Origin of the sequence: Thermomonas sp. (assembly GCF_029945965.1) — a bacterium.
Taxonomy (GTDB): Bacteria; Pseudomonadota; Gammaproteobacteria; order Xanthomonadales; family Xanthomonadaceae; genus Thermomonas.
The window spans coordinates 1-57671 of record NZ_JAQSDO010000015.1 but is presented as its reverse complement, the minus strand read 5'-3'; the positions used below and the strand labels follow the sequence as shown (position 1 = coordinate 57671).

The window sequence follows — 57671 nt, the reverse complement described above, 5'->3', positions numbered from 1 at the left end:
CCAAGCCGCATGCGGGCTGCTGCCATGCAGGCGGCTCACGCGCCGGGCCACGTGCCGGGCCTGGGCGGGATTTCGCAGCTTGGCGACCAGGTAGGTTGGCCAGTCCGGCTGCGCGACATCGACGTTGAGCCGGCGGGCGGTATCGAGCGAGGTCAGGATATTGACGCCGCCCAGCGTGCGCAGCCCGCGCCCGACGCCGACGACCCGGACCCGCTGGCCATTGATGTAAGCGCTGTCGCCGACGTGCACGCCGAGCTTGTCCAGTTCGGCACGATCGACCACGATGCTGTCCGGTTCGCGCAGCGCCGCACGCAACGAGGGATCCAGCACCCGCGAGAACATCAATCCGTCCGGACGTACATCGATCCCCGAGATGAACACCGACACGCCGCCGGTATCGACCGGCCCGCGCCAATCGCCGTCGAACCACAGGAACGGTTCCACGCGCACGACCTGCGGTTGCATGTACAGCAGTGTGGCAGCGTCCGGATTGATCGCGCGCCCTTGGTCCACGCTCTGGGTGCCGGGGTAGCCAAGCCACAGGTCGGCATCCGAACCGCTGATATAAACACTGGAACTGCCGAAGATCCCCAGCACCAGCGAGGCCTGCAGCAGCAGCAACAGGCTGGCGAATGCGATCGCCACCATGGCCGGCAGGAATCGCCGCCATTCGTAGATCAGGGTCTTGCGTGCCAGGGCCACCATGTCAGCGATCGTGCCCGGTGATTGCGCTGGTTGCTGCAGGTTCGGCTGCAATCATCGACGCGCCGCCGAGCGACTTGCCCAGTGCGATGTAGTCGAATGCGCGTGCACTGCGCGCATCGAGCAGCTGTAACCCTGCCTGATCACGATCGACATCGGCGGCAGCAATATCGAGCGCACTGGCCAAGCCCAGCTGTCGGCGCTGGCGGCTGTGCCGCGAGACTTCGTCCAGCGCCTGCCATGCCTGTGAATTCGCCTGCTCACGCAGTCGCTGCTGCTCCAGCGCGCCCAGCACGGTTTCGACTTCTGCCACCGCTGTCAGTACCGTCTTGCGGTAGGCCAGCGCGGCCGCCTGCAGCAAGTCGCCCTTGGCATCGGCCTGCGCCTTGCGCATGCCCCAGTCGAACAGGGGAATGTCGATCATCGGCCCCAGTGCGGCGATGGAATTGGTATTGGTTGGGCGAGCCTCGATCTCGCTGGTGGACCACACGATCGAGCCACCGATCGCGATGCTGGGATAGCGGTCTGCGCGTGCGATGCCGAGCTCACCGGCGGCATGCAGGACTGCCGCCTGGTCGTGCGCGATGTCCGGTCGCGTGCGCAGCAGGTCCGCGGGGGCAGCGGTCATCCGCCAATCGCCGAGTCGCGGCAACTCGCCGACGTGCAGCCAGTCCGGATCTGGTTCGCTTCGGCCCAGCAGCACCGCAAGAGCCTGTGCGGCGGATTGCGTCGCGATACGTGGCTCGGCGAGCGCCGCTTCTGATTGCGCGAGGGCAGCACCTGCCTGCGCCGCTACCTGCGGCGTGGCAAGTCCCAGCTGGCGCCGCTGTTGCAGTTTTTCGAATTGCGTGTGGCGGGCATCCCGGATCGCGACAAGTAGCTCTTCGCGTTGTTGCGCCGAGCGCAACTCGACCCACTCGCGCGCGACTTCGGCAGTGACCGACACCTGCACCACGCGCACGTCGGCGTGTGCGCTATCGAGGTCAGCGCGGGACAACCGATGGATCGCCTCGCTGCGCCCGAACAGGCCCAGTTCCCAGGTTGAATCGAAACCCGCGAGCAGGAACGATGCGCTCGCATCGGGATCGATCGGATCGGACGTTCGAAAATGCAGGTTCGGCCGCAGCGGGGCATCGGCATGCGCATGCAGCGCGCGTGCTGCGCGTAGTCGCGCCTGCACTTGGCCAATATCCAGGTTGGCCGCCAGCGCTTCGTCCACCAGCGCATCGAGTTTGGGGTCGCCGAACGCCTTCCACCACTCGCGCGACTCCGGTGCCGGGGCCGGTCGGGCGGTATCGGTCAAGGTGGTATTTATGCCCGCCTGCCGCCATTGCGCGGGCAAGTCCACGCGAAGATCCGGCAATGGCGTGGAGACGCAACCGGCCAGCAGGCACGCAGTTGCGGCGGCAAGCAGTGCCTGCTGCAACCCCCGCCGGCACCATGGATTTGCGCTAGCAAGTCTTGCGCTTTCGATGGTTGCCAGGATCACCAAGCCACTCCAGCTGTTACGACGGCAAGCGCCGGGAACCTGATCGTCACCCGCAACCCACCTAGTGTCGAGCGGTCGAAATTGAGGCTTGCATGGTGGACCTCGGCAATGCGTGCCACGATCGCCAACCCCAGGCCACTGCCGCCATCGGCTGCCGCAGGTGCCCGGAAGAAGCGTTCGCCAAGCCGCGGCAGGAAAGCTGTTGCAACGCCCGGGCCATCGTCGTCGACAGTCAGCACGACCTGGCCGGCCTCGATGACACGCAACCCGACAGTGATCGTCCCTTCGCGCGCAACGTGTGCGATCGCATTGTCGATCAGGTTGTCGATCAGTTCCTGCAGCGAGTGCGCCTCGGCCGCGACCATCGCCGAGTCGCACGCCGCCTCGTAACCCAGGTCCACGCCGGCTTGAAGAGCCTCTGGAATCCGCCGCGAGACGACTTCGGGAAGCCATAACGCCAAGTCCATCGGCAGTAGCTGCGTGGCGGCTTGCGAAGGCGCTTGCGCGCGCGCAAGCGCCAGCAACTGGTTCGCACTGCGGCTCATGCGCGTCACCAGCGCCTGGATATGCTGCAGCGCATTGCGCCGATCTTGATCGCTGGTGGCGGCCAAGGCCTGCTCAGCATGCAGGGACAATCCCGCAAGCGGGGTGCGCAACTGATGGGCGGCATCGGCGACGAACCGTTCCTGCAGTTCAACCAGGGTTGCGACGCGTTCGAACAGGCCATCGATGGTCCGGGTCAGGGGAAGGATCTCGATCGGGATGTCGGGCCCGCTGATTGGCGCCAGGTTGCGTTCGCGCATTGCCAGCCGGCAAACTGGTGCATCGAGGATCCGCAACCCGAACCGCACGCCCAGCCAGACCAGGACCATCAGCACCGTGATGAGCAGTGCCTCGACGGGGATGGTCAACAGCAGGATCTCGCGCGCCTGCTGCTGGCGGTCGCGCAAGGTCTCGGCGACGGTCACGGTCAGGCGGTCCGTCGAGCCCTGCACCACCGCAATCGTCATCGCCGCGGCGCGCACGGGCTTTCCATTGACGACAGCATCGAAAAGAACAGGTTGCGTGCCGCCCATCGTTGACGACACCGTCGCCAATGCCGCATTGCCGCTGATGAAACCACGGCGCTCGCTATACACGGCGTAGAAACTGCGGCCCTGCTGGCTGAACTCGATAAGCTGCCGTGCATCAGGCGGCAGTTGTCCGTTGGACCAGGTTTCCGAAAATGCATTGGACAGGCCGCGCGTCGACTCGCCCAGGTCGCGGTCATGCACGTGATTGGAGTACTTCAAAGCCACGAAATATACGAACCCCGAGTCCAGGATCATCAGCAACAGCGTGGGGATCAGCAGGAATGCGAGCAACCTCCGGCGCACGCTCGGTCGACGATGTACCGCTTCAGTCGGATTACTGCCGGAACCTGGGCCCATTGCTATGGCCGGGGCTTCGGAGGGTCGCCAGCGGCACACTCCTCGAGCAGGTAGCCCAAGCCACGAATCGTGCGGATGCCGACGCCGGATCCTGCCAATTTGCGACGCAGGCGATGGATCGAGATATCCAGCCCGTTGTCGGTCAAGTCCTGCTCCCAGTCGCAGATCGCCTCGATGAGCTGGCTCCGACTGACCACGCGCTGCTGGCGAGCGTACAAGGTCTCGAAGAGCGCGAATTCGCGGGCAGTCAAGTCAACCTCCTCGGTGCCCAGCCGAACCCTGCGCGCATCCAGATTGACGCTCAGTCGCCCAAATGCCGTTTCCGGGATGCCGCCACTGGTGCGTCGTCGCAACAACGCCTTGGTGCGCGCCACGAACTCGGCCAGGACAAACGGCTTGATCATGTAGTCGTCGGCACCGCCATCAAGCGCCCGGATGCGCTCGGGCACGCCATCGCGGGCCGTGACAACCATGACCGCAACGTCGGATCGCCGTTCCCGTGCATTGTGCAGAACCTGCATGCCATCGATCCTGGGCAACCCGAGGTCAAGCACCAGCAGGTCGTACGGATCGCTCCGCAGCGCAGTGTCTGCCTGCATGCCGTCGCTGACATGATCCACCGCATAGCCGCAATCGACCAGTGCGTGCTTCAAGGCGGCCGCAATTGCCGCGTCGTCTTCAGCGAGCAGGATACGCATGTGGTGTGCGCGACTCCCAGGCTTCAGTGTTGCGGAATGGGTGCATTGGAAAATCCTGATTGTGCGATGTGGAGTATTCGACCTTGCCGGCAACCGGGATACGGCAGTCGCAACGACTCAAGCAAGCCAATCATTCCAGACCCATCCTCAGGCATTCATTAATTTACCCGCAAGCGGGGTTTATGTTTCCGGACTCCAATATTCAGATGGGCATCCGGTAGCGACTTGAACCCGCCGATGTTCGCGGCTAACGTGGTCGCATCCAACGGAACATGCGGGCGGCGCGGCTGACACGTCGCCCGTATTTTTATAGATATGCACATCCGGAGCCAAGACGTCCCATGACCGCCGATCATCGTCCACCCCTGCTGTTATCCCGCCTTGACGTTGAACGCATCGAGGCCTTGCTGGAGAAACCCGGCAGCAACTCGCTCAATACCTCGGCACTGCAGGATGAGTTGGTGCGCGCCGAAATCCTGGCGCCAGCAGACATGCCTGCTGATGTCATCACCATGAACTCCACAGCCAAGGTACGCCTGGAAGATGCCGTGCTGGGCAATCACGATCACGAACTGACCCTGGTCTATCCCCGTGATGCCGATGGCAGCGCCGACAAGGTGTCGATCCTGGCGCCGGTCGGCAGCGCCCTGCTCGGCCTGCGCGTGGGTGATGCGATCGACTGGCCGATGCCGGGTGGCCGCAATGCGCGCCTGCACGTGCTGGCGATCCGCTACCAGCCCGAAGCCGCGGGCGAACTGCATCGGTAAGCCGTGATCTGGCGCGTCCACGCGACGCGCCAGCCCCTGAAATCACGCGCTGACGGCAGCGCGATTCCCAGCGACACCTTCAGCACTGCGCGCCGACTTGGTACCGCAGCGCGGTTGCGTGCGTGTTGCGCACCGCGACCAGCATTTTTTGGATCCAGGTGCTTCAGTTCGCATTGTCTGACGAACGGCCTTGCTATACTGTGTGACGCAATGTACTGTGCATGAAACTCCACAAGGCGAAACACTGTGAATAGTCGAGGGAATCATGAGAAATACCCATGAGTGAGACCGCAGTCTCCAAGCTGGAACTCGAACTGCGCCGTGGCGCACTGGTGCTGGCGGTGCTGTCCCGGCTGCGCGATGTGCAATACGGCTATTCCCTGCGCCATGCGCTGGCCGCGCGCGGCATGCCGATCGAGGAAGGCACGCTCTACCCCCTGCTGCGACGGCTGGAAGGCCAGGGACTACTGGATTCCGAATGGCGGATCGAAGACGGCCCGCCACGCCGCTATTACCGCTTGAACACCGCTGGCGAGACGTTGCTCGCTGACCTGACCGCCACCTGGAATGCCCTTGTCGGAACCATGGCTGGCCTGCTTGAAGGAGATGTACCGTGATGAGCCCGAATGACGTAATCGAATCCTATGTGGTCGATGTGATGCGCCGCGTGTCGGCCAGGGACCGCAATGAGGTCGGCCTGGAGTTGCGTGGCTTGCTGACCGAAATGCTCGACGACCGCGCGCAGGCCGCCGGTCGCCCCGCCGACGATGCTTTGGTACTTGCCGTCTTGCGCGAGTTCGGTACCCCGGCCGAGATTGCCGCGCGCTATCGCCCGCCGGGCATGCTGGTCATCCCTGCCGAACAGACACGCTCGTTCGCGATGCTGTCGATCATCGGCATCACGCTGCAGTGGGCACTGACCCTGCCACAGGTGTTCGATGGCAGCCTGGCCATCAGCGGCTGGTGGCTGACCTGGGGACTCGGCGCATTCTGGTGGCCTGGCTTCCAGGCGATGATGGCGCTACTGGTCGCATGGCTGCGTTCGCGTGGGTTGTTCCTGCCGAAGTGGACGCCACGCATCGCCGATCCGGATCGAGTCGATCGCGGCGGAATGATTGCAGGCTTGGTCGGCTTCGCCATCGCGATGAGCTTCATGATCGCGCTGCCGTGGCTGGTGGGCCTGATGCCCGAACCACTCTCGGGCGTGTTCGCGTTTGATCCCGAATTCCTGCGTGCCCGCGCATGGCCCGTCCTGGTGCTATGGATAGGGTCATTCGCGATCATGGTAACGGTGGTCAAGCATGGTCGCCAGAGCATGCTGACGCGCCGGCTGGAACTTGGCACCAGCCTCGGTTTCGTCACGCTGCTGGCCTGGTGGCTATCCGCCGGCAATATTTTCATCGAAAAATCGACCAACGACGGCGCTCGTGGTGGCCTTGCCCTGGTCATCGCGTTCATCGTCATCGACATCGCGATCAAGCTGTATCGCGGTCGGCCACGCATCACCGCACCACATGTAAGTGGTCGTTAGTCCGGAACTGTCAGTTCGTCATCCTGGCATGCGCCCGGGTGACGAAAACTGACAAACGAACAACACTGCTCCTCAAGGCAAATGCCCAAGGACGCCTGGATTCAGTTGCCAGACCTGGAAGTTCAGTGCAGCGGCGAAACCGACCCAAACCAGATACGGCAACAACAGCGCTCCAGCCAACGGCCGCACCCGCCAGAAATCCATCACAACCGCCAGGATCATCAGCCACAACAGGACGATGTTGGCGAATGCCCACGCGCCCTCGTGCCAGGCGAAGAACACCCAGCTCCACAAGGCATTGAGGCCGAGTTGCGTGATGAACAGGCTCAATGCATTTCCGTTGCGGATGAAACCACCGGCGCGCCATACCTGCCATGCGGCAATACCCATCAGGGCATACAGCACGATCCAGACAGGGCCGAACAAGGAAGCGTGCGGTGCCCAATCAGGCTGGACAAGGCTGCCGTAGAACTCCTTGGCATTAATGGAGGCAATGGCACCGATCACCGAGGCGGCGAAGCACAAGGCCAACCAACCGATCAGGCCCAGAAGCGAGTTCTGCTTCGGCGAGGACTTGGATTGCATGGGGGACTCCAAGGAAGAATTGGCATCGAATTCGGGAACAGGGGCGGGGTTACCACGCTCGATGCCAAGCCATGGTAGCGAGCATCCAGGTCATGGTCGACGAGACCGAAACGCGATTAACCTGAGGCCCTGCGCCGAACCGCGAAGCTTTACATGATGTTGCCGACACCCGGCGTGTACACCGAGGCAACGACACTTTCCGCAATGAGCGTATCGCAACGCAGAATTCGCGCCGTCACAAGCGGAGCTTCGAGCCGTATCTGTGCGGCATTGATCGTGATCGACCCGCCTTCGATGCGTATGCTGCCAGCCGGCGTCTTGATGTGTACATCAGACGCACCCATCAGGATTTTGGTACCGGTGGGGGTTTCCAGCGTGATGCTTGGACCGGAATCGGACAGCACGATCTGCACTTCGCCCGTGGTGCGGATGATCTCGGTGTTACTGGTGCCGACTGGGGGTGGCATGCGTGTCTCCTTGGCTTGGAATTGAGTGGAACCCATACGAAAAAAGCTGCTGATTGGCGCAGGCATGCACCCGGCTCAAGGCCGACGGAACGTCCTGACACTGCATACACCAATCCACGCAATCCGGCGCTGGTCAAGGCCACTGGCAGGCAGTCGCCCTCGATCGCCTCGCCCCATTGGTTATGCTGCCCGTCATTGGGAAACAACATGAACCGTGGAGTTTCAGGATGAAAGACGGCACAAGCAACGACCCGGCGAACCTGGACCTTTCGCCCGCCGACATGCAGGCCATGGGCAACCTGGTAGTGGCGCGTTCGGTGGCGCATCTAGCCGCGCTGGATGTACACCCGATCCTTGGCGACTACACCGATATCGAAGCACTGTGTCGCGCAATGCGCGAAGCTGCACCGGAGCAAGGCTCGACGCTGGATGCCCTGCTGGATCCTTTGTTCGACGAGTGGATCCCGCGCTCGTTCGGCACCTCGTATCCGGGCTACATGGCCTATATCCCGGGTGGCGGCGTGTACCCGGCGGCGCTGGCGGACTTCATCGCCGATGCGACCAACCGCTACACCGGCGTCTGGCAGGCGGCGCCGGCTCTCGTGCAGCTGGAAGCCAACGCACTGGACTGGCTACGCGACTGGATGCAGTTCCCGGCGACCACGTGCGGGCTGTTCACCACCGGCGGATCGATGGCGATGTTCAACGCGATTGCCTGCGCACGCGAAAAACTGCTGGGACACGACATCCGATCCGGCACCTTGTACGTCACCTCGCAGACGCACCATTGCATCGCCAAGGCCGCCAAACTCGCGGGCATCGCGCACGACCGCGTGCGCGTGATTAATGTGGATGCCGACTTCCGCATGCGCGTGGACGAACTCGAACGCGCGATCGCCGCCGACCGCGCCGCAGGCCTGAAACCTTTCATGGTGTTCTCCACCGCCGGCACTACCAATACCGGCGCAGTCGATCCGATCGAGGCAGTTGCCGACATCGCCGCCCGCGAGCAGCTGTGGCATCACGTGGACGGCGCCTACGGCGGCTTCTTCCACATGGTGCCCGAACTGCGCCCACTGCTCAGTGGGTTGTCGCGCGCGGATTCGCTCACGCTGGATCCGCACAAGGGCATGTTCATGCCCTATGGCACCGGCGCGCTGCTGGTCCGCGATGGCGAAGCCCTGCGCGCCCTGCATGCCTCCAGCGCCGGCTACCTGCCGGACAACCAGAACGAGTTCTACGACCCCGCGCAATACGGCCCCGAGCTGTCACGCGGTTTCCCCGGCCTGCGCATATGGCTGACCGTGAAATTCTTCGGCGCCGCGCGTTATCGCGCTGCGCTGGCCGAGAAGCGTGCACTTGCGGTGTGGGCCGCCGATGAAGTCGCAAAGATTCCCGGCATCGTGATGGATGCCCTACCGCAGCTATCGCTGTTCGCCTTCCATCTGGAAAGTCCTGCCCTCGACACGCTGGCCGCGCAGAACGCCGCGACCCGCGCGTTGATGGATCGCATCACCGCGCGTGGCCAGGTGATGCTGACCGGCGCCATGGTCGGCGAGCGCTTCCTTGGCCGCGTGTGCGTACTCAGCTTCCGCACCCGCCGCGAACAGATGGAAACCTGCGTCCGGCAACTGGCCGAAGAAAGCGCGGTGTTGCTGGTGGAGGCAGCCGGGCGCAAATAACCCTCAGTCTTGGGCCGGCTCCGGCCCCAGCTTGAACCGGCACGCATGGCCACCGCGGATGATGCATTCCATGTGGTGGACGCGCCGCCCGGTCACCGCCTCCATGTAGGCAAGGTCGAATTTGCATACCTGTGGATGCTGCCGCGCCACGCCATGGAAGACGCAATTGAAGGCCTCGACCTGCCAGTCATCGCCGTGCCGTGCCGGCACCGCTTCGTAGCCGAGCGTGTCCAGCCGCTTCGCGAGGGCACGCGCCAGCGCTTCGCCGCTATCGGCCTGGATCACCGCTTGGGTCGCGGCCACGGTAGTGCCGAGCTCCTGCAGCATCGCACCGACTTCCGCCTCGCCCATGCGCGCATGCAATTGCGAGATGAGCGCCGCAGCAATCGCGCCATAGTTGCGCGGAAACAATTCGCGCCCTTCGGCAGTGAGCGCATAGCGCACCTGCGGCCGGCCGCCGGTGGCGACTGGCTCGACCCGCTCCACCAATCCTCGCGTGGTCAATGCAGTGAGGTGCTGGCGGACCGCGTTATGACTAATTCGCAATAGTTCACACAATGTTTCGACACCGCTGCCATCGCGCGATAGCAGCAGTTGCCGGAGCAACCGCTGCTGGGTGTCGCCGAATTGCGCCAGCCCGTGTGCCATCGCGACGTCAGCTAGCCTTGTCCGGGAATTGCTTGGCGATCGCACCGGCAAGCGCGTCGGCAATCATGTCCATGTGGGCCTGCATCGCCGTCCACTCGGCGGCTTCGCCGGCGGTGTCGCCCTTGACGATGAAATTCACTTGCGCAGCATGATGCGCGCCATGCGCGACCATCAGGCCCAGCACGGTCTCCTCGGGCAGGTTCGGATTGGCGCCGGACAGGAATTTGGCGATCTCGGCCGCGTTCGCATTGAGATCGGTCATGGCCTTGTTCGCGCCCGTGTCATCGCCCTTGATGCGCGCGTCGGTCATCGCTTTCACCGCGCCCCAGTGGCCGGCAAGCAACGTCATCATCTGGTCGCCGCCAGCTTGACCGTAGAAGCTGCCGACCGCTGCGCTGATCTCCTTGGCGTTCGCGACCACCGCGTCGGCGGCGGCCTTGGCGTCGGCAGCCTTGCCGGCGTGCATGGCCATCGCATAGTCACGCGCGTGGACGATGTGACCGTGCCACAGATCGCGTAACGCGGCCTGCAGTTTCGGCGCGGGAACAGCCACCGCTTCAGCCACTGGTGGAGCCGCCTCGACAGGCGCGGGAGCCGCTTCGACTGCAGTTGGGGGCGCAACCGTTTCGGCTGGTGGGGTGGCCTGGCTGCAACCGGCCAAGGCCAGTGCAACGGCAAGGCCGAGGAGTTTGTGTGAAGTGGACATAGAAGGGCTCAAGGTGACGTCGCGGTTTGCGGCCCAGATATGTTGCGCCACCAAAAGATAAATTCCATGGATATATGTGTAAAGGCCTTTCTACATGTTTTAAGCCTTCTCGAAGCGGATATTGGCTGCGTCCGCCGCCGCAACCGATGACTGCATGGAAACTACCGAATGCGTAGCCTGCCGCTCAACCCTTGCGGAAGAATGCCGCCAGCACACCGACAGCCAGGCCCTGCAGCGGACCGAGCCACAAGTTCGAACGTTGCATCAGCTCCAGCGGCGACAACTGCGGCAAGAAGGGCTGCGCGAGCACGGCAATGGCCACCAGCGCCAGGTAGAACACCGACAATGCCATGACCAGCCAGAACAGGCCGCGGGCGGACTCGGGCAATGCAGTGGCACCCGGATCGGGGCCTGTGCTGCGGAAATCGTAGACCAGTGCGCCAATGATCAGCGACAGCGTCGGCATCACCGTCGGCAAGTACACGACCAGGCGTCATTGCTGTGGCTGCCGTAGCGGCCGGCCAGGCTCTGCAGCACCAGCACCAGGAACACCAGGCCGGCACCGGCCAGCCATACGCAGGCCAGCGTCCATTTGGATCGGGTCAGGGTCATGCCGGCCTCACTGTTTCAGTGCCGCGGTAATTCCGCTGCGTTGGAGTTGCTGGGCCGCGGGCGCGGCGTCCAGCGGATTGGCGGTAGGCGGGTCGTCCTGGCCAACCTTGCGGAACTGATAGACCAGCGCGCTGCCGGACATGCGCGGTGTGAATGGCAGTGCCGCCAATTCCGGTGGCAGGCGGTCCATGCCGCCGCCCAGCCAAGCCTCGGCCTCGCCGCGCGTGGCCGCCTGGCTGGTGGTGCCAAACGACTGGTCGGTGACGATTTACACGATGACCCGATAGTCGCCCTGCGGCGCAATGAACAATGCGCGCATGTAGTCAGCCAGGGAGAACACCGGCTGCGGTGGCAATGCCGACGACCAGCGCAGCGGATCGGGCTTGGGTGCGCCCTGCGGCGTGATCTGCTCCATCCGCGTCGCCAGCGCGAATCCGTTCGGCACGCTGTAGTAGCTGTATTCGGCGTAGCCCACACTGGCCAACGACGCCTCCAGGTGACGGGCCACATCCCCCAGGTTCGCAGGCTCCGTGGCCAGCAGGTTGCGTGCAAGAGGCGCACGTGATGTCGGCTTGGGTGGTGGCCACGGGAATGCCGGAATGCCTTCCATGTGCCCGGCCATGAGCGGTGGCGGTGGCGGCGGTGGTGGTGGCATCTCGCCGACAGCCGGTGGCGTACCGTGCCCACGCATCGGCACGCTGGTGCATGCGGTGGCCATCAAGGCGATCAACAGGATGCACAGATACCGAAGTAAGTCGGCCCGTGCGCGGGATGAAGTATCAGTACTCGACATGAGTTGTTCCCGTATAGCCGCGATGCCTGCAAGCGCCGTGTCCACCAAGAGTACGTGACCCGGACCCTAGACAGGCCATGCCATGCGCGATTCGCTTTGAGTTAGTGCGCGTCACGGCCCATTCGCATACAAATATTTCTGGAACCCGACGAAGACGCTGCGGATCTGATCCGGCGTTCCCAAGTCAGCGGCCGCATCCGAAATGGCGTGATATTTGAGTTTCAACAACGGCGTCAACTTTTCCAGCCCCAATTCGTCCACACCTTCATCGATGTAGTGGCCCAGCACGAATTCGACGAAGGCTAGCTGCCGATGGCTCTTGTAGGTGTCGTATAGCTTGGCTTTCGCTTGCATGGCGCGCTCGCTGCGCGGGATTGGCGGACGTGCGTAGGCGACATAGGCCAGCACATCGAACAGGTCGCTGTTGTCGGCCTCGATTGCCGCTTGCATTCCGGCCAATGCCTCACGCCCGAAGCCTTTGTCGGCCAGACCCATCAGCAACGTTTTTCGGGTTTCCGGATCGCTCCAGATTTCTCGCAACTGCTCTTCGTCTTTGAAGAACTCCGGCAGTACGCCAAAGAGGCTTTCAAGGAATTGCGCCGCCGACATCGGCCGTCCATCCGCACTCCAGAAAGTCGTTGCCACCATGCTCTGGATCTGGCGCGCCTTCCCATCGGCAAGCTTGACCTGGATATTCACCGGACGTGGCTCCAACAACCCCAGTTGTTCCGATGGCGGCTTATCGATGTCTTCGCCCGCGAGATTCGCCGCACGCGGTTCTGGCTCCAACGGCTCGCCATCCCATTCGGGATCGCTGAAATGGTGGTGCGCCTTCACGAAGTCATACACCGTGAAGTAGTCCTTGCCGTCGTACAGGCGGGTGCCTCGGCCGATGATCTGCTTGAACTCGATCATCGAATTGATCGGCCGCAACAGCACGATGTTGCGCACGTTGCGCGCATCCACGCCGGTCGAAAGTTTCTGTGACGTAGTCAGGATCGTCGGGATGGTTTTCTCGTTGTCCTGGAACTCGCGCAGGGACTGTTCGCCACGTGCGCCATCGTTCGCGGTGACGCGCACGCAATAAAACGGATCCATGCTGCTGGCGATCTGGTTGATCAGATCGCGCACCAACAACGCGTGATCCTGACTGGCGCAGAACACCAAGGTCTTCTCGCGCTGGTCGATCAACTCCATGAACTTGCGTACGCGGAACTCCTCGCGCTCGCGGATGAAGATGATCTTGTTGAAATCGCTTTCCAGATAGCGCTTGCCTTCCACCACCTCGCCTTCGATCACCGCGTCGTCAGGCGTATACAGATAGTCGTCCAGCGTGGTCACGACCTGCTTGACCCGGAACGGGGTCAGGAAACCGTCATTGATGCCTTCCTTCAGTGAATAGCTGTACACCGGCTCGCCGAAGTACGCATAGGTGTCGGCATTGCTCTGGCGCTTGGGCGTGGCGGTCAGGCCCAGCTGCACGGCTGGCTGGAAGTACTCCAGGATCTCGCGCCAACTGCTCTCGTCCTTGGCACCACCGCGATGGCATTCGTCGATGATGATGAAGTCGAAAAAATCGGGCGGATAGTCCCCGAAGTACGGCGACGGCTCCCCATCTTTTGGCGGCCCGCTCATGAAAGTCTGGAAGATTGTGAAGAAGATGCTGCCATTGGTCGGCACGCGTCCCTTCTTGCGGATTTCATCCGGCGCGATGCGCACCAGCGCGTCTTCATCGAAGGCGGAAAAAGCGTTGTAGGCTTGGTCGGCCAGGATGTTGCGGTCCGCCAGGAACAACACGCGGGGGCGGCGCGTTGGCCCTCCTTCCTGCTTCCAGTCGCCCAGGTTCCAGCGACTCTGGAACAGCTTCCACGCCAGCTGGAAGGCGATGAAGGTCTTGCCGGTGCCGGTGGCAAGCGTCAGCAAGATGCGGTCGCGGCCCTCGACGATCGCATCCAGTACACGCTGGATCGCAATGTCCTGGTAATAGCGGCCCTGCCAGGTGCCGCCTTTGTCCTCGAACGGAATTGCGGCGAAACGGTCACGCCAGGTATTGGCGGTCGCGAATGTGCGCGTCCACAGGTCTTCGGGTGTCGGGAACGCAGCGACATCGCCCTCGCTGCCGGCCTGCATGTCGATGCCGTAGATCTGCTGGCCGTTTGTGGCATAGGCGAAGCGAACCGCCAGCTTCTTCGCATAGCCTTTGGCCTGCCCCACACCTTCCGTATAGGGCTTGCCCCAGGCCTTGGCCTCGATCACCGCCAGCTTGATATTGCGATAGACCAGCACGTAGTCGGCGATCTCGGGCTTGGCGCGCTCGGCACGGCCCTGCAGTCGGCCTAGAGTAATGACAAACTCGCGGCGGATCTGGCTGCCTTCCACCATGCTCCAACCGGCCGCTTTCAAGGCAGGGTCGATATGTTCGGCGCGGGTCTCGGATTCGTTCATGATTCGGATTCTCGCGAATACCCGCACTCGCGCTGGTGGCGAATCGCGAGCAGCAGAACGACGTCTTCTGCAACGTGTTCGATGCTGTACAGGACCACATAGCCCGAACGCCCACGCGACACCATCAGCTCGCGCATCCCGTCCTCGACTTCGCGACCAATCAGGGAATGGTTGTGCAGCACGTTCACGGCTTCCTCGATCAAACCGATGGTCTCGCCGGCTGCCGCGGGTTCGCTGGCCAACAGGAAATCCGCCAACCGCACCAGGTCGGCCAGCGCGGCTTCCGTGTAGATCAAGTGCGCCAAGCGTTGGCCTTGGGTGCTTGTGCGGGGCGACCGGCTACCTTGTCGCGAAGGTATTGATGCACATCGTCTGCCGCGTAACCCATGCCGGATGTCAGCGCCTGCTGGCGTGCGGCCTGCGCATCGGCAACAAAGCGGGCACGTTGTTCGGTCGCCGTGGTCAGCTCGCGAATGGCATCCAGCATGAACGCGTGCGCGGACACGCCACGCGCCTTTGCCGCCAATGCGGCACGCGCCTTGAGGTCATCCGGAAGTTTCAGTGAGGTGGTGGACATACCGTCATCTCCGCGTGGGTGTCACCACAGTAACACCCCACACGAGCCTCGGCCAACATTCCATCGGCAAGCAGGACGTGCAGGCGCGATCTGATCGGCGCGGGTCTCGGCTTCGTTCATGAATTCCCCTGAATGGCGAGCATAGCAATCCGATCAGCGGCGCTTGCCGTTATCATGGCTGCAAGTGGGTTGGGGGTTCCCGGCCGGCGTCAGGGCCTCGGTGCGTTCACCGGGGCCTTTCGCTGTCTGACGCCACTGAACGTGGCCGAGAAGCCGCTTTAGGGCCACATTTGGCTTGAAAGGTGTCACTGGCGCGACCAATGGCACACCACATACCGCTCCACAGGCCTACAATTCTGAATCTCACGTGTTGTATTGACACCAATTCTTAGGAATTCATTGAGTTCCGTGCAAAGTGTCAATACACTCGTCCGACTCAGACCTGAGGCCCACCATGGCGATCATCATTCCGCCAGGCATCGCCAGAAAGATCGAACAGCCCGATCACGGCGAGATCACCGAAAAAGAAGTGCATGAGTGCTTTGAGAACCACGATGGCCGCTTGTGTTGGGACAGCCGTCCTCAGCACCTTGATCGGCAGGGCCAGCCATCACCCTGGTTTGTTTCGGAGACTAACAAGCGACGGCTGCTCAAGATCATGTTCGTTCGTGAAAATGAAGACGTTCACCTGAAGTCAGCCTATCCGGCATCACAACAGGTGCACGAAATTTTCGAACGGTTTGGCAAGTAACAACTGACAGGGAGACAACACCATGGCTACTTCTCCACGCACTTACGAGCGCGGCCCTTGGGAGGAGCAAGACGCCGATCTGGAAGCTGCCCACGTGCAAGCTCCGGCTGGCGAAGCCGAAGCGGTACAGCGCGCGCTTGGTTTGCAGATGGTGTCGATGCGTCTGCAGCCGGAGCTTGTGAACAATCTCAAGCAGATTGCTGTTCACTACGGCATTGGTTATCAACCGATGATCCGCGATCTGTTGAACAGGTTTGCACATTCCGAAATCCAGCAGATTCTTCAGGATCAGATGGATGAACTGGCCAAGGCCGGTCGTGCGCAGCAGGAATCAACGGAACCGGTGAGCCAGTTCCTTGAGCGGGAACGGAAGCGAGCGTAGGTAGCGAACGATAAAGCCCCGCATCGCGGGGCTTTGTTTTTATGGGCGCAGGTTCTGCTTACAACTGCCCCGAAAATGCCTGATGCAGCAGGGACTGCTTGAGTTCGTCGAGGGCGGTGAGTTTGCGGGTGTAAAGGAATTCGATGCGCTCAGTCTCCGCACCCAATGATTCCAATTCATCGGCGATTTGTTTCTGTTCCGCCATTGGCGGAATGAAGAACTCGAAGTCCTTGATCTGCTGCCCGCTGATATGCGGCACGCCGATCCCGCTTTGCACACCAAGAATGTGCTGTACGAAGCCATCGCTACTGATCAGATGCATTAAAAAGCGGCTATCAATATTTTCTTGGCTGCGAAGGCAAGCCGTTCGCTGCACAAGCAGACTCGGCACATCAGCAGCCGAAATTACAGCGCGCTTTAGTCCTGCCTTGATCCAAGGGCGATCCATTGCCAACACAACATCGCCTTCCTTCAACCGGTAACGGTCATAGTTTCCTGCGTCGCTAGCGGGCCATTTCTTGACGTCTTCCCATCGGAGACAACCCGGAATAATGTTATCGCCCCGTAGCAAGCGAATGTCGTCTTCCGATGACGTGTACTGAGCGCTCTTGAAAGCAAAGCCGACTAATAGCTCCATCTCAGCTCCGAGTGTCGTCGTTCTCCAAGCATTGTCTCGTCTGGAAAATACGGATTGAGCGTGACTCTCGAAAATCTGCCGCGCATTCCGCAAATTCGTTTCGGCATTGGCCTTGGCGGTGGCGATGCCCGCAAAGGCTTCGTCGAGGATGGCGACGATGCGTTGTTGCTCTTTAACTGATGGAGTCGGAATCGGGATCTCACGCAAGCTCCCTTGATTCAACTTCGGAACCGTCAGCCCCGCTACGAATTCACTGAGATCAGTGAAGTTCAAATAGTGAATCAGCCATTGATCGATGAGATGCGTGCGTTTTGGTCTGAGAACATGTGCGTGGTTGTTGACCCAAATTTTTCCTGCGGCCGCGAAAGCAGTGCGCTCACCACTCGCCCACTTGGCCCCATCTTCGCCAACCAATACCAAAGGCTCATCAAAAATGTAGTCGGCTACATGATCCAAAATTCCGGTTGCGCCGTAGTACGGAAACGGCCCCGGTACGCGGTCGATTTTTGTGATTGGCCTGCGTTTCGAGTCCAACACATCACACAGTTCGCCCAGCGGAAAAACAGCGTAACTGTTACTCATACCAACGCCCTAATCCCCGCCAACACCTGCGCACTCTCCGCATCCAACATCGCAATCTCATCCAGAATCTCGCGCGGACTGCGATGCACCACCACCTCACCGCCATCGGGATTCTTCACCGACAGATCAAAACTGACCGGATCAATCCCCGCCGCATCCACCCGCCAGCTTTTCGGTGACACCGCAAAGCTCGCTTGCAACGCCACAAACTCCGCCATATCCGCATCATTCAACGGATTGGTCTTGCCCATGTTGCGGCCCGGGTCCAGCTGGTAATACCAAATGCTGCGCGTCGGTGCGCCCTTGTCGAAGAACAGCACCACCGTTTTCACGCCCGCGCCCTGGAACGTGCCCGACGGGCAGTCCAGCACGGTATGCAGGTTGCAGCTTTCCAGCAGCAATTTGCGGAGTGACACGCTGGCGTTATCAGTGTTGGACAGGAACGTGTTCTTGATCACGATGGCCGCGCGGCCACCGGGCTTGAGCTTCCTGATGAAGTGCTGCAAAAACAGGAACGCGGTTTCGCCGGTCTTGATCGGGAAGTTCTGCTGGACTTCCTTGCGCTCCTTGCCACCGAACGGCGGGTTGGCCAGCACCACGTCCATCTGGTCCTTGGGCTGGATGTCCAACACGTTGTCGCCCAGCGTATTGGCGTGGACGATGTTGGGCGCTTCGATGCCATGCAGGATCATGTTCATGATGCCGATGACATAGGCCAGACTTTTCTTTTCCTGGCCGTAGAAAGTGCGCGTCTGCAGGGTCTTGGCGTCGCTGGTCGAGAGCTTGCCTGTCTTGCTGAGGTATTCGAAGGCTTCGCACAAAAACCCGGCGCTGCCACAGGCGCCGTCATAGATGCGCTCGCCGATCTTCGGATCAACCACCTGAATCATCGCGCGGATCAACGGGCGCGGCGTGTAGTACTCGCCGCCGTTGCGCCCGGCGTTGCCCATGTTCTTGATCTTGGCTTCGTACAGGTGGCTGAGTTCGTGCTTTTCGACATGGCTGCCGAAGCGCAATTCATCGACCCGGTTGATCACATCGCGCAGGTTGTAGCCGGACTGGATGCGGTTCTTGATCTCGCCGAAGATCTCACCAATCTTGTAGTCCAGCGTCTGCGGGCCGCTGGCGCGGGCCTTGAAGCCGTGCAGGTACGGAAACAGTTTGCCGTTGACGAACTCGATCAGATCCGGGCCGGTCATCGCCTTGTTGTGGTCCAGCACGCCGTCTTTGGTTTTCGGCGCAGCCCACTGTTCCCAGCGGTAGGCATCTTCCAGCAGGAAGGCGTAAGGCCTGCCTTCCAGTTCGGCTTCCATCGCCCGGTCGCGCTCCAGCGCATCCAGGTATTTGAGAAACAGCAGCCAGGACGATTGCTCGGTGTAGTCCAGCTCACTGGTGCAGCCGGCATCCTTGTGCAGGATGTCGTCGATATTCTTGAAGGTCTGTTCGAACATGGGCGGTGTCTTGGTGAGCAGGCGGACACTGTATCGGGTGGCGGTGGGTTGCGGTCCGAAGGCAAGATCTGGACCCCGGCGTGCGCGTGGATGACGGCCAGGAAATGGGGTCAGAGTGAAGTTTCCTGATCACGATTCCGGCAAGACCGGGTGCCGTCGGCAGGAAATCCTCTCTAACCCCATTTCCGCCTTTCCCTTCACTGTGACGGCGCGCAAGGGCGCGCAGGATGGCTACGCCCACCCTCAAGACACTTGACTCTGGACTCTAGTCAAGGGTTCATACTTCAAGACCTGACCCTCAGGGACTTCACTACCATGAAAATCGGAGCACTGGCCCAGCGGGCCGATGTCGGCATCGACACCATCCGTTATTACGAGCGCGAGGGCATGATCCCGGCGCCGCTGCGCACAACATCGGGCTATCGTGATTACCGCGATGGCGACGTGGCGCGCCTGCGCTTCGTGCGCCGTGCCAAGCAGTTGGGCTTCACCCTGCAGGAAATCCGTGAGCTGCTGGACCTGACCGCCAGTGCGGCGGACGACATGGCCGGCCTGAACCAGCGGGCGCAAGCGAAACTCGATGACGTCAATGGCCGCATCGATGAACTCACCCGCGTGCGCGATGCGCTGCAACAGTTGGTGGAAGTTTGCCCCGGCCACGGCGCACTCGAGCACTGCCCAATCATGGCGGCACTTTCGGAGGAGCCGACATGAGCGCTCACGAGCACACTGAGAAAGACCATGCCCAGCACGACAACGGCAAGGCTGACCACAGCAATGACGCCAAGCCGGCGCCGACGGCATCGCAGGTAATCGACCCGGTCTGCGGCATGAACGTGGATCCGGCAACGGCGAAGGGTGGCTCGGCCGAACACGAGGGCACCACGTATCACTTCTGCAGCGCGGGTTGCCACAGCAAGTTCATCGCCCATCCGCAGCAATATCTGGGCGACAAGCCCGCGCCGCCGGTCGAGGCACCGGCAGGCGCGATGTACACCTGCCCGATGCATCCGCAGATCCGCCAGGATCATCCGGGTATTTGTCCGATCTGCGGGATGGCGCTGGAACCGGAGATGCCGAGCATGGAAGAGGAAGACAACCCGGAGCTGCGTGACTTCAGCCGGCGCTTCTGGTGGACCTTGCCGCTGTCGGTGATCGTGCTGGTGCTGGCGATGTTCGGCCATTACGTGCCTGCATTGCCGACGACTACACGCACCTGGATTGAGTTGGTGCTGTCCGCGCCGGTGGTGCTGTGGGCGGGCTGGCCATTCCTGGTCCGCTGCGTGCAGTCGATTCGCAGCGGCAATCCCAACATGTGGACGCTGATCGGCATCGGCGTGAGCGCGGCGTTCTGGTACAGCGTGGTCGCAACCGTCGCGCCGGGCCTGTTCCCGGCGTCGTTCCAGGAGCACGGTCGGGTCGGCGTGTACTTCGAAGCAGCTGCGGTGATCATTTCGCTGACCTTGCTGGGCCAGTTGCTGGAACTGCGCGCGCGCTCCAAGACCGGCGCTGCAATCAAGGCACTACTGGGACTGGCACCGAAGACCGCACGGCGGGTCATGGACGACGGCAGCGAGCAGGACATCCCACTCGATCATGTGCACGTGGGATACGCGCTGCGCGTGCGTCCCGGCGAAAAGGTGCCAGTGGATGGCAGCGTGGTCGAGGGACGTTCCAGCGTGGATGAGTCGATGCTCACCGGCGAGGCGATGCCTGTGACCAAGTCGCCCGGCGACAGCGTGATTGGTGCTACCCAGAACGGCACCGGCGCACTGCTGATCCGCGCCGAGCAGGTCGGCTCGTCGACGGTGCTGGCGCGGATCGTGCAATTGGTCGCGCAGGCGCAGCGCTCGCGCGCACCCATGCAGCGCGTGGCTGACAAGGCCGCGTTCTGGTTCGTGCTGGTGGTGCTGGCCGCGGCCGTGGCGACGTTCTTCGTCTGGGGCCTGTGGGGGCCGGAGCCGTCGTGGACGTGGGCCATCTTGAACGCGGTGTCGGTGCTGATCATCGCCTGCCCCTGCGCGCTGGGCCTGGCGACACCGATGTCGATCATGGTTGCCACCGGCCGCGCGGCGCAGATGGGCGTGCTGTTCCGCGATGCCGAGGCGATCGAACAATTCCGCACGCTGGACACGTTGGTGGTCGACAAGACCGGCACGTTGACCGAAGGCAAGCCGGCGTTCCGCAGCGTCTCGGCGATGCCCGGCACCGAACCCGACGAACTCCTGCGGCTGGCGGCAAGCCTGGACCAGGGCAGCGAGCATCCACTGGCCGAAGCGCTGGTCGCCGAAGCGCGCAAGCGCTCGCTGGCGCTGGTAGCGGCGGCGGACTTCGATTCGGTGACCGGCGCGGGCGTGCGCGGCACGGTTGACGGGTGTGCGTTGCTGCTCGGCAACCTGTCACTGATGAAAGACAACGACATCGCGGTCGCGGATCTTGAGAGTGAGGCCGAAACCCTGCGCAAGGACGGCGCCAGCGTGATGTTCCTCGCCGCTGACGGTGCATTGCTGGGTTTGCTGGCGGTGGCCGATCCAATCAAGCCGTCCGCTGGCCCGACCGTGGCTGCGCTGCAGGCCAGTGGCCTGCGCGTGGTGATGGCGACCGGCGACGGTACCGGCACCGCGAATGCGGTGGGTCGCGCGCTTGGCATCGACGAAATCCACGGCGACGTGACCCCGGAAGACAAGGCAAAGCTTGTCCGCAGCCTGCAGGCACAAGGCCACAAGGTCGCGATGGCCGGCGACGGCATCAACGATGCCCCTGCGCTGGCCAGCGCCGATGTCGGCATCGCGATGGGCACCGGCACCGACGTGGCGATGTCCAGCGCGCAGGTGACCTTGGTCAAGGGCGACCTGGCCGGCATCCTGCGGGCGCGCGAACTGTCCACGGCGACGGTGCGCAACATGCGCCAGAACCTGGCGTTCGCCTTCCTCTACAACAGTATTGGTGTTCCGATCGCGGCGGGTGTGCTGTACCCGGTATTCGGGTTGCTGCTCAGCCCGATGATCGCAGCGCTGGCGATGAGCCTGAGTTCGGTGTCGGTGGTGACCAATGCATTGCGGTTGGCTCGGGTCAAAGTGGGCGATGCGTCCCCGTAGGAGCAACTGTCTTCGCTAGGCAAGTGAGTATTCTCCATTCGGAGCCATCGCAGCTTGGCTAGCGCCGTAGAATCCCCGGATGACTGATTGCCACCACACCGCCCCATGACTGACGACCTCGTCCGCCCCGCTTTCCACGGTTTCGAGCAGATCCCGCTCAGCGAATTCGCCGAGCGGGCGTACCTGGACTACTCCATGTACGTGGTGCTGGACCGCGCCCTGCCCTTTCTCGGCGACGGGCTGAAACCCGTGCAGCGCCGGATCATCTTTGCGATGAGCGAGCTGGGCCTGGCCGCAGGGTCGAAGCCGAAAAAATCCGCGCGCACAGTGGGTGACGTGATCGGCAAGTACCACCCGCATGGTGACAGCGCTTGTTACGAGGCGATGGTGCTGATGGCGCAGCCGTTCTCATACCGATATCCGCTGGTCGAGGGCCAGGGCAACTTCGGCTCAACCGATGACCCGAAATCATTCGCGGCGATGCGCTACACCGAATCCAAGTTGTCGCCGATTGCCGAAGTGCTGCTGGGCGAACTGGGCCACGGCACGGTCGACTGGACGCCAAACTTTGACGGCACCCTGCAGGAACCAACGTGGATGCCTGCGCGGCTGCCGCACCTGCTGCTCAACGGCACGACGGGAATTGCGGTCGGCATGGCGACCGACGTGCCGCCACATAACCTCAACGAAATCGTCAGCGCCTGCATCCGCCTGTTGGATGATCCCGATGCAACCGTACGCGATCTGTGCGAGCACGTGCGCGGGCCCGACTATCCGACTGCGGCGGAAATCATCACGCCTGCTGCCGACCTGCTAGCGATGTACGAAACCGGTCACGGCAACGTGCGTGCGCGCGGCGTGTTCGAACGCGAAAACAACAACATCGTGATCACCCAGCTGCCGCACCAGGTCTCGCCGTCGAAGATCATCGAACAGATCGCGATGCAGATGCGGGCCAAGAAGCTGCCGTGGCTGGAAGACATCCGCGACGAATCCGACCACGCCAACCCGACCCGCATCGTGCTGGTGCCGCGCAGCAATCGCGTGGATGCCGAGCAGCTGATGGGCCATCTGTTCGCCACCACCGACCTGGAGAAAAGTTTCCGGGTCAACATGAACGTCATTGGCCTGGACGGGCGTCCGCAGGTCAAGAACCTGAAGATGCTGCTGAGCGAATGGCTGGTGTTCCGTACCAGCACGGTCACCCGTCGCCTCACGCATCGGCTGGAAAAGGTCGAGCGCCGCCTGCACCTGCTGGACGGCCTGCTGATCGCCTTCCTCAACCTGGATGAAGTGATCCGCATCATCCGCAGCGATGACGAGCCGAAGCCGGCCTTGATCGCGCGTTTTGAACTCAGCGACGACCAGGCCGACTACATCCTCGACACCAAGTTGCGCCAGTTGGCGCGGTTGGAAGAAATGAAGATCCGCGGCGAGCAAGACGAGTTGGACAGCGAACGCGATCACCTGATGGCGATGCTCGCCAGCAAGGCGAAACTGCGCAAGTTGATCAAGGATGAACTGCTGGCCGACGCGAAGAAATTCGGCGACGCGCGGCGCAGTCCGCTGGTCGCGCGCGGCGCCGCGCAGGCGCTGGACGAAACCGAACTGGTTGCAAGCGAACCGATGACCGTGGTGCTCAGTGAAAAGGGCTGGGTGCGCGCGGCCAAGGGCCACGACATCGACGGTTCGACCTTGAGTTATCGCGAAGGCGACAGCCTGCTGGCCGCGGTGCGCGGGCGCAGCAACCTGCAGGCGGCATTCCTGGACAGCACCGGGCGTAGTTATTCAACGGCCGTGCATACCCTGCCCAGCGCACGCGGCAACGGCGAACCACTATCGGGTCGTTTCAGCCTGCCCGTGGGCGCGACGTTCCAGGCGATGGCGAGCGCCGACAACGACAGCCGCTACGTGATTGCTTCCAGTCACGGTTATGGTTTTGTCACCCGCTTCGAGAACCTCACTGGCCGCAACAAGGCCGGCAAGGCGCTGCTGTCGGTTGGCAATGGTGGCTGCGTGCTGCAACCGGCAGCGGTCAGCGATGTCGATGCAGATCGCATCGTCGCGGTGACCAGCGCCGGCCATGTACTTGCCTTCGCGCTGGCCGAACTACCGGAACTCGACAAGGGCAAGGGCAACAAGATCATTGAAATTCCGAAGGCCAAGCGCGGCACCGAGCGCGTGGTCGCCGTCGCTGTGGTGCCGGTCGGCGGCAAACTTCTGGTTGCCAGCGGCGCGCGCACGATGACCCTGTCGTTCAACGACCTCGACACCTACATCGGTGCCCGTGGTTCGCGCGGCGGCCTGCTACCGCGCGGCTGGCAGAAGGTGGATGGACTCATCGTCGAATGAACAGGCGTCGAGAGCGTCGGGTGTTTCGCGTAGCCGCATTTAGAGTGGCATAGCGAAATAACCGGCAGTAGGCGACGCCGCACCAGGGAGACACGCATGCAACCTGATTTTTGGCACCAGCGTTGGAACGAAGGCCGCATCGGCTTCCACCAAGGCGCGCCGACGCTGCTGCTGGTCAAGCATTGGTTGGCACTCGGGATCGCGCCGGACGCGAAGGTGTTCGTACCGCTGTGCGGCAAATCGCTGGACATGGCGTGGCTGGCATCGCAAGGGCATCGGGTACTCGGGGTCGAGTTGTCACAACTGGCGGTGGAGCAATTCTTCGCCGAACACGGGCTGACGCCGAACATCCACGAATCGCGGTACGGCACGCATTACCGCGCCGGTGCGATCGAGATCATCCATGGCGATGCGTTCGCACTGGACGCCAAGGTACTGGCCGAATGCGCGGCGGTGTTCGATCGCGCCGCGCTGATCGCGTTGCCGCCGGAATTGCGCCAGCGCTATGCGAGCGAGTTGTACGCGCGGTTGCCGACCGGCTGCGCCGGGTTGCTGGTCACCCTGGAATATCCACAGCACGAAAAGGACGGTCCACCATTCGCGGTACAGGCCGACGAGGTCCAGGCATTGTTCGGGACCGACTGGGCCATCACTCAGCTCGAGCACGTTCCGATCCCGCCGGACCACCCGGGCCGCATCGACGGGGTCAGCCAGGCCGCAACTGCGGCGTACGCGCTACAGCGGCGCTGACACAGCCACCGCCCGGAAACCCACGATGCTCAGGCGAAAGACCGCCCCGGCAGTGCAGGCAGGTTCGATGCCCACGACTTCACCGTGCCGCCTCCCGGAACTGCCGTCTTGGTGGGCCCCTCGTAACGGAACGTCGTCGAACCTCCGCCAAGCTGGATGTTCAGCGCGGCGGTTGCGGGTACCCCGGTACCATTAGCAATGGCTTGCAGCATTGCCGTGCCATTCGGCCCCCGGCCAGTGGAGCAGTGCATGAACTGGATACATCCATAGCGGCTGAAAAGCGGCCTCAGCCTGCGGAACAACGCCTGGGATTTACTCGTGATGATGTTGCCCTGATCTCCGAACCCCCAAGTGCCTGCACCCGCACCGGCCCCGCCCGCGCTTCCATGTCCATGGAACCGCAACAGGCATACGCTGCCGGCAGGCGCGGCATTGGCGATGAGCGTGACCGCCTGTTCGACGCCATTGCACATGCCGCCGATCACCAACGGATTTCCGCCGAATCTTTGGGCGTGGACTACCTCGCCCACGAATCCGTCGTCGATGTCGATGCAGTCCAGGACGGTGAGGCCCGAATCTCCCGCGACAAGGCGTGGCCACGTACTGACACTGACCGAGCCATCCACGACAAGCGGTTTGTGGTCGCGTTGGAACTGCTTCACGGCGTCTTTCGTACGCGCGCCGAAGTTGCCATCGACCGTGGCGGTATTGCCTGCCCTTGTCAGCAACATCTGCACCACCGCGACTGCAGGCAGGATGTTGTGCTGTTCGGCGATGACGTAACTCATGATGCGATCTCGTTGTCCGGCGCACCATCTAAATGCCTGCCGGCCTCCCGCGCAATGCAACCGATGCGCTAGGGCGATCGACCAATAGCCTGTTTGCATAGTCCACATGGCTAGCGTCCGCCACTGCCCGCCACCATGGATCGGATCGTGGAGTCGCGCACGCCTGAGAAAAGCACTCCGGCTGTAACGGCTTAGCCAGAAGCAATTTCGCACAGGTTGATCCAGATCAAGAAGCCCCACCCGACCGCTGCATAAGCTGCGGCCATGGAGTTGCAACCCCTCACCTTCAGCGCTGACCTGTTGCGCCGGCACGACCGGCCGGGGCCGCGCTATACCTCGTATCCGACCGCGCCGCAGTTCACCAGCAACTTCGGCGAACAGGCGTTGCGCGAAGTCGCGCTGGCCAGCAATGGCGACCCGATCCCCCGCCGGTTGTCACTGTACGTGCACGTGCCGTTCTGCAATAGCCCATGCTTCTACTGTGGCTGCAACCGCATCATCACCCGCGACACCGCGCGCGGCGAGACTTACCTGGTGCGGCTGTATCGCGAGATCGCTCTGGCCGCCACATTGTTTGATCGCGACCGCGAGGTGATCCAGCTGCATTTCGGCGGCGGCACCCCGAACTTCCTGTCACCCGCGCAACTGCACGAAGTCGTCGACACGCTGCGCAGCCACTTCCGGTTCTCTGATTCCGACGAGCGCGACATCTCGATCGAACTGGATCCGCGCTTCGTCAATGCAAGCGACATTGCCGAGCTGGCGCGCGCCGGCTTCAACCGCGCGAGTTTTGGCGTGCAGGACTTCGATCCGGAGGTGCAGGTCGCGGTCAATCGCATCCAGTCGGTGGACGAAACCCGCACAGTCGTCGATGCCTGCCGCACCAACGGCTTCAAGTCGGTAAACGTCGACCTGATCTATGGCTTGCCGAAGCAGAACCTCACCGGCTTCGCGCGCACGCTCGATATCGTCGCCGACATGCGCCCGGACCGGGTCGCGGTCTATGGCTACGCGCACATGCCACGGATGTTCAAGGCGCAGAAGCAGATCGTCGATACCGACCTGCCCGATGCCGAAACCCGACTGGGCCTGCTGCAACTGGCGATCGAGCGCCTGACTGCTGCAGGCTACCAGTACATCGGGATGGATCATTTCGCCCTGCCCGACGATGACCTGGCGCTTGCACAGGCGCGCGGCAGCCTGCATCGCAATTTCATGGGCTACACCACACACGCTGACAGCGACCTGCTTGGGCTGGGAGTGAGCGCGATCAGCCATATCGGCGACAGCTTCAGCCAGAACCCACGTGACCTGGTGAGCTGGCAGGTGGCGCTGGACGAAGGCCGGTTGCCGGTATTCCGCGGCATGCGCCTGGACGAAGACGACCAGCTGCGCGCCGACCTGATCCAGCAACTGATGTGCCAGGGCGAGATCCCGATGCGCGCGCTGGAACGTCGCCACGGCATACACTTCAGGGAGTATTTCGCCGATGCACTGGTCAAATTGCAGCCGCTGGTGGACGACGGTCTGGCCCGGATCGAGGCAGATCGCATCACGGTGACCTCGCGTGGCCGCCTGCTGTTGCGTAACATTGCGATGTGCTTCGACCGATACCTCGACCAACCCGTCACCGATACCCAGCCGCGCTTCTCACGCGCGATCTGAGCTGTGCCCGGCGTATCCCAGTTCCATTGAGTCTCGCCTGGTGGGCGACTTGAGCAACCTGCCGTTCCCGCGGCAAAGCCCGCGTACCCTGGCCGACGACGGCGATGCCCTGAAGTTCTGCACGACCTGCGCGTTCTCGCAGGCCTGCCTAGACGAGGGCATGGACAAGGCCGCGCTGATGGACCTGCATGTGCTGGTTGAACACGTCGGCCCATTGCATGCCGGCGAGCACATCTTCCGCGAAGGTGATCCGTTCGAAGCGATCGCCGCGGTACGCGCAGGCACAGTCAAGACCTACTTGGTGGATCGCGATGGCCACGAACACGTGCTGGGTTTCCACTTGCCTGGCGAAGTGATCGGCCTGAACGCGATCGATGGCGAGACCTATCCGTGCAACGCAGTGGCGCTGGACACGGTGATGCTGTGCCGGTTCTCGTTCCCGAAGATCGCCACGCTGGCCTCGCGCTTGCCCGGTCTGCAGCGACAACTGTTCCGCCTGCTCAGCCGCGACATCGGCCGCGCTGCGCTGCTGGCCGGCGACTGGTCGGCAGACCAGCGGATGGCCGCGTTCCTGATCGGGATGTCGCGAAGGTTGGCCGCACGCGGCTTTTCGCCAGACCGTTTCCAACTGACCATGGCGCGCACCGACATCGCCAATTACCTGCGGCTGGCACCGGAAACAGTCAGCCGGGTGCTCAAGCGCCTGCAGGACGACGGCTTGTTGCGAATAGACCGGCGCGAGGTGGAACTGCTCGAGCGCAAACCGCTTGAAGCACTGGCAGCTGCGGTGTTGCGGGACTGATTCCAACCCATCAGCTGGTTCACTGTATGGTGGGTCCTCAGCATCACTTGACCTGCGTCATGGCGACACGTGCGACGCGCAGACGAATATGCGCCGTCCGCACTGGAGATCGTCCATGAGTAGTACCCGAAAGTTGTGGCTGGCCTTGGCCGCCCTCCTCCTTGTCTCGTTTTCCGTGCTGTTGTGGGCAGGAAGCGAGATCTTCCGCGCCGCGCCGCCGATGCCGGAACAAGTGGTCGCGCAGAGCGGCCAGGTCGTCTATACCCGCGCCGACATCGAACAGGGCCGTCAGGTCTGGCAATCGATCGGTGGCATGCAACTCGGTTCGATCTGGGGCCACGGCGCATATGTCGCCCCGGACTGGAGCGCGGACTGGCTGCATCGCGAAGCCACCGACGTGCTGGATATCTGGGCGCGCCGCGATGGCGGCATGGCGACCTATGCCGACCTGCCCGTCGAGGAGCAGGGCGCATTGCGCGGCCGCCTGCAGGCGATGATGCGGGCCAATACCTACGATGCAAAGACCGGCACGATCACCCTGACCCAGGATCGCGTCGCTGCGCTGTCCAATGTCGCCGCGCATTACGAGAGCCTGTTCGGCAACGACCCGGCCACGCTCAAGCTGCGTGAAGCCTATGCAATGAAGCAGGACACGGTCGACACTGCAGAACACCGACGCGCGCTGACCGCGTTCTTCTGGTGGACCGCATGGGCTGCCACCACCGAGCGCGTGAGCAATGACGAGACCCTGGTCCCGGCCAAGGACGGCATCGCCAACAATAAAGTGACCTACACCAACAACTGGCCGAGCGAGCCGCTGGTGGGCAACACGCCACCGCCAGCGATGTGGGTGTGGTCGGCCTTCAGCGTGCTGTTCCTGATCGCCGGCATCGCAATCCTTGGCTGGCATTACGCGATCACCCACGGGCGGAGCGAGGAGACACATACGATTCCGGCATCGGATCCGTTTGCGCTGCTGAAGATCACCCCGTCGATGCGCGCGACCGCGAAGTATTTCTGGCTGGTCCTGGCGCTATTCATTGCGCAAATCCTGCTTGGCGCCATCACCGCGCACTTCCAGGTCGAGGGCCAGTCAGCCTATGGTTTTGCGTTGTCGGAGTACCTGCCGTACTCGCTTGCCCGCACCTGGCACACCCAGCTCGCGGTGCTCTGGATCGCCACCGCATGGCTGGCGACCGGGCTGTACATCGGGCCTGCGCTATCGGGGCATGAACCCAAATACCAGCGCTTCGGAGTCAACTTCCTGTTCGTCTCGCTGCTGCTGATCGTGGTCGGCGGGTTTGTCGGGCAATGGCTCGCAGTGATGCAGATCCTGCCGCTGGACTACAATTTCTGGTTCGGTCACCAGGGCTGGGAATACGCGGACATGGGCCGCTTCTGGCAGTGGTACCTGTTCATCGGCCTGCTGCTTTGGGTGACCCTGGTCGGGCGCTCGCTGTGGCCGATCCTGCGCGGCCCTGCCAGCGATTCCAAATCGATCATCGGCCTGCTGTTCATGTCGACGGTCGCGATCGGCCTGTTCTACGGCGCGGCCCTGATGTGGGGCGAACACACTCATATCTCCGAGGTCGAGTACTGGCGCTGGTGGCTGGTGCACCTGTGGGTCGAGGGTTTCTTCGAGGTGTTCGCGACCGCGGTGATGGCGCTGATCTTCACCCGCCTTGGCCTGATCAAGACGTCGACGGCCAACATCACGGTGCTGTTCGCGACCATCATCTTCATGTCCGGTGGCGTGCTGGGTACCCTGCATCACCTGTACTTCGTCGGTACGCCGATCGCGGTGGTGGCGCTGGGCGCGAGCTTCAGCGCACTGGAAGTGGTGCCGTTGGCCTACCTGGGCTTCGAGGCCTACCACACCTATCGCCTGGGCAAGGCCACCCCGTGGATGGCGCGTTACCGCTGGCCGGTGATGTTCTTCATCGCGGTGTCGTTCTGGAACCTGGTCGGTGCCGGCCTGTTCGGCTTCCTGATCAATCCGCCGCTGTCGCTGTACTACATGCAAGGGCTCAACCTGACCGCCCTGCATGCCCATACCGCGCTGTTCGGGGTCTACGGAATGCTTGGGATCGCCCTGGTGCTGTTCTGCCTGCGCGGCCTGCGTGGACAGATGGTCTGGGACACGCAAGCGCTGAAAGTCTCGTTCTGGAGCCTCAACATCGGGCTGGCGCTGATGGGTGTGCTGACACTATTGCCGCTGGGGACGATGCAACTGCTGGCTGCGATCGAGCATGGCTACTGGTACGCACGCTCGGCCGAATTCATGCAGAAGCCCATCGTGGAACTGCTGATCTGGATGCGCATGCCAGGCGACATCATCTTCAGCATCGGTGCGCTGTCACTGTGCTGGTTCGTGTTCCGGCTCTGGGTCGCACCGCGCCGCGAAGCCGCGCTTGTCGGCGAAACCGAAACGGGCGGCTGACCAGTCACTGCTCTCCGCATACCAGGACGCCGAGCGCAGGATTTTGATACTGATGAGCCGACGAAACCCCCGGCCATGCCGGGGGTTTCGTTATCCGGAACCTGATCTGGATCAATGCTGGTACACCGTTTCGGCCTGAGAATGATTCGCATGAACACGCCGCTTAACCCACCTCCCTCGAAGCCACATGCCTCGGTGCAGCAACTTGCGAATGCGCCGCACCGGCTGATGTTCTTCATCGGCGCCAGCAACCTGCTGCTGGCGATGTTGTGGTGGGCGGCCTGGCTGGTCTCGACCCGCTGGCAGCTGTTCGCCATGGCCCAGCCCGCGCCGTATGCCGGCTGGCTGCATGGGTTCGTGATGCAGTACCAGATGCTGCCGAGCTTCATGTTCGGCTTCCTGCTGACGACCTTCCCGCGCTGGATGGGCCTGCCTGACATCCCACGCTGGCGCTACCTGCCGGTTGGCATCGGCATGTTTGGCGGCCAGCTGGCAACCTTGCTGGGCGCGATGGGCTTCGAAGCCGGCATGGTGGTCGGCTACTGGATGACGCTGGCGGGCTGGATCGCCGGACTGGCCACGCTGGCGCCGCACCTGTGGCGCGAGCGTGGTACGACCTGGCATGCGCGATCCTGCGTCGCGGCGCTGAGTCTGGGTCTGGTTGGATTGCTGGCCTGGGGTGCGGTACTGCTGGGTGCATCGCCGGCGTATGCGTTCGCCAGCATCAAGATCGGCACCTTCGGCCTGATCCTGCCGATCTACGTGACGGTGGCGCATCGCATGTTCCCGTTCTTCGCCGGGAATGTAATTCCGGGCTATCAGCCATGGCGGCCGATGTGGCTGCTGGCCGTGTTCTGGGCGCTGACCCTGCTGCACCTGGGGCTGGAGCTATTCCACGGCTATGGCCTGTTGTGGCTGGCCGACCTGCCGCTGCTCGCGCTCACCGCGACCATGGTCTGGCGCTGGTGGCCACGTGGCCGGCTTCAAGATGGCACGTTGCCGAGAATCCTGAGCGTGCTGTTCCTTGCCTTGGCATGGTTGCCGATCGCCTTCGCCTTGTATGCGGCGCAGAGCCTGGCTTATGTCGCCACCGGCATTTACTGGCTCGGTCGCGCACCCGCGCACGCGTTGTTCATCGGCTTCTTCGGAAGCGCGCTGGTGGCGATGGTCACCCGCGTGACCCAGGGTCATTCGGGGCGGCCCATGCAGATGCCAGCCGTTGCCTGGTTCGCCTTCATCACGCTGCAGCTGGTCACGGTGATGCGCGTTGCTGCCGAACTGCTGCCGGACACGTTGGCCTGGCAAGCCGCCGCTGCACTTGGCTGGCTGATTGCATTCACGCCGTGGGTGCTGCGCATCGGACGCATTTACCTGTCGCCGCGCGCCGACGGCAAGCCGGGTTGAGCCGTACTCACGGCATGCCGCAATGATCGAGTTCTACGCGCAGATCAAATGGGTACACATCATCACGGTGCTATGCAGCGGTTCGCTGTTCCTGCTGCGCGGGCTGCTGGTGCAAGCAGGCAAACCCGGTGTCGCGATGGCTGCGCCGGTTCGCTACCTCAGCTACAGCATCGACACGATCCTGCTCACCGCCGCACTGATGCTGCTGACTATCCTGCCCGGCGCGATGTTCGCCAATGGCTGGCTGACGGCAAAGCTCGTACTGCTCGTCGTGTATGTCGTACTGGGCACCTTCGCGCTCAAGCGTGGGCGCACGCAGCGCACGCGCACGATCTGTTACCTGGCCGCATTGGCCACCTTCGTGGCGATGCTCGGCATCGCCCGCATGCATTCCCCACTGGGTTGGATCCTTCTGCTGCGATGACGACGCCAGACGCTGCCAGTGGTGTTGTGTTGAGCTGGGCCTAGCCGCCGCAACCGCCGCAGCAGTTGGAAGGTAGTTGCATGACCAGCAAGCCATCGGCCTGCTGGCCAGCGCTGCTGATCGCAGTAGTCAGGTCGTCCGCACTCATTGCCGCATTCACGCGTAATGCGCCGGTGGACGGGTCGATGTCGACCAGGGCCGCCGGGTCGATGTTGTAGATGGCATCTGTGATCGCCGCCATGTCTACCGCGGCAGGCAATCCGTCAACGTGGAATTCCATTGCATGATCCTTGAGGGCATGACCCTTGAAAAGAATGCCGGCTCGGCATCGCCTAGTCATGATCGATCCCGCAGGCCGGCATTGCATTGATCCCGGTCAAGCGCCTGTCACTGCAGCGGGCCTCGCTTCATTTCGCACTGGCCCACTCCACTTGCAACCAGACCTTGGTGGTGTCGCGCGCAAACCGGTCGGCGCGGTAGTCAGCGATCTTCAGCAGCGCCTGCACGCGCGTGGCCAGCGGGAACCCAAGCGAGGCATTCCATTCGCTGCCGTAGTGGCCGAAGCCAGCCAGTGCGGTATCGGCACGGTAGTCGTGCCAGGCCAGCGCCCATGCGAAACGGCCATCACGGATGTGGCCGAATTTCCCGCTGGCGGACAGGTAGCGGTCGTTCAAGCCACCAGCCGGCGTCGCCAGGAATTTGTCGTCCCAGCCGTTGAAGGCATGCAGAGTCGCCAGCGGCGTTTGCAGCGCGTGGCTGCCGTTGCCACCCAGATGTTCCCAACCGGCCTTGAAACTGGTGCCGTGCCAGTTGTATGCCGGCTCCAGCAGCCAATAACTGTGTGAAAAATGCAGTGGGTTTGTGCTGTAATTGCGCTGGTTTGCGGCTTCGGCTGTCCAGCCCCAACCGTTGCCATCGCGCAGCCGGTCACCGGTCCAGCGCAGACCATAGGTCGATGTCGACGCGCTGGCCACATCCTGGTCATGATGCAGGCAGGCATAGCCCACGACTTGTTGCGTGCCATGCTTCCAGGCGGCATTGAACAGATGGGATTCGAGGTTACGCTCGCGCGCCAGCGGATCGCGCGCGTCGTCGCCGCTGACCCGATGCACGCGATCCAGCCAGTCGTAGCGCAGGGTCAGGCCTGCAATCGGCTTGTATTCAAGCGACAGCGCATCGAAGGTCTGCTCATTCTGGCGCCAGCCGACATTGCCGACCCAGCGTTGATTGTCGATCAGGATGCGCTGGCGCCCGAACTTCGCCGCGCCCTTGGCGCCATTCCAAGCAATCCACGACTGATTGAGTTCTGCGCCGCTGGGATCAATCACTGCGGGATATGCGGTGCGGCCATTTGCACCGCTATTGTAATGATTGCCGGCACTGGCAATGCCCTCGCCTTCCAGCAAGGCTGACCAGCCATGCGGGAACGCGAAATGAAGTCCGGCGCGCAGGCGCAGGGTGTCGGCAATGGCATCGCGCGCGAACGCGCCGTCGTCGACCTGCTCATGGCGCAGGCGCAGGTTCCAGGTGGGATCAACCATTACCGATTGCGCCGTCGCGACAAGCGGCAGGCAGACCAGACAAAGCAATACAGGAACGCGCGAAATCGCAGCCATTGCAGTGTGCCTTCTTGGGAATGTGCACAGCATCAACGCAGGCAGCGTGCGACGCGTTGAGCCAAGTCAAGCGGATCCATCTGCGACACACCCTTTGGGCTGAAACACGTGCCGTCGCGCCCTTGATTGATCCGGGTCAAGGTCCTGAGTGCGTGTACGCGCGATCCTGCAGGCAATCTCGCGAGCAGACCACGCCCCCCATGTCATCCTTGCCTGCCCCCGAGCGCAGCCGCTACGCGCTGGACGCGTGTTTCCTTGGCCCTTATGGCGAGAACGACGCGCTGCTGGAAAAACTCGTCGTCGAGTTCCTGCGTGACCATGTCTATTGGCGGCGCAATTTCCATCCCGAGGATCCACCGGCGATCCCCACCCACGCCCAGCACGATCCGGGCTACCAGGATTTCGAGGCGCGCCTGCGCCGCGAACTGCACCAGCTGTCGGCGGCGCTCAAGAAATCGGTGCCCTTCCACAGCCCGCGCTACATGGGTCACATGGTGTCGGACCTGCTGATCCCGGGGCTGGCGGCACAGATCCTGACCCTGCCTTACAACCCCAACAACGTCAGCGAAGACGCAGCACCTGTCACCGTGGACCTGGAAGTCCAGGTCGGCCTGCAACTGGCGCGAATGCTGGGCTATCCGCACGACCCGGTACAGCCCGATTGCGCGTTCGGGCACCTGACGTCCGGCGGGACTTTGGCTAATTACCAAGCGCTGCGGCTGGCGCTGGCATTGAAGGCATTCCCGGTCGCGCTACGCGCTGCGGGCGTGCCTGACATCGCTTTACCCGATGACGACTGGACGGCGTTCAACCTGGCACCGAGTGCCGGCATCGACCTGCTCGATCGCTGGCAGGCATGGCTTGCGGCGCAGCCGGTGGCCGCACATCGGCACTGGCATGCACAGGTCGAGGCGCAGCGGCTGGAGCATCTGGGCATCGCCGATTTCTTCACCACGCACACGCAACTGAAAGTCCCGCAGGTGCTGGCGCCGATCACCGCGCATTACTCCTGGAGCAAGGGCCTGAAGCTGCTCGGGCTGGGACGCAAGCAATTGCAATTGCTGCCCGAACGCGGAATGCGCCTGGACCTGGACGCCTTGCAGGACACGCTGGAAACCTGCGAGCGCACGCGCCAGCCGGTGCTGCTTGCGGTCGCGGTGCTGGGCACCACCGAATACGGGACTATCGATCCGGTCGATGGCGTGGTCGATGCGCGTGATCGTTTCGCCGCTCGCGGGCTTGGATTTGGCGTGCATGTGGATGGTGCGTGGGGCGGCTACCTCGCCACCCTGTTTCGCAACGAAGACGGCAGCCTGCGTTCGCGCGACGAAGTCGGCGCGGGTTTCAACATGTTCCCGTCCACCGAAGTGCATGCGGCATTCGGCGCACTCGGGCGCACGGATTCGGTGACGGTGGATCCGCACAAGCTCGGCTATCTGCCGTATGGCTCCGGTGCCTTCATCTGCCGCGACCACCGCGCGACCGCACTGCTGGGCGAAGCGGCGGACTACGTGTTCCACGACGCCACCCCGGCCAATTACCTGGCGCGCTATCGCAACCTGGGCCAGTTCATTCCGGAAGGCTCCAAGCCGGGCGCGACCGCTGCCGCGGCCTATGTCACGCACAAGGTGTTGCCGCTGCACCATGACGGGTTCGGCCGGCTGCAGGCGCAGACAGTTGTCGCGGCGGAAGCCTTCGACACGCGTGCGCGGCAGTTTGCCGGCGAAGTCGCGAGCCTGTGCCGGGTACTGGTGCCGTTTACGCCCGACAGCAACCTGGTCTGCCTCGCCCTAAACCCGACCGGCAACCGTGACCTGGGCAGTGCAAATGCCTTCGTCCGCCGTCTGCACGACGAGCTGCGCAGTGATCCGCGCCAGCCGATACAAAGTCGCGAATTTTTCGGCTCAGTCACCACACTGCGACCCGAGGCATTGGGTGACACCGAGATGCAGCGCATCCTGCTTGCGCTGGAGATCGACCCGGCCACACTGGGAGGCGACAACGACGACCGCCTGGTGATCCTGCGGCATACCCTGATGAATCCGTACCTGCTGGATCGAGAAAACGGCATCAGCTACATTGACCGTTATTTCGACTATCTCGCTCGACGCATGCTGGCGCTGCTAGCCTAGTACGCATGCTCCGCATGCACGCCATGACCGTCAATCGATTGCCAATCAAAAGTCTCTCACCATGAGCGGCCTGTCTGCATCGGAAGCCGCACAACGGCTGACGCGTGACGGGCCCAACGCACAGCCGCAGCCGGACCAGCGGCACTGGCCACGGATCCTGGCCAGCGTGCTGCGCGAGCCGATGCTGCTGCTGCTCATCGCCGCCAGCGTGTTGTACCTGAGTGTGGGCGAACCGCGCGATGCCGCAGCGCTGGGACTCTCCGTGCTGCTGGTGGTTGGATTGACGCTCTACCAGGAGGTGCGCGCCGAACATGCCCTGCAGGCGCTGCGTGATCTCAGCAGTCCGTGGGCGTCCGCGTGGCGCGACGGCGCGCTGCAACGCGTACCTGCCACCTCGTTGGTGGTCGGCGACGTGGTGCAGGTGGCCGAAGGGGATCGGGTGCCGGCGGACGCGAAGCTGCTGGATAGCAGCGACCTGCACGTCGACGAATCGCTGCTGACCGGGGAATCCGTTCCGGTGGCACGCGCGCCTGGTGCTGACGACGCAGCCGCGCGCATCCACGCCGGGACGCTAGTGGTGCGCGGCCAGGCCATGGCCGAAGTGACCGCGACCGGATCCGGCACCGAGATGGGCCGCATTGGTGCCAGCCTCGGCGCGCTGAACAGGGAGGCCACGCCGCTGCAGCACGAGATCCGGCGCCTGGTGCTGTGGTTCACGGCAGCCAGCATCGCTTCTTGCGTATTGGTGTTTGGGTTGTATCTCACGCTTCGCGGTGGCTGGCTGGATGCGCTGCTGGCCGGCATCACCCTGGCGATGGCCACTATTCCGGAGGAGTTCCCGGTCGTGCTCACGGTGTTCCTGGCGCTGGGTGCCTGGCGGATGGCGCGGCTGCGCGTGCTGGTGCGACGTCCGCCGGCGATCGAGGCGCTTGGATCGGTGACGGTGCTGTGCACCGACAAGACCGGCACGCTCACCGAAAACCGGATGGCGCTGACGCAGCTGCTGACTGGCGGCGGGATGCCACACACGCCCGACCAGGAGCTGGATGGCGACAGCTTGTCGCTGCTTCGGTGTGCGGCGCTGGCCAGCGATGCGAATGGCTTCGACCCGATGGACCGCGCAGTGCATGCCGTGGCATCGGCGAGCCTGCCGGAGTCCACCGCCGCCGACTGGGAACACTTGAAACACTATCCGGTGACGCCGGCCCTGCCGGCCTACGCGACTGCCTGGCGCCGAAAGCATCAGCCCGGCCTCCTGCTTGCCTGCAAGGGCGCACCGGAAGCGGTCGCGGCCTTGTGCGGGCTGGCAGACGAAGACCGCAGTCGAGTTCTGGCAGATGCCGCTTCGATGGCTGCGGAAGGACTGCGCGTGCTTGCGGTGGCCGATGCGCACACCACGAATGCGGATGCGCCTGACAGCCTGGAAAATGAAGCGTTCACCTGGCGGGGACTGCTGGGTTTCGCCGATCCGCTGCGTGCGGAAGTTCCGGCGGCGGTCGCCGAGGCTCACGCGGCCGGTGTGCGCGTGGTGCTGATGACCGGCGACCACATCGAAACCGCACGTGCCATAGCAATAGCCGCCGGGATATCCGATCACCCCGAAGTGACGCTCGGTGCAGCGCTCGAGCAACTGGATGCAGATGCGCTGCGTGCACTGCTTGCGCGCACTGACGTATTCGCGCGGGTGCGCCCCGAGCACAAGCTGCGCCTGGTGCAGGCGTTGCGAGACGCGGGCGAGGTGGTGGCCATGACTGGCGATGGTGTCAATGACGCACCGGCGCTGATGGCCGCCCATGTCGGCGTGGCGATGGGTGGACGTGGCACCGACGTCGCACGCGAGGCGGCATCCATCGTGCTGCTCGACGACGACTTCGCGTCGGTCGTGCGCGCAATCCGGATGGGGCGCACGATCTTCGCCAATCTCCAGCGCGCAACCCGGTATATCGTCGCGGTGCACGTACCGATCGCCGGCCTGGCGCTGCTGCCGCTGTTGCTTGGGACACCGCTGATCCTGCTGCCACTGCACGTGGTGTTCCTCGAGATGGTCATCGATCCTGCCTGCTCGATCGTGTTCGAGCGCGAGCCAGCAGAACCGGACCTGATGCGCCGCCCGCCGCGGCCGGCAAGCACCCCGTTGCTTGACCTGAGAATGATCGCGGCGAGCTTGCTGCTCGGCGCATCGGCATTCGCACTGGTGCTGCTGGTGTACATGATTGCGTCGCGCGCGGCATTGGCACCACCGCAGACCGCGGCGCTGGCGTTCACAGCGCTGGTGGTCTGCAATATCGCGCTGGTGCAATGGCACCTTGCGCCTTCGCGCAGCGGCATCGCGGGGCCCACCAATGTCGCGTTCTGGATCACCCTGGTCGCCGTACTCGCCCTGCTGGCCTGCCTGACCCTCCTATCGGCGCCGGCCCAATGGTTCGGCTTCATCCCGGTGTCACTGCCGGCATTTTTTGCTGCGGTGGCAGCGCCCGCGCTTTCGTTGGCAGGGGCCCACTGGATCATCCGTCGACTGCGGAAGGTACGCGTAGCCGGCCCGGTTCCGACGGTACCTCAGGACGCGGGCGGCTGACACGGAACACGCTGCAGGACTGCAACGGGCGACTATACGGCCAGGAACCTCGCATCGTTGCTGCGATGCGGCATGCAACCTACGGCACGCCAATGTGATCTGGATCAATGCCGACCTCGCCCTTCCGCGCAAGAATCCGGATGATGGAGATCGGCGTGGGTTGCCATGCCATCCATCTTCAAGAGGCCGCACGCCATGTCGCTGCATGATTTTTCCAGCCTGCTGCAAGCCGCACGCTCCCAGCCGGAGCCGCAACGCCTGCTGCTGGTGTTCGCCAGCGCGGAATTGCCGCGCGATGCCACCACCGAGGAAATCGCACGCTTCGAACGCGGCGAAGGTGGCGCGCTGGCACCGGCGTTGTGCGTGGACAAGGCACCCGAGGAGATCCGCGACTTCGCCACACTAGCCGAGGAATCGCGCCTGACCGGCATCGACTGGGACATCCTGTTCGTGGCGGCGATGTCCGGCCGCGGTGGCCATCCGCCGAACAGTGACGAGGCGGTGCAACCGATGCAGCTGATGGTGGAAGCGATCAAGGGCGGCCGCATCGGCGAATTCCTTGCCATCGATCGCCACGGCGACCTGATCCAGCTGGAGCGGCAATGATGCCGCGCATGCGCCATCGTCATCCCGGCGGCGCCGCTGGCGTCACCGACAAAGTCAGATTCCCGCAATGGAGTTCGCCATGACCGCACCGCCGCTGCCCATCGAACCGCGTGGCCGCACCCAGCTGTGGGTGGCGTTCTGGCTGTACGGCGTGCTTGCCAGCCAAGTCCTGTTCGGCGCGATCCTGTACTTCTACCGCGAGGTCAGTTCACCGATCGTGGGAATGATGCTTGCCGGCTTCCTGGTCTACACGGCCTGGATCATGCACACGATCTGGGTGGATGCGCTGAACGTCCGCAATGAGTTCTGGGGCTACTTGGCGCGCTGGCTTACCGTAGCCTGGGCCTTGAACGCGGTGATGGTGTCGCTGTTCCTGCTGCTGGGGCACATGGGCAAAGTCACACTGCCGATCTGATCGACATCCGGTGCATCCGACAACAGGACGCCCATGCCTTCCGCGCCCAATGCTGCATCGCCGATGACACGCCTGTCGCTGCGGCTACCCGGACTGGCAGGCCTGTCACCCGCGTATTTCGCGATGGTGATGTCGACCGGCATCATTTCCATCGCGGCTTACCGGCTGGGTTTCGAATCGCTTGCGCGGGCGTTGTACGCGATCAACTGGGTGTTCTATGTGGTGGTATGGGCTCTGTTCGGGCTGCGCCTGCTGTGGCACCGCAAGGCGATGCTGGATGACATCGTCGACCACCTCCGCGCACCCGGCTATTTCACCAGCGTGGCCGCCACCAGCGTGCTCGGAAGCCAATGCCTGCTGCTGGGCGAGAACCTGAACCTGGCACTGGGGCTGTGGTGGCTGGCGATCACGTTGTGGATTGTCCTGACCTACACCATCTTCACCATTTTCACGGTCAAGCGCAGCAAGCCGCGCCTGGAGAACGGCATCAATGGCGGTTGGTTGCTGGCGGTTGTTGCTACCCAATCAATTGCCGTGCTGGGTGCGTTGCTGGCCGCACGCATCGGCCAGCCTTGGAAACTTGAGCTGAATTTCTTCGCGCTGTCGATGTGGCTGTGGGGCGGGATGCTCTACATATGGATGATGTCGCTGATCTTCTACCGCTATACCTTCTTCACCTTCGAACCCGGTGACCTGTCGCCGCCGTACTGGATCAACATGGGCGCGATGGCGATTTCCACCCTCGCCGGTTCGCTGCTGATCGTCAACGTCGAACACGCGCCGTTCCTGCTGTCGCTGCAACCCTTCATCAAGGGCTTCACCGTTTTCTATTGGGCCACCGGAACCTGGTGGATCCCGATGCTGCTGGTACTGGGAATCTGGCGTCACTTCTATCGTCGTTTCCCGCTGCGCTACGACCCACTGTATTGGGGCGCGGTGTTCCCCTTAGGCATGTACGCCGCAGCTACCCATGCCATGTTGAGAGCTCTGGAGTTCGACTTCCTGAACTGGGTGCCGGGGGTGTTCCTCGCAATTGCCCTGGCGGCATGGTTGGGCACGCTCCTTGGGATGTTGCACGCAATCTGGAAGCTGCATCGACCCGGATCGGTCGCCACGTGATGGCGCCAATGCCCCACCACCCGGCACCGGCATTAGCTGGCGTGCGCCATGCGATCGATGCTGTCGACGATGCGTTGCTGGCCCTGCTTGCGGGTCGTGGTGCGCTGGTACGACGCGCAGCCAGGCTCAAGCACACGACTGGCCAAGCCGCGCGCGACCACACTCGCGAAGCGCAGGTGCATGCGCGGGCAAGAAGACTGGCACGTCGCCTGGGCCTCTCGGACGCCACCGCGCAGCGGCTGATCGATCTTGCCATCGCCGATGCCTGCCGGCAGCAGGGGCTTGCGGATGACCTGGATCAACGACAGCCGCCCGTCCAACGCGGCATGCTCACGCTCAACATGAGTACATCACACGCTTCGACATCGACATCACCCACTGCGGGCAGCCAATGGTTGCTGCGCTGCCTGCCGCCGCCCGCCCGGCTGGCGCCATTGTTGCGGCTGGTGCCCGAGCACCTGCGTGGGCAGTTGCTGGAACGGGCGATGGCACGGGTGCTGGCTGCGCCGCTGGCAGAAGGCGAGTTTGAATTCATGCAAGGACGACGACTGGGCATCGAAGTCACCGATCTCGACCTGCGCTGGGTAATCGAGTGCAGGGACAACCGGCTGGTGGTCTGCAATGAACCTGCCGAAGCCAGCGTGCGCGGCACCACCACCGACCTGCTGTTGCTGGCCAGTCGCCTGGAAGATGCCGACACCTTGTTCTTCCAGCGTCGCCTGATGCTGACCGGAGATACCGAGCTCGGCCTGACAGTGCGCAACCTGCTGGAACGCCTCCCGTGGGAATCTGTTCCGCTGGGCCTGCGCATTGGCCTGAACCGCGGCGCTCGACTGGCGCGTGCAGCCCGCGCTGCGCATCGCGGCGAGGCATGACCCAAACCTTGCGACAAACCATGACCGACTCTTCCCTGCCGGCATCGCCACGATGGCGCTCCGGCCTTGAACAGGAATACGCCACGCTGGCAGACACGCTGGCACAGCTCTTGCCATGCCTGGAGGTGCCGCTGCACCTGCCATGGATCGATGCGATCCGGCAGCTGAAGCAGCAGCGCGGCGCGGTGATCATGGCGCACAGCTACCAGTCGCCGGAGATCTTCCACGGCGTGGCCGATATCACCGGCGACTCGCTGGCATTGGCACAAGCGGCGGCCGACTGCGACAGCGATCTGATCGTGCTGTGCGGCGTGCACTTCATGGCCGAGAGCGCCAAGATCCTGGCGCCGGACAAGACCGTGCTGATCCCGGATCTGGAGGCGGGCTGTTCACTGGCGTCTTCGATCACCGCCGCGGACGTGCGGGCATTGCGCGAACGCCACCCGGGCGTGCCGGTGGTCAGCTACGTCAACACCTCGGCCGAAGTGAAGGCTGAATCCGATGCCTGCTGCACCTCGGCCAATGCCGTACAGATGGTCGAGGCAATGGGCGTGGACAAGGTCATCTTCCTGCCGGATCGCTACCTCGGCAGTTGGGTGGCAACCCAGACCCAGGTCGAACTTGTGCTGTGGCACGGCCAGTGCGAGGTGCACGAAAAGTTCACCGCAATGGAAGCGAGGCATACCCGCGAGCGTTTCGATGCAAAGATCGTCGCGCACCCGGAGTGTGCGCCAGAGGTGCTGGCAGAGGCCGATTTCGTCGGATCAACATCGGCGATGGGCAAGTGGCTGGAAAAGGAACAACCGCGACGGGTGGCGATGATTACCGAGTGCTCGATGGCCGACAACCTGCGCAACCAGTTCCCGAATGTCGAATTCATCAAACCCTGCAACCTGTGTCCGCACATGAAGCGGATCACCTTGCCGAATATCCATGCCTGCCTGCGCGACCTCAAACATGAAGTCGTGGTCGCACACGATGTGTCGGTGCGCGCACGCGCAGCGCTCGAACGGATGCTGGCGGTAGGCCGTCGCGAACGCATCTGATGGTGCGTGATTGGCCGATCATCGTGGTTGGTAGCGGTATTGCCGGGTTATGCACGGCGCTGGCTGCGGCGCCCAGGCCGGTGCTGCTGCTTAGCCGCCGCCGGGATGGAGTGGGCAGCGCGAGCATGCTTGCGCAGGGCGGCATCGCGGCGGCAATGGACAACGCAGATACCATCGAAGCCCATGTCGCGGACACCATGCGCGCCGGCGCAGGGCACAACGACTCACACTGCGTGCAACTGTTGGCCACAATCGCGCCGGCCAGCATCCACTGGCTGCAAGCGCAGGGTGTGGCATTCGACAATGATGGAGACGGCAACCTGCAACTTGGTCGCGAAGGTGGCCACGGGGTTGCGCGTATCGTGCATGCCGGCGGCGATGCCACCGGGCTGCGCGTCACCACTATGCTGGCCGCTGCCGTCGCCGCGGCCACGCATATCGAATGGCGCAGCGATGTCGAGGTCGATGGCCTGATACGACGCGGCGGGCGCATCGCTGGCGTGCACGTGGACAACGGCGGAAGCAGCCAGACGCTGCTCGGATCGGATGTAGTGCTGGCGACGGGTGGCATCGGCGCATTATTCCCTTCCACCACTAACCCGCCGGGCGCCAATGGCGCCGGCTTGGCGCTGGCGCTTGCCGCGGGTGCAGCATCGCGTGACCTGGAATTCGTGCAGTTCCATCCAACCGCGCTGGACGTTGGCGCAGGCTCGCTGCCGCTGGTCACCGAGGCCTTGCGCGGTGCAGGCGCGCGCCTGCGCGATGGCACAGGCCGGCTGGTGATGGCCGATGCACACCCACTGGGCGACCTGGCACCGCGCGACATCGTGGCTCGTCGTGTCTGGCAAGCGCGGCGCGAAACCGGCGCGGTCACCCTGGATGCAAGCGGGCTGGCAATCGACTGGCCGCGCATGTTCCCGACGGTACTGGCGGCTTGTCTCCAGCACGGCATCGATCCACGCTGGATGCCGATTCCGGTCACCACGGCGGCGCATTTTCACATGGGCGGATTGCAGACCGACGACATCGGCCGCACCAGCATTCCCGGGCTACATGCCGCGGGCGAGATCGCCTGCAGCGGCGTCCACGGCGCCAACCGGCTGGCCAGCAATTCGCTGTTGGAGTGCGTGGTGTTCGGGCGTCGTCTGGGCGCGTACCTGGGCAAGCAACCTGCTGCTTCGTCGCATGCGAGCAATGATGCAGTGGCCGCGCTGGAACTGGTCATGTGCGGACCATGCCTGGACCATGAAGCCATGCAACTGCTGCGCGACGCGATGGGCCATGCGGCTGGTCCAATCCGCACGGCGAAGGGCTTGCGCGAGGCCAGCGAAACCCTTGCACCACTCGCAGGACGCGGCTGGCAAGCGCGCCTGGGGCAGTCGATTCTCGCTTGCGCCTACCGACGCCAGGCCAGCATTGGTGCGCACTGGCGCACCGACGAGGTGATCACGTCATCATCCGCTGCAACGACCGCGGCGTGATGGTATCAACCTGATACTGGACTGGGATCGCCGGACCGGCTTACACGAATGGATGACGTGCGCTCAGGCCGACGTTTCACCCATGCGCATCCCAGCCTCGCCATACCAGTAGCCGTTGCGGGCACCGAGCCGCGCAGGGATCTCGTGGGTGCGACGTAGCGTGTCGAATCGTGCAACCACTTCCTGCATGCCCTCGATCTGCGGATACAGGCGCAGCATGTCGACGCCGAGCGTGCACAGCTCCTCCCATTCGGGTGCGAGGTCGGTCACTTCTTCGCCCTGTACCTGGATGCCGTTGATGCGCAGGAACGGCCTGCCTTCGCGGGTGGCCAGCGGCATGCCGTCGGGATAATCGATGCAGCGGAACCCGCATTGATCCTTGGGCACGTCCAGCGCACGCGCAGTGAAGCAGCGCGCCGAAAACGCCAGTGGCAACCGGCCCCAGGCGATCACCTCGAGCTCGGGCATTACACCGCCTTCTTCGACCAGTGCATCGCGCAATTCTGAAATCAGCGTATGACCCTGTTCGACACCGGGCACCCAGCGCCGCAGGCCATCCTCGACCAACATTGCCAGTGCACGCTGGTTGTAGATGTTCAAGGTCGGCCCGGCCACGAACGGCAGTCCCGCGCTGCGGCACAACTGCACCGCGGACAGATCGTTGGCTTCGATCCAGAAACGACCGTGGGCAACCAGTCGTGCCAGCACGCCGAGTTCGGATTCAGCCTCGATCAAGGACAAGCTGGACAGCACCACGTCCTTGCCGGTTTCGGCGATCTGATCGGCAAGCTCGATCCACTCGCGGGTGCCGATCTCGCGGCGCTTGCTGCACACGGTTTCGCCGAGGTAAATCGTGTCCACCGGCCAATCCATGGCCTCGCGGTAGAACGCCAGGGTGCGCTCGCGCGGCCAGAAATATTGCAGGGGTCCGAGGCTGAGTTTCATCGCATCAATGCCAGGCACGGTGATAGGGACCCAAGGTGGTCTGGTGGCCTTCGGACTGCGCCGAGAGCGTGCGTTGCCCTTCCGCGTCAGGTGCCCATCCATCCGGGTGATCGCGGTAGCGGTCCAGCGCTGCGCGCCAGGTCTTGGTCACAGCGCCCACGTAGGCAATCCCGCGTTGTCGGCCCTCGATCTTCAGCGCTGCCACGCCGGCTTGTGCCAGCCGCGGAATCAGTTCGATAGTGTTGAGGCTGGTCGGCTCCTCCAGCGCATGGAAGATCTCGCCACCGACATCGAAGCGACCCTTGCACACGGTGGGATAGCCGGCCGGTTCGGCCGGCTCGAATTTGTCGATCAGCACATCGTTGAGACGGACGCTGCGGCGGCCATCATCGTGCTCATCCCAACGCACGAACTTCGCTGGTGAACACACGCCATGCCGGTTCGGCGAGGCACCGGTGACATAGCTCGACAGCTGGCAGCGTCCTTCGACCATGATGCACAGGCTGCCGAATGCGAACACTTCCAGCGGAATCGGCGCACGTTCGCACAGGCGCTCGACCTGCTGGATCGATAGGACCCTCGGCAACACCGCGCGGGCAATCCCGAACCGCTCGTACGCATAGCGCAGCGCCGGCTCTGTAGTGGCCGAACCCTGTACCGACAGATGCCGTGGCAGCGTCGGATAGGTACGCGCGGCGTAATCGAGCACCGCCATTTCGGCAACGATAATGGCATCGCAGCCAAATTCTGCAGCGCGATCCACCGCTGCATGCCACTGCGGCAGGTGCACGCTGTCCGGATAGGTGTTCAATGCCAGGTAGACCTTGGCACCGCGTGCATGCGCGAACGCGATGCCGGCCTTGAGTTCATCGTCATTGAAGTTCAGGCCGGGGAAGGCACGCGCATTGGTCTGGTCGCGGAAACCCGCATACACGGCGTTTGCACCGGCCTCGACCGCCGCCTTCAGGGCCGGCAGGTTGCCGGCGGGACATACCAGTTGCATGCTCGCTCCAGGCTGCGACGACGTTGTCAGGATCAATCAGGGCATGGTCGACGCCGGCATCGCGCGCGTCGTTGATCTGGATCAGGTCGAACCGCATCACCTGCGCATAGCATGGACGTTCATCAGACGCGGGCATTCCCGCACGAGGTATGCATGTCCAATTCCACTCGCATCAGTCTGTCTCCCCTCCGCCTGTCGCTGCTCGCATTGGCCATCGCTGCGATCACTGGTGGTTGCAGCCAAGCCGAGCACGCCGATGTCCTGGCTGAGACGCACGCGAATGCCACGCCGGCCGCTACCGAAAGCGGCCACGACGCGGCCGCACAGCCCATGCACGAGGATGCTGTCGAACACGCAGCGGACGACGAGCACGCCGACCATGCCACGGCGGCAGCGCTCCCCACCCCGCCGGCCACTCCGTGGCCCAGCGATGCGCCCCTGCGCGACGGCATGCGACGCATGCATCGCGCGGTAGATGCGCTTGGGCATGCTGAACGCGGCCATCTCGATGCCACCCAGACCACTGCCGCCGCGCAGCAAGTGCAGGATGCAGCCAACTTCATGTTCGCCAACTGCAAGCTCACACCTGAGCCCGACGCTGCCCTGCATGGCGTGCTGGCAGCGTTGATGAGCGGTGCGGCCGCGATCAAGGCGAACCCGGCCGACACCTCGCCGGTCGCATCGATGCGCGAAGCAGTGGCGCTGTACCCGCGCATGTTCGAGGACGCCACCTGGCAGGCGGATACCGCCCCGGCGGAATAACCGCCTAGCGCGACGTCGCCTTGCCGGCGGCGTCCGCCACCACCTGCTTCCACAATGCATCGACGCGTTTTTCTACGCCGGCATCCAGGCTGATCGGCTTGCTCCAGCTGCGGCTGGTTTCGCCGGGCCATTTGTTGGTCGCATCGATGCCGAGTTTCGAGCCAATACCCGGTGTCGGGCTGGCGAAATCGAGATAATCGATCGGGGTGTTCTCGACCAGCATGGTGTCGCGCGCCGGATCGACCCGAGTCGACATCGCCCAGATCACCTGCGACCAGTCGCGCACGTCGATGTCCTCATCCACGATGATCACGAACTTGGTGTACGTGAACTGGCGCAGGTAGGACCACACGCCCATCATCATCCGCCGTGCATGGCCGACGTATTGCTTGCGGATCGAGACCACCGCGATGCGGTACGAACACGCTTCCGGCGGCAGGTAGAAGTCGACGATTTCCGGAAACACCTTGCGCAGGATCGGCACGAAGATCTCGTTCAACGCCAGCGCGAGCACCGAGGGTTCGTCGAACGGTGCGCGGCCCATGTAGCTGCCTTGGTAGATCGCATCCTGGCGCAGGTACATGCGCTCGATGGTCAGCACCGGGAACATCGCCTGCGCGTTGTAATAGCCGGTGTGGTCGCCGAACGGGCCTTCCAGCGCCTCATCGCCCGGATGGATCACGCCTTCGATCAGCATTTCCGCGCCCGCCGGCGCATCCAGGCCAGTGCGCGTGCTGTGCCAGATGCGGGTGCGCTGGCCACGCAACAAACCGGCGAATTCGTACTCGGACAAGGTATCCGGCACTGGCGCGACCGCGGCCAGGGTGGTCGCCGGATCGGCGCCTATCGCCACCAGCACCGGGAAGGGCTTGTCCGAATGGTCGGCTTTCCAGTCGGCGTAATCCAGCGCGCCGCCGCGATGCGGCAACCAACGCATGATCACGCGGTTGGGTCCGATCACCTGCATCCGGTAGATGGCGACATTTTGCCGCGGCTTGCGGGTGCCGCGGGTGATCACCAGTCCCAGGGTGATGAGCTTGGCAACATCGCCAGGCCAGCAGCGCTGTATTGGCAGGCGCGCGAGATCGATGTCATCGCCGACCCATGTTTCATGTTCGAATGCGGCTTCGCGTACTCGCTGCGGTGCCACGTGCGCAAGTTGCGCAAGCTCGGGCCAGGTCGACAGCGCCTGCTTCAGGCTGGACGGCCAGCGAGGTTCCTTGATCGCGGCCAGCAGTTCGCCCAATTCGCGCAGGCTGGCGATTGGCCGCCCGGCGAGTGCGGCCTCGATTCGGTCGCGGTGGCCGAACAGGTTGCCCAGCAACGCATGCCGGGATCCGACAGGTTGTTCCATCAGTAGTGCCGGACCGCCCGACTTCAAGGCGCGCAGGCATAGCGAAGTCGATTCGAGCTCCGGGTCGACTGACGTCCGAATCCGCTGCAGGCGACCGCCGCGTTCCAGCCGGTCGAGGAAGCCGCGCAAGTCGTGGTCGGCCATCAGCTCGGTCCAGGCGGAGGGCGTAGCGTCGCCGCCCGATCACTTCCGCGCCCTGATGCGGATCAAGCCAGGTGCAGGTCGGCGATGGCCGCCGGCCTTTGCATGGCGCGCACGTCCCGTCTCAGCGGCCTGCCCCAGCCAAGGCCTGATCCACTTTCGCGGCGTTGATGATTTCCGGCAGATCGGTCACGTTGCCGATCTGCGGGAAGTTCGCGCGCTCCATGCGCCGGATCGCGAAGTGCATCCAGGCCAGCGCCGCGGCCACCACCAGGAACAGCAGCATGAAGCAGCTGGTCCACACACCGGTCAGGTCGTTCATCACACCAAACGCGATCGGCATGATGAAACCACCGAGTCCGCCGATCATGCCGACCACGCCACCCACTGAGCCGACGTGGTTCGGGTAATACACAGGGATGTGCTTGTAGACGGCGGCCTTGCCCAGCGACATGAAGAAGCCAAGCACGAACACCAGCACCGTGAACGGGATCAGCCCGATCGCCAGATGCAGGTGGATGTCGCCATGGATGCCCTTCACGATGTAATGCGTGTCCGGGTAGCTGAGCACGAACGTGCACAGCGCCGAGACGCCGAACGTCCAGTACATCACCGTGCGTGCGCCGACCTTGTCTGACAGCCAGCCGCCTACGATGCGGAACAGGCTGGCCGGGATTGAGTACGCGGCGGCGAACAGGCCGGCGGTCCTGATGTCCAGCCCATAGGCGCCGGTCAGGAAGTGCGGTAGCCACAACGCAAGCGCAACGAACCCGCCGAATACGAAGAAGTAATACAGCGCAAAGCGCCAGACCTGAATGTTCCTGAGCGGCGCCATCTGCTCGTGGAACGACATCGGCTTCGCGCCGGTCTTGCGGCGCTCCGCCAGCGACGGATCGTCCTGGCTGAACAGGTAGAACAGGATCGCGACCACGGCAATGGCGATCGCCCACACCTTCGCCACCATCATCCAGCCCGCCGCCACCATGACCATTGGTGCAAGCAGCTTGGTGACCGCGGCGCCAACGTTGCCGGCTCCAAAGATCCCAAGCGCCGTGCCCTGGCGGTTGGCGGGGAACCACTTCGACACATAGGCCACGCCAACCGAAAACGACCCGCCGGCAATGCCGACGAACAGTGCGCCGAGCATGAATTGCGGGTAACTGTGAGCCCAGGTCAGCATCCAGGTCGCCACGGCTGCGCACAACATCACCAGGGTCAGCACCAGGCGGCCACCGAACTGGTCGGCCCAGATTCCCAGGAATAACCGGGTCAGCGAGCCGGTCAGGATCGGCGTGGCGATCAGCAGGCCGAAAGCAGTTTCACTGAGCCCGAGGTCCTTTTTGATCTGGATGCCGATGATCGAAAAGATCGTCCACACCGCAAAGCACACGGTGAAGGCGAACGTGCTGAGCCACATGGCCCGTTGTTGCTGGGCCGTAGTGACGATGATGGTGTCCTGCATGGCAGTCAATCCACTGAAATTGGAGATTGGAGCTTGGTGGGAAGTCCACGCGAGGCGCGACGCCGGTCAGCCTGCCTCGGCTTCGATCGCATCCAACCCGCGTACGTCATAGCGTTCCTGCAGTTCCTGCAGGAAATGCTGGACCTCGCGCTGCTGCACCTGCAACTCCAGGTAATCGGAAATGCGCTCGCGCACGTCCTCGAATGCCTGCGCCTCGCCTCCTGCGATTTCGTCAACCAGGACCACGTGGTAGCCCCAGCGCGATTCCACCGGGAAGGCCGCAAGTCCGGCGCGCAGGCGGAACACCTGGCGGTCGAACTCAGGGGTGGCCTGGCCATGTTCCAGCCAGCCAAGGTCACCGCCCTGGTCCTTGGACGGGCAATCGGAATGACGCATGGCAAGCTCGGTGAATGCCATTGGATCGACCTTGATCTGGGCGATCATTGCTTCAGCCTGCAAGCGCATCTTGACCCGGCCATCGACGTCATCCACTGCGGCGGCGCACAGGATGTGGCGCACGCGGATACGGTTGGGCGAATGGAAGCGTGCCTCGTTTTGCTGGTAATAGCGCATGCAGTCATCCGCGGTGGGTACACGTGGTTCCAGCTGGGTTTCCAGCAATGTGCGGATCGCGGCCTCTTCATCGGACTCACGCCCGATCGGGGCTGCGGTTTCCGCCAGGCCCAGCCGCTCGATCTCACGGCGCAGCAATTCGCGCACCACCAGCGCACGTGCGGCATCCGCGCGCGAGCGTTCCGGCTTCATCGCGCGATGGTGCTGCATCTCCTGCGCGATCTGCGCTTCGCTGATCGCAGTGTCGCCCACATACAGTGCGCAGGGCGCCGGTCGACCCAGGCTGCGAGGGCCATCGGCTTCGTTGCCATGATGGTCGTGGACATCGTCGGCCATTGAATTGGACGAATCGATGATGGTGATCGGGAGTGCCCGTGGCGTCTTGGTCGTGACAGTCATCAGTCAGTTCCTGGGACCGTAGCGCAACGTAGCCTGGCGGCGACGCACGACCTGGTATGGCCGCCACAGGTAGCTCACCGGGATACTCCAGATATGCACCAGGCGCGTGAACGGCGCGACCAGGATCAGGGTCATGCCCAGTAGCACATGCGCCTTGTAGACCCAATGCACATCGGTGATGAAGTCGGCCGCACCACCGCGGAAAGTGACGATGTGCTGCGCCCATTCGCCGAGCAGAATCATCACGCTGCCATCCATGTGCTGGGTGGACAGCACGATGGTATACATGCCCAGCAGCAACTGCGCGAGCAGCAGCACCAATACCACCGTGTCTCCAGTGGTGCCGGTTGCGCGAACACGCGGATTGAACAGGCGGCGCACCAGCAGGATCACCAATCCCACCAGGCACACGGCACCAAAGATCCCGCCGGCGACCATTGCCAACAATTGTTTCTGTGGCGCAGTGATTACATGCTCATAAACCGAATGTGGTGTCAGCAATCCCACCAAATGACCGCCGAGGATCGCCAGGATCCCGAGATGGAACATGTTGCTGCCGATCCGCATGCCGCGACTGGAGAGCATCTGGCTGGAGCCGGTGCGCCAGGTATACATGGCCCGGTCATAGCGCGCCCAGCTGCCGATGAATAGCACCGCCAGCGCGATGTAGGGATACACCTGGAACGCGAAAAGATTGAATGACTCACTCATGGCTGCACCTCGGGCATGACTGCTTCACGGACGGCGGCATCACGAACAGCTTGCGTACCCGGCAGCGGACGGCCAGTCGGCTTGCAGTTGTCGTCGGGCGCATCGCTACCGAAGCGCACCGCCTCTTCTTCCCACACCAGATCCATCGCTTCAGGCGTATCGTCGCGTGGCTCATCACTCACGCGTTGGCGCAGCGAGTCGAGTTCGACCTTGCCTTCTGCGTACTCGACCAGGATCTCGAACAACAACGCATACGGACTCTTGCGTTCGCCCGCGCGCGCGGCCAGCAGGGCGACGATATGGTTGACGTGGTGCAACCAGTCACGCGCTTCTTCTTCAGGCCGCTGCGAGAGATATTCCAGCAGCAGTGGCAAGTAGTCCGGCAATTCCTTCGCTGACAAGTGGAGCCCGTTCTTGCGATAGGCCTCGATCAGGTCGACCATCGCCTGGCCACGGTCGCGTGACTCGCCATGGATATGTTCGAACAGCAGCAGGCTCATCGAGCGACCACGATCGAAAAGGCTCAACCACGTGTCCTGTGCTTCCAGTGCATCAGTGGCAAGCAGATCAGTCACGAAGCTTTGCAGCGCACGCCGACGTGACGATGAAAGTTTGGAGCTGGATTCCGCCAACGCAGCCTGCAGTTCATCGCCGTGTTCCCACAGTTCATCCTGCGGGTAGTCCATCAGCACGCCGATCAGTTTGAGCATGCTCATGACGTCACCTTCTCGTGCTTCTCTTGCCGGTTCGGCGGAACTGCATAGCTGGTGGTCTTGCGCTCGCCGAACAGGTCGGCCGGGCTGTCGCCACTGCAACCATTGCCGAAAGTGAAGCCGCAACCGCCGCGTTCACCGTACGCATCATCCGCATATTCGCGATGCGCGGTCGGGATCACGAAGCGATCCTCGTAGTTGGCAATCGCCAGATAGCGGTACATGTCTTCGGCCTGGGCGACGGTGAGCCCAGCCTGCTTCAGGACTTCCAGGTCCTCGATGCCGTCCACGTTCTTGGCCCGGCGCCAGGCACGCATCGCCATCAGCCGTTCCAGTGCGCGGATTACCGGCGCTTCATCGCCAGCGGTCAGCATGTTGGCGAGGTAACGCACCGGAATTCGCAAGGATGCGACGTCCGGCAGCTGCCCGTTCATGCCGATCCGGCCACGTTCGGCAGCCGACTGGATCGGCGACAACGGCGGCACATACCAGACCATCGGCAAGGTGCGGTATTCAGGGTGCAACGGCAGCGCGAGCTTCCAGTCGATGGCGAGCTTGTATACCGGCGATTCTTTCGCAGCCTCCAGCCAGTTGTCAGGAATGCCCTCCTTGCGCGCGGCCTCGATCACCTTGGGATCGAACGGATCCAGGAAGATGTCCAAGTGGGCCTGATACAGGTCCTTCTCGGCTGGTACCGATGCGGCTTCCTGGATACGGTCGGCGTCGTACAGCATCACGCCGAGATAGCGGATGCGACCGACGCAGGTTTCCGAACAAATGGTCGGCTCGCCCATCTCGATGCGCGGGTAGCAGAAGATGCACTTCTCCGACTTGCCGCTCTTCCAGTTGAAGTAAATTTTCTTGTACGGGCAGGCCGACACGCACATGCGCCAGCCGCGGCACTTGTCCTGGTCGATCAGCACGATGCCGTCTTCCTCGCGCTTGTAGATCGCGCCGGACGGGCACGCAGATACGCACGCCGGGTTCAGGCAGTGCTCGCAGAGGCGCGGCAGGTACATCATGAAAGTTTTTTCGAAGGCGCCGTAGATCTCCTTCTGGATACCTTCGAAGTTGCGGTCCTTGGAACGCTTGGCGAACTCCGTGCCAAGAATCTCCTCCCAGTTCGGGCCCCAGTGGATCTTCTGCATGCGCTGGCCGGTGATCTTCGAGCGCGGCCTTGCAGTTGGCTGATGCTTGACGTCTGGCGAATCGTGCAGATTCTGGTAGTCGAAATCGAACGGCTCGTAATAGTCGTCGATTTGCGGCAGGTCCGGGTTGGCGAAGATCTTCGCCAGCATCCGCCAGCGGCCACCGGCTTTCGGCACCAGCTTGCCTGCCTTGGTGCGAACCCAGCCGCCGTTCCACTTATCCTGATTCTCCCATTCCTTCGGGTAACCAATACCAGGTTTTGTCTCGACGTTGTTGAACCACGCGTATTCCACGCCTTCGCGCGAGGTCCACACATTCTTGCAAGTGATCGAGCAGGTATGGCAGCCGATGCACTTGTCCAGGTTCAACACCATGGCGATCTGTGCGCGCACTTTCATTACGCAATCTCCTCGGCGGTCTTGGCCGGCGCTTCGCCATCAAGCCAGTCGATCATCTTCATCTTGCGCACGATCACGAACTCGTCGCGGTTGGTGCCGCAAGTACCGTAGTAGTTGAACCCATAGGACAGTTGTGCGTAGCCACCGATCATGTGCGTGGGCTTGAGCAACACGCGTGTCACCGAGTTGTGGATGCCACCACGGGTACCGGTGATCTCCGAGCCCGGGATATTGATGATGCGTTCCTGGGCGTGATACATCATCGCCATGCCTGGCATCACCCGTTGGCTAACCACCGCACGTGCCGTAATCGCGCCGTTGACGTTGAACAGTTCGATCCAGTCGTTGTCTTCGATGTCAGCCGCGCGCGCATCGTCCTCGCTGAGCCACACGATCGGCCCGCCGCGCGACAGCGTCTGCATCAACAGGTTGTCGCTGTAGGTGCTGTGGATACCCCATTTCTGGTGCGGGGTGATCCAATTGAGCACGATCTCCTTGTTGCCATTGCCACGCTTGTCGAGCAGGGGCTTGACGGTCTTGGTGTCGACCGGCGGGCGGTACTGCATGAAGCCTTCGCCGAAGGCGATCATCCATTCGTGATCCTGGTAGAACTGCTGGCGGCCAGTCAGGGTGCGCCACGGAATGAACTCATGGACGTTGGTATAGCCGGCGTTGTAGCTGACGTGATCGTCTTCCAGGCCTGACCAGATCGGTGAGGAAATGATCTTGCGCGGCTGCGCGACGATATCGCGGAAGCGGATCGCCTCGTGCTCCTTGCCCTTGGCCAGATGCGTGTGGTCGCGCCCGGTGAACTCACCGAGCGACTCCCACGCCTTGACTGCGACATGTCCGTTGGTTTCCGGCGCCAGGTGCAGCACCACTTCGCAGGCATCAATGGCTGATTCGATCTGTGGACGGCCCTTGCTGACACCCTCCTCGCGAACGCTGTGATTTAGCTGGCCGAGGAAGTCGATTTCTTCCTGGGTATCCCAGTTCATGCCCTTGCCGCCGTTGCCGAACTTGTCGAGCAACGGGCCGAGTGAGGTGAACTTCTTGTAGAGGTTTGGATAGTCGCGCTCGACCACGTGGATCGACGGCATGGTCCTGCCGGGAATCGGGTCGCACTCGCCCTTCTTCCAGTCGCGCACGTCGAACGGCATCGCCAGTTCGCCGGGCGTGTCATGCAGGGTCGGCACCAGCACGATGTCCTGCTCGATCCCAAGCACGCCGGGCGCCATCGCGCTGACCGCTTGGGCAATGCCCTTGAAGATGTCCCAGTCGCTGCGTGATTCCCATGCCGGATCCACCGCCTTGGTCAGCGGATGGATGAACGGGTGCATGTCGGATGTATTGAGGTCGTTTTTTTCGTACCAGGTCGCAGTGGGCAGCACCACGTCGGAGTACAGCGCGGTGGTGCACATGCGGAAGTCGAGCGTGACCAGCAGATCAAGCTTGCCTTCCGGCGCCTCGTCACGCCACTTGATCTCTTCGGGCTTGACCTCGCCCATCTCGCCGAGATCCTTGCCCTGCAAACCATGCTTGGTGCCGAGCATGTGCCGCATCATGTATTCGTGGCCCTTGCCCGATGAACCCAGCAGGTTCGAGCGCCACACGAACATCGCACGCGGGAAATTCTGCGGCGAATCCGGGTCGGCGAATGCGAAATCTAGCTCGCCCGACTTCAGCTTGTCGACCACGTAATCGGGGGCGGACTGCCCGGATGCGGCGGCGTCGCGCGCCACCTGCAACGGATTGCGATCAAGCTGCGGCGCGCACGGCAGCCAGCCCATCCGCACCGCGCGCAGGTTGAGGTCGGCAATCGAACCCGAATACTTCTTCGGATCGGCCAGCGGCGACAACAACTCCGCGACCTTGACCTTCTCGTAGCGCCACTGATCGGTGTTGAAGTAGTAATACGATGTGCCATTCATCTGACGCGGCGGACGACTCCAGTCCAGTCCGAACGCCAGCGGCAGCCAGCCGGTTTGCGGACGCAGTTTTTCCTGGCCGACATAGTGCGCCCAACCGCCACCTGTCTGACCCACGCAACCGCACATGACCAGCATGTTGATCAGGCCGCGATAGTTCATGTCGTTATGGAACCAGTGGTTCATGCCGGCGCCGACAATGATCATGCTGCGACCATGTGTCTTGTCGGCGGTATCGGCGAACTCGCGAGCGATCTCGATCACGTCATGGCGCGGAACGCCGGTGATCTTCTCTTGCCACGCCGGGGTACCCGGCACGTTGTCGTCGAAGCTTGCGGCGACATTGTCGCCACCGAACCCGCGATCCACGCCGTACTGCGCCAGCAACAGGTCGTAGACGGTTGCGACCGCCCACTCCTTGCCATCGGCCAACTGCAGCTTGCGTACCGGGATGTTGCGTTCCAGTACGTCCTGGAATTTCGAGGGCGTCCAGTGATCATGTTCGATGCCGCCGAAATACGGGAAGCTGACCGCTTCGATGCCTTCATCGAAATCCTTCAGGCTCAGGCGCAGGCGGGTTTCGCGGCCAGCACTGTCCTTTTCTTCGATGTTCCACTTTCCCTTCTCGCCCCAGCGGAAGCCCACCGAGCCGCCGGGAATGGTGATGCCGCCGGTATTTTCGTCGAAGGCCAGCGTCTTCCATTCGGGGTTGTTGGCTTCGCCCAGTCCGCCAAGATCGCTGGCACGCAGGTAGCGCTCGGGCACCAGACGGCCATCTTCGCGTTTTTCCAGCCGCACCAGCAACGGCATGTCCGAATACTGCCGGCAATAGTCGGTGAAGTACTGCGAAGGCTTGTCGACGTGGAACTCTTTCAGGATCACGTGGCCGAAGGCGAACGCCAGTGCGGCGTCGGTGCCCTGCTTGGGATGCAGCCAATGGTCGGTGAGCTTGGCGACTTCGGAATAATCCGGGCACACCGATACTGTCTTGGTGCCGTTGTAGCGCGCCTCGGTGAAAAAGTGCGCGTCTGGCGTACGCGTCTGCGGGACGTTGGAACCCCAGGCGATCAGGTAGCGGCTGTTGTACCAGTCGGCCGACTCCGGCACGTCGGTCTGCTCGCCCCAGACCTGAGGGCTTGACGGCGGCAGGTCGCAATACCAGTCGTAGAACGACAGGCAGGCGCCGCCGAGCAGCGACAGGTAACGCGCGCCGGCAGCATAGGAAATCATCGACATCGCCGGGATCGGCGAAAAGCCAATCACCCGGTCCGGGCCGTACTGCTTGGTCGTGTACAGGTTGGACGCAGCAATGATCTCGTTGGCCTCGTCCCAGCGCACACGTGCGAAACCACCCATGCCGCGGCGGGACTTGTAGTCCTTCGCCTTGATCGGGTCCTCGACAATGCTGGCCCATGCCTCGACCGGCGTCATCGACTTGCGCGCCTCGCGCCACATCCGCAGCAAAGCGCCACGCACCAATGGATACTTCAGCCGGTTGGCGCTGTACAGGTACCAGGAATAGCTGGCCCCACGCGGGCAGCCACGCGGCTCATGATTGGGCAGGTCGGGACGCGTGCGCGGGTAGTCGGTCTGCTGGGTTTCCCAGGTGA

The 57671-nt window shown here is 63.0% G+C and carries 53 protein-coding genes (1 of these 53 running past the window's edge); 24 read left to right on the top strand and 29 right to left on the bottom strand.

The features are described 5' to 3' along the window. The 4 genes in view from PSV05_RS06605 to PSV05_RS06590 are tightly spaced (at most 56 nt apart) and all read right to left on the bottom strand, a layout consistent with a single transcriptional unit that may run on beyond the window. A protein-coding gene (locus PSV05_RS06605; RefSeq protein ID WP_300063357.1) for an ABC transporter permease crosses the window boundary here: on the bottom strand, positions 1-705 show its 5' portion. The gene continues 429 nt to the left of window position 1, outside the view; the window shows 705 of its 1134 coding nt (coding positions 1-705); the start codon lies at positions 703-705; its stop codon lies beyond the left edge, outside the window. Between the two features lies 1 nt (position 706). Continuing rightward, positions 707-2191, bottom strand: a complete 1485-nt coding sequence (locus tag PSV05_RS06600; protein WP_300063354.1) for an efflux transporter outer membrane subunit — start codon at positions 2189-2191, stop codon at positions 707-709. Continuing rightward, positions 2188-3567: a sensor histidine kinase gene (locus PSV05_RS06595; RefSeq protein ID WP_300063351.1), complete on the bottom strand. Its 1380-nt coding sequence runs from the start codon at positions 3565-3567 to the stop codon at positions 2188-2190. Before PSV05_RS06595 ends, PSV05_RS06600 begins: the two co-directional genes overlap by 4 nt. A 56-nt stretch (positions 3568-3623) precedes the next feature. Then, positions 3624-4319, bottom strand: a complete 696-nt coding sequence (locus tag PSV05_RS06590; protein WP_300063348.1) for a response regulator transcription factor — start codon at positions 4317-4319, stop codon at positions 3624-3626. 341 nt (positions 4320-4660) lie between these two features. Between PSV05_RS06590 and rnk the strand changes: the two genes are divergently transcribed. From rnk to PSV05_RS06575, 3 genes are all read left to right on the top strand, one after another. Then, complete coding sequence (rnk, locus tag PSV05_RS06585; RefSeq protein ID WP_300063345.1) at positions 4661-5086, top strand: nucleoside diphosphate kinase regulator; 426 nt, start codon at positions 4661-4663, stop codon at positions 5084-5086. 278 nt (positions 5087-5364) lie between these two features. Beyond that, positions 5365-5703 (top strand): PadR family transcriptional regulator, encoded by a 339-nt coding sequence (locus PSV05_RS06580; RefSeq protein ID WP_300063342.1) that lies wholly within the window; start codon positions 5365-5367, stop codon positions 5701-5703. Beyond that, positions 5703-6617: a hypothetical protein gene (locus PSV05_RS06575; RefSeq protein WP_300063338.1), complete on the top strand. Its 915-nt coding sequence runs from the start codon at positions 5703-5705 to the stop codon at positions 6615-6617. Before PSV05_RS06580 ends, PSV05_RS06575 begins: the two co-directional genes overlap by 1 nt. A gap of 72 nt (positions 6618-6689) precedes the next feature. Here the strand turns inward: PSV05_RS06575 and PSV05_RS06570 are convergent, their stop codons facing one another. Next, entirely contained in the window at positions 6690-7202 is a 513-nt protein-coding gene (locus PSV05_RS06570) for a TspO/MBR family protein (RefSeq protein WP_300063335.1), read from the bottom strand. Between the two features lie 149 nt (positions 7203-7351). Next, positions 7352-7735: a hypothetical protein gene (locus PSV05_RS06565; RefSeq protein ID WP_300063332.1), complete on the bottom strand. Its 384-nt coding sequence runs from the start codon at positions 7733-7735 to the stop codon at positions 7352-7354. 161 nt (positions 7736-7896) lie between these two features. Here PSV05_RS06565 and PSV05_RS06560 point away from each other — a divergent pair, with 161 nt between their 5' ends. Continuing rightward, entirely contained in the window at positions 7897-9351 is a 1455-nt protein-coding gene (locus tag PSV05_RS06560) for an aminotransferase class V-fold PLP-dependent enzyme (RefSeq protein WP_300063329.1), read from the top strand. 3 nt (positions 9352-9354) lie between these two features. Here the strand turns inward: PSV05_RS06560 and PSV05_RS06555 are convergent, their stop codons facing one another. The 9 genes from PSV05_RS06555 to PSV05_RS06515 all read right to left on the bottom strand — a co-directional run bounded on the left by PSV05_RS06555 (position 9355) and on the right by PSV05_RS06515 (position 15132). Beyond that, entirely contained in the window at positions 9355-9999 is a 645-nt protein-coding gene (locus PSV05_RS06555) for a hypothetical protein (protein WP_300063326.1), read from the bottom strand. A 7-nt stretch (positions 10000-10006) separates the two neighbouring features. After that, positions 10007-10705 carry a hypothetical protein gene (locus tag PSV05_RS06550; RefSeq protein WP_300063324.1) on the bottom strand — a complete coding sequence of 233 codons (699 nt, stop codon included), beginning with the start codon at positions 10703-10705 and terminating at the stop codon, positions 10007-10009. Positions 10706-10889: 184 nt separating this feature from the next. After that, on the bottom strand, positions 10890-11189 hold the full coding sequence (locus PSV05_RS06545; RefSeq protein ID WP_300063322.1) for a hypothetical protein: 300 nt from the start codon (positions 11187-11189) through the stop codon (positions 10890-10892). Beyond that, positions 11171-11317 (bottom strand): hypothetical protein, encoded by a 147-nt coding sequence (locus tag PSV05_RS06540; RefSeq protein ID WP_300063320.1) that lies wholly within the window; start codon positions 11315-11317, stop codon positions 11171-11173. Before PSV05_RS06540 ends, PSV05_RS06545 begins: the two co-directional genes overlap by 19 nt. A gap of 7 nt (positions 11318-11324) precedes the next feature. After that, the gene (locus tag PSV05_RS06535) at positions 11325-11507 is read right to left on the bottom strand and encodes a hypothetical protein (RefSeq protein WP_300063319.1); all 183 of its coding nucleotides are present in this window, start codon (positions 11505-11507) and stop codon (positions 11325-11327) included. Between the two features lie 78 nt (positions 11508-11585). Then, positions 11586-12110, bottom strand: a complete 525-nt coding sequence (locus PSV05_RS06530) for a hypothetical protein (protein WP_300063316.1) — start codon at positions 12108-12110, stop codon at positions 11586-11588. 111 nt (positions 12111-12221) lie between these two features. After that, positions 12222-14555 carry a type I restriction endonuclease subunit R gene (locus tag PSV05_RS06525; protein WP_300063313.1) on the bottom strand — a complete coding sequence of 778 codons (2334 nt, stop codon included), beginning with the start codon at positions 14553-14555 and terminating at the stop codon, positions 12222-12224. Then, a complete protein-coding gene (locus PSV05_RS06520) occupies positions 14552-14851 on the bottom strand; it encodes a type II toxin-antitoxin system RelE/ParE family toxin (protein ID WP_300063310.1) in 300 nt (99 codons plus the stop codon). The genes PSV05_RS06525 and PSV05_RS06520 overlap by 4 nt, the downstream gene beginning before the upstream one ends. Continuing rightward, a complete protein-coding gene (locus tag PSV05_RS06515; protein WP_300063307.1) occupies positions 14848-15132 on the bottom strand; it encodes a CopG family transcriptional regulator in 285 nt (94 codons plus the stop codon). The genes PSV05_RS06520 and PSV05_RS06515 overlap by 4 nt, the downstream gene beginning before the upstream one ends. Before the next feature lie 454 nt (positions 15133-15586). Here PSV05_RS06515 and PSV05_RS06510 point away from each other — a divergent pair, with 454 nt between their 5' ends. Both PSV05_RS06510 and PSV05_RS06505 read left to right on the top strand, forming a co-directional pair. Then, positions 15587-15883 (top strand): hypothetical protein, encoded by a 297-nt coding sequence (locus PSV05_RS06510; RefSeq protein WP_300063304.1) that lies wholly within the window; start codon positions 15587-15589, stop codon positions 15881-15883. A 22-nt stretch (positions 15884-15905) separates the two neighbouring features. Continuing rightward, positions 15906-16265, top strand: coding sequence for a hypothetical protein (locus PSV05_RS06505; protein ID WP_300063301.1), 360 nt, complete (start codon positions 15906-15908; stop codon positions 16263-16265). A 58-nt stretch (positions 16266-16323) separates the two neighbouring features. Here PSV05_RS06505 and PSV05_RS06500 read toward each other — a convergent pair whose 3' ends face one another. Both PSV05_RS06500 and PSV05_RS06495 read right to left on the bottom strand, forming a co-directional pair. After that, the gene (locus PSV05_RS06500; RefSeq protein WP_300063298.1) at positions 16324-17484 is read right to left on the bottom strand and encodes a restriction endonuclease subunit S; all 1161 of its coding nucleotides are present in this window, start codon (positions 17482-17484) and stop codon (positions 16324-16326) included. Then, on the bottom strand, positions 17481-18935 hold the full coding sequence (locus tag PSV05_RS06495) for an N-6 DNA methylase (protein WP_300063295.1): 1455 nt from the start codon (positions 18933-18935) through the stop codon (positions 17481-17483). Before PSV05_RS06495 ends, PSV05_RS06500 begins: the two co-directional genes overlap by 4 nt. Positions 18936-19250: 315 nt before the next feature. Between PSV05_RS06495 and PSV05_RS06490 the strand changes: the two genes are divergently transcribed. The 4 genes from PSV05_RS06490 to PSV05_RS06475 all read left to right on the top strand — a co-directional run bounded on the left by PSV05_RS06490 (position 19251) and on the right by PSV05_RS06475 (position 25135). Further along, positions 19251-19649, top strand: a complete 399-nt coding sequence (locus PSV05_RS06490; protein WP_300063292.1) for a MerR family transcriptional regulator — start codon at positions 19251-19253, stop codon at positions 19647-19649. Continuing rightward, positions 19646-22033 carry a heavy metal translocating P-type ATPase gene (locus PSV05_RS06485; RefSeq protein WP_300063289.1) on the top strand — a complete coding sequence of 796 codons (2388 nt, stop codon included), beginning with the start codon at positions 19646-19648 and terminating at the stop codon, positions 22031-22033. The genes PSV05_RS06490 and PSV05_RS06485 overlap by 4 nt, the downstream gene beginning before the upstream one ends. Positions 22034-22138: 105 nt before the next feature. Continuing rightward, on the top strand, positions 22139-24385 hold the full coding sequence (parC, locus tag PSV05_RS06480) for a DNA topoisomerase IV subunit A (protein ID WP_300063286.1): 2247 nt from the start codon (positions 22139-22141) through the stop codon (positions 24383-24385). 96 nt (positions 24386-24481) lie between these two features. Continuing rightward, positions 24482-25135, top strand: coding sequence for a thiopurine S-methyltransferase (locus PSV05_RS06475; protein ID WP_300063283.1), 654 nt, complete (start codon positions 24482-24484; stop codon positions 25133-25135). Positions 25136-25164: 29 nt separating this feature from the next. On the opposite strand, the gene PSV05_RS06470 is transcribed toward PSV05_RS06475, so the two are convergent. After that, the gene (locus PSV05_RS06470) at positions 25165-25923 is read right to left on the bottom strand and encodes a peptidoglycan-binding domain-containing protein (RefSeq protein WP_300063280.1); all 759 of its coding nucleotides are present in this window, start codon (positions 25921-25923) and stop codon (positions 25165-25167) included. 264 nt (positions 25924-26187) lie between these two features. Here PSV05_RS06470 and hemN point away from each other — a divergent pair, with 264 nt between their 5' ends. The 5 genes from hemN (at position 26188) to PSV05_RS06445 (ending at position 32658) form a co-directional block, all read left to right on the top strand. Then, positions 26188-27588 carry an oxygen-independent coproporphyrinogen III oxidase gene (gene hemN / locus PSV05_RS06465; RefSeq protein ID WP_300063277.1) on the top strand — a complete coding sequence of 467 codons (1401 nt, stop codon included), beginning with the start codon at positions 26188-26190 and terminating at the stop codon, positions 27586-27588. A gap of 49 nt (positions 27589-27637) precedes the next feature. Then, on the top strand, positions 27638-28390 hold the full coding sequence (locus tag PSV05_RS06460) for a cyclic nucleotide-binding domain-containing protein (RefSeq protein WP_300063274.1): 753 nt from the start codon (positions 27638-27640) through the stop codon (positions 28388-28390). A gap of 115 nt (positions 28391-28505) precedes the next feature. Next, complete coding sequence (locus PSV05_RS06455; RefSeq protein WP_300063271.1) at positions 28506-30830, top strand: nitric-oxide reductase large subunit; 2325 nt, start codon at positions 28506-28508, stop codon at positions 30828-30830. A gap of 150 nt (positions 30831-30980) precedes the next feature. Beyond that, positions 30981-32234 carry an NnrS family protein gene (locus PSV05_RS06450; RefSeq protein WP_300063268.1) on the top strand — a complete coding sequence of 418 codons (1254 nt, stop codon included), beginning with the start codon at positions 30981-30983 and terminating at the stop codon, positions 32232-32234. Positions 32235-32256: 22 nt separating this feature from the next. Next, positions 32257-32658, top strand: a complete 402-nt coding sequence (locus tag PSV05_RS06445) for a SirB2 family protein (protein ID WP_300063265.1) — start codon at positions 32257-32259, stop codon at positions 32656-32658. A 40-nt stretch (positions 32659-32698) separates the two neighbouring features. On the opposite strand, the gene PSV05_RS06440 is transcribed toward PSV05_RS06445, so the two are convergent. Beyond that, positions 32699-32938: a hypothetical protein gene (locus tag PSV05_RS06440; RefSeq protein WP_300063262.1), complete on the bottom strand. Its 240-nt coding sequence runs from the start codon at positions 32936-32938 to the stop codon at positions 32699-32701. Positions 32939-33065: 127 nt separating this feature from the next. Beyond that, entirely contained in the window at positions 33066-34274 is a 1209-nt protein-coding gene (locus PSV05_RS06435; RefSeq protein WP_300063259.1) for an alginate export family protein, read from the bottom strand. 200 nt (positions 34275-34474) lie between these two features. Here PSV05_RS06435 and PSV05_RS06430 point away from each other — a divergent pair, with 200 nt between their 5' ends. The 8 genes from PSV05_RS06430 (at position 34475) to PSV05_RS06395 (ending at position 44523) form a co-directional block, all read left to right on the top strand. Continuing rightward, the gene (locus PSV05_RS06430; protein ID WP_300063258.1) at positions 34475-36406 is read left to right on the top strand and encodes a pyridoxal-dependent decarboxylase; all 1932 of its coding nucleotides are present in this window, start codon (positions 34475-34477) and stop codon (positions 36404-36406) included. Between the two features lie 61 nt (positions 36407-36467). Continuing rightward, a complete protein-coding gene (locus PSV05_RS06425) occupies positions 36468-38981 on the top strand; it encodes an HAD-IC family P-type ATPase (RefSeq protein WP_300063255.1) in 2514 nt (837 codons plus the stop codon). A gap of 195 nt (positions 38982-39176) precedes the next feature. Beyond that, positions 39177-39587 (top strand): ribonucleotide reductase subunit alpha, encoded by a 411-nt coding sequence (locus PSV05_RS06420; protein WP_300063252.1) that lies wholly within the window; start codon positions 39177-39179, stop codon positions 39585-39587. Between the two features lie 79 nt (positions 39588-39666). Further along, positions 39667-40002: a hypothetical protein gene (locus tag PSV05_RS06415; protein ID WP_300063249.1), complete on the top strand. Its 336-nt coding sequence runs from the start codon at positions 39667-39669 to the stop codon at positions 40000-40002. A 33-nt stretch (positions 40003-40035) separates the two neighbouring features. Further along, positions 40036-41121 carry a tellurite resistance/C4-dicarboxylate transporter family protein gene (locus tag PSV05_RS06410; RefSeq protein WP_300063247.1) on the top strand — a complete coding sequence of 362 codons (1086 nt, stop codon included), beginning with the start codon at positions 40036-40038 and terminating at the stop codon, positions 41119-41121. 8 nt (positions 41122-41129) lie between these two features. Beyond that, positions 41130-41996 carry a chorismate mutase gene (locus PSV05_RS06405; protein WP_300063244.1) on the top strand — a complete coding sequence of 289 codons (867 nt, stop codon included), beginning with the start codon at positions 41130-41132 and terminating at the stop codon, positions 41994-41996. A 20-nt stretch (positions 41997-42016) separates the two neighbouring features. After that, the gene (gene nadA, locus PSV05_RS06400; protein ID WP_300063241.1) at positions 42017-43042 is read left to right on the top strand and encodes a quinolinate synthase NadA; all 1026 of its coding nucleotides are present in this window, start codon (positions 42017-42019) and stop codon (positions 43040-43042) included. Next, complete coding sequence (locus PSV05_RS06395; protein WP_300063238.1) at positions 43042-44523, top strand: FAD-binding protein; 1482 nt, start codon at positions 43042-43044, stop codon at positions 44521-44523. The genes nadA and PSV05_RS06395 overlap by 1 nt, the downstream gene beginning before the upstream one ends. Positions 44524-44586: 63 nt before the next feature. Here PSV05_RS06395 and PSV05_RS06390 read toward each other — a convergent pair whose 3' ends face one another. Both PSV05_RS06390 and PSV05_RS06385 read right to left on the bottom strand, forming a co-directional pair. Continuing rightward, positions 44587-45468, bottom strand: a complete 882-nt coding sequence (locus tag PSV05_RS06390) for a U32 family peptidase (RefSeq protein ID WP_300063235.1) — start codon at positions 45466-45468, stop codon at positions 44587-44589. Between the two features lie 4 nt (positions 45469-45472). Next, positions 45473-46471 carry a peptidase U32 family protein gene (locus PSV05_RS06385; protein ID WP_300063232.1) on the bottom strand — a complete coding sequence of 333 codons (999 nt, stop codon included), beginning with the start codon at positions 46469-46471 and terminating at the stop codon, positions 45473-45475. A gap of 153 nt (positions 46472-46624) precedes the next feature. On the opposite strand from PSV05_RS06385, the gene PSV05_RS06380 reads away from it, so the two are divergent. Further along, complete coding sequence (locus PSV05_RS06380; protein ID WP_300063229.1) at positions 46625-47233, top strand: DnrO protein; 609 nt, start codon at positions 46625-46627, stop codon at positions 47231-47233. A 4-nt stretch (positions 47234-47237) separates the two neighbouring features. Here PSV05_RS06380 and PSV05_RS06375 read toward each other — a convergent pair whose 3' ends face one another. From PSV05_RS06375 to PSV05_RS06345, 7 genes are all read right to left on the bottom strand, one after another. Beyond that, positions 47238-48731, bottom strand: a complete 1494-nt coding sequence (locus PSV05_RS06375) for a UbiD family decarboxylase (protein WP_300063227.1) — start codon at positions 48729-48731, stop codon at positions 47238-47240. A gap of 121 nt (positions 48732-48852) precedes the next feature. Then, positions 48853-50190 (bottom strand): nitrate/nitrite transporter, encoded by a 1338-nt coding sequence (locus tag PSV05_RS06370; RefSeq protein ID WP_300063224.1) that lies wholly within the window; start codon positions 50188-50190, stop codon positions 48853-48855. Between the two features lie 66 nt (positions 50191-50256). Beyond that, entirely contained in the window at positions 50257-51162 is a 906-nt protein-coding gene (locus tag PSV05_RS06365; RefSeq protein WP_300063222.1) for a peptidylprolyl isomerase, read from the bottom strand. A 3-nt stretch (positions 51163-51165) separates the two neighbouring features. Further along, the gene (gene narI / locus PSV05_RS06360) at positions 51166-51873 is read right to left on the bottom strand and encodes a respiratory nitrate reductase subunit gamma (RefSeq protein WP_300063219.1); all 708 of its coding nucleotides are present in this window, start codon (positions 51871-51873) and stop codon (positions 51166-51168) included. Beyond that, on the bottom strand, positions 51870-52589 hold the full coding sequence (narJ, locus tag PSV05_RS06355; RefSeq protein WP_300063216.1) for a nitrate reductase molybdenum cofactor assembly chaperone: 720 nt from the start codon (positions 52587-52589) through the stop codon (positions 51870-51872). Before narJ ends, narI begins: the two co-directional genes overlap by 4 nt. Then, a complete protein-coding gene (gene narH, locus PSV05_RS06350; RefSeq protein ID WP_300063213.1) occupies positions 52586-54133 on the bottom strand; it encodes a nitrate reductase subunit beta in 1548 nt (515 codons plus the stop codon). Before narH ends, narJ begins: the two co-directional genes overlap by 4 nt. Further along, positions 54133-57671: nitrate reductase subunit alpha (locus PSV05_RS06345; RefSeq protein WP_300063210.1), on the bottom strand; the 3539-nt coding region annotated here is incomplete at its 5' end. The genes narH and PSV05_RS06345, both read right to left, overlap by 1 nt.

Coding starts and splice junctions, on each gene's coding strand:
- PSV05_RS06590 (WP_300063348.1), bottom strand. CDS start 4,319: ATGCGTATCCTGCTCGCTGAAGACGACGCGGCAATTGCGGCCGCCTTG.
- rnk (WP_300063345.1), top strand. CDS start 4,661: ATGACCGCCGATCATCGTCCACCCCTGCTGTTATCCCGCCTTGACGTT.
- PSV05_RS06580 (WP_300063342.1), top strand. CDS start 5,365: ATGAGTGAGACCGCAGTCTCCAAGCTGGAACTCGAACTGCGCCGTGGC.
- PSV05_RS06575 (WP_300063338.1), top strand. CDS start 5,703: ATGAGCCCGAATGACGTAATCGAATCCTATGTGGTCGATGTGATGCGC.
- PSV05_RS06570 (WP_300063335.1), bottom strand. CDS start 7,202: ATGCAATCCAAGTCCTCGCCGAAGCAGAACTCGCTTCTGGGCCTGATC.
- PSV05_RS06565 (WP_300063332.1), bottom strand. CDS start 7,735: ATGCCTGCGCCAATCAGCAGCTTTTTTCGTATGGGTTCCACTCAATTC.
- PSV05_RS06560 (WP_300063329.1), top strand. CDS start 7,897: ATGAAAGACGGCACAAGCAACGACCCGGCGAACCTGGACCTTTCGCCC.
- PSV05_RS06555 (WP_300063326.1), bottom strand. CDS start 9,999: ATGGCACACGGGCTGGCGCAATTCGGCGACACCCAGCAGCGGTTGCTC.
- PSV05_RS06550 (WP_300063324.1), bottom strand. CDS start 10,705: ATGTCCACTTCACACAAACTCCTCGGCCTTGCCGTTGCACTGGCCTTG.
- PSV05_RS06540 (WP_300063320.1), bottom strand. CDS start 11,317: ATGACCCTGACCCGATCCAAATGGACGCTGGCCTGCGTATGGCTGGCC.
- PSV05_RS06535 (WP_300063319.1), bottom strand. CDS start 11,507: ATGGACCGCCTGCCACCGGAATTGGCGGCACTGCCATTCACACCGCGC.
- PSV05_RS06530 (WP_300063316.1), bottom strand. CDS start 12,110: ATGTCGAGTACTGATACTTCATCCCGCGCACGGGCCGACTTACTTCGG.
- PSV05_RS06525 (WP_300063313.1), bottom strand. CDS start 14,555: ATGAACGAATCCGAGACCCGCGCCGAACATATCGACCCTGCCTTGAAA.
- PSV05_RS06515 (WP_300063307.1), bottom strand. CDS start 15,132: ATGTCCACCACCTCACTGAAACTTCCGGATGACCTCAAGGCGCGTGCC.
- PSV05_RS06510 (WP_300063304.1), top strand. CDS start 15,587: ATGGCGATCATCATTCCGCCAGGCATCGCCAGAAAGATCGAACAGCCC.
- PSV05_RS06505 (WP_300063301.1), top strand. CDS start 15,906: ATGGCTACTTCTCCACGCACTTACGAGCGCGGCCCTTGGGAGGAGCAA.
- PSV05_RS06500 (WP_300063298.1), bottom strand. CDS start 17,484: ATGAGTAACAGTTACGCTGTTTTTCCGCTGGGCGAACTGTGTGATGTG.
- PSV05_RS06495 (WP_300063295.1), bottom strand. CDS start 18,935: ATGTTCGAACAGACCTTCAAGAATATCGACGACATCCTGCACAAGGAT.
- PSV05_RS06490 (WP_300063292.1), top strand. CDS start 19,251: ATGAAAATCGGAGCACTGGCCCAGCGGGCCGATGTCGGCATCGACACC.
- PSV05_RS06485 (WP_300063289.1), top strand. CDS start 19,646: ATGAGCGCTCACGAGCACACTGAGAAAGACCATGCCCAGCACGACAAC.
- parC (WP_300063286.1), top strand. CDS start 22,139: ATGACTGACGACCTCGTCCGCCCCGCTTTCCACGGTTTCGAGCAGATC.
- PSV05_RS06475 (WP_300063283.1), top strand. CDS start 24,482: ATGCAACCTGATTTTTGGCACCAGCGTTGGAACGAAGGCCGCATCGGC.
- PSV05_RS06470 (WP_300063280.1), bottom strand. CDS start 25,923: ATGAGTTACGTCATCGCCGAACAGCACAACATCCTGCCTGCAGTCGCG.
- hemN (WP_300063277.1), top strand. CDS start 26,188: ATGGAGTTGCAACCCCTCACCTTCAGCGCTGACCTGTTGCGCCGGCAC.
- PSV05_RS06455 (WP_300063271.1), top strand. CDS start 28,506: ATGAGTAGTACCCGAAAGTTGTGGCTGGCCTTGGCCGCCCTCCTCCTT.
- PSV05_RS06450 (WP_300063268.1), top strand. CDS start 30,981: ATGAACACGCCGCTTAACCCACCTCCCTCGAAGCCACATGCCTCGGTG.
- PSV05_RS06445 (WP_300063265.1), top strand. CDS start 32,257: ATGATCGAGTTCTACGCGCAGATCAAATGGGTACACATCATCACGGTG.
- PSV05_RS06440 (WP_300063262.1), bottom strand. CDS start 32,938: ATGGAATTCCACGTTGACGGATTGCCTGCCGCGGTAGACATGGCGGCG.
- PSV05_RS06435 (WP_300063259.1), bottom strand. CDS start 34,274: ATGGCTGCGATTTCGCGCGTTCCTGTATTGCTTTGTCTGGTCTGCCTG.
- PSV05_RS06430 (WP_300063258.1), top strand. CDS start 34,475: ATGTCATCCTTGCCTGCCCCCGAGCGCAGCCGCTACGCGCTGGACGCG.
- PSV05_RS06425 (WP_300063255.1), top strand. CDS start 36,468: ATGAGCGGCCTGTCTGCATCGGAAGCCGCACAACGGCTGACGCGTGAC.
- PSV05_RS06420 (WP_300063252.1), top strand. CDS start 39,177: ATGTCGCTGCATGATTTTTCCAGCCTGCTGCAAGCCGCACGCTCCCAG.
- PSV05_RS06415 (WP_300063249.1), top strand. CDS start 39,667: ATGACCGCACCGCCGCTGCCCATCGAACCGCGTGGCCGCACCCAGCTG.
- PSV05_RS06410 (WP_300063247.1), top strand. CDS start 40,036: ATGCCTTCCGCGCCCAATGCTGCATCGCCGATGACACGCCTGTCGCTG.
- PSV05_RS06405 (WP_300063244.1), top strand. CDS start 41,130: ATGCCCCACCACCCGGCACCGGCATTAGCTGGCGTGCGCCATGCGATC.
- nadA (WP_300063241.1), top strand. CDS start 42,017: ATGACCGACTCTTCCCTGCCGGCATCGCCACGATGGCGCTCCGGCCTT.
- PSV05_RS06395 (WP_300063238.1), top strand. CDS start 43,042: ATGGTGCGTGATTGGCCGATCATCGTGGTTGGTAGCGGTATTGCCGGG.
- PSV05_RS06390 (WP_300063235.1), bottom strand. CDS start 45,468: ATGAAACTCAGCCTCGGACCCCTGCAATATTTCTGGCCGCGCGAGCGC.
- PSV05_RS06385 (WP_300063232.1), bottom strand. CDS start 46,471: ATGCAACTGGTATGTCCCGCCGGCAACCTGCCGGCCCTGAAGGCGGCG.
- PSV05_RS06380 (WP_300063229.1), top strand. CDS start 46,625: ATGTCCAATTCCACTCGCATCAGTCTGTCTCCCCTCCGCCTGTCGCTG.
- PSV05_RS06375 (WP_300063227.1), bottom strand. CDS start 48,731: ATGGCCGACCACGACTTGCGCGGCTTCCTCGACCGGCTGGAACGCGGC.
- PSV05_RS06370 (WP_300063224.1), bottom strand. CDS start 50,190: ATGCAGGACACCATCATCGTCACTACGGCCCAGCAACAACGGGCCATG.
- PSV05_RS06365 (WP_300063222.1), bottom strand. CDS start 51,162: ATGACTGTCACGACCAAGACGCCACGGGCACTCCCGATCACCATCATC.
- narI (WP_300063219.1), bottom strand. CDS start 51,873: ATGAGTGAGTCATTCAATCTTTTCGCGTTCCAGGTGTATCCCTACATC.
- narJ (WP_300063216.1), bottom strand. CDS start 52,589: ATGAGCATGCTCAAACTGATCGGCGTGCTGATGGACTACCCGCAGGAT.
- narH (WP_300063213.1), bottom strand. CDS start 54,133: ATGAAAGTGCGCGCACAGATCGCCATGGTGTTGAACCTGGACAAGTGC.